The 57,671-nt window shown below is 57.9% G+C and carries 50 protein-coding genes (1 of these 50 running past the window's edge); 45 read left to right on the plus strand and 5 right to left on the minus strand.

The genetic code is table 11. The features are described 5' to 3' along the window. A partial coding sequence (locus KDN35_RS17390) for an IPT/TIG domain-containing protein (protein WP_212133375.1) occupies positions 1 to 1,090 on the plus strand: 1,090 nt, incomplete at its 5' end. 126 nt (positions 1,091 to 1,216) lie between these two features. Here the strand turns inward: KDN35_RS17390 and KDN35_RS17395 are convergent. After that, complete coding sequence (locus KDN35_RS17395; protein WP_446479950.1) at positions 1,217 to 1,390, minus strand: putative motility protein; 174 nt, start codon at positions 1,388 to 1,390, stop codon at positions 1,217 to 1,219. Between the two features lie 196 nt (positions 1,391 to 1,586). Here KDN35_RS17395 and KDN35_RS17400 point away from each other — a divergent pair, with 196 nt between their 5' ends. From KDN35_RS17400 to argH, 22 genes are all read left to right on the plus strand, one after another. Next, on the plus strand, positions 1,587 to 2,396 hold the full coding sequence (locus KDN35_RS17400) for a motility protein A (protein WP_171567262.1): 810 nt from the start codon (positions 1,587 to 1,589) through the stop codon (positions 2,394 to 2,396). Then, a complete protein-coding gene (locus KDN35_RS17405; protein ID WP_212133376.1) occupies positions 2,389 to 3,174 on the plus strand; it encodes an OmpA/MotB family protein in 786 nt (261 codons plus the stop codon). Before KDN35_RS17400 ends, KDN35_RS17405 begins: the two co-directional genes overlap by 8 nt. A gap of 309 nt (positions 3,175 to 3,483) precedes the next feature. Further along, a complete protein-coding gene (locus KDN35_RS17410) occupies positions 3,484 to 4,293 on the plus strand; it encodes a basic amino acid ABC transporter substrate-binding protein (RefSeq protein WP_212133379.1) in 810 nt (269 codons plus the stop codon). An 89-nt stretch (positions 4,294 to 4,382) separates the two neighbouring features. Beyond that, positions 4,383 to 5,057: an amino acid ABC transporter permease gene (locus KDN35_RS17415; protein WP_212133415.1), complete on the plus strand. Its 675-nt coding sequence runs from the start codon at positions 4,383 to 4,385 to the stop codon at positions 5,055 to 5,057. A 94-nt stretch (positions 5,058 to 5,151) separates the two neighbouring features. Continuing rightward, the gene (locus KDN35_RS17420) at positions 5,152 to 5,349 is read left to right on the plus strand and encodes a cold shock domain-containing protein (RefSeq protein WP_171567265.1); all 198 of its coding nucleotides are present in this window, start codon (positions 5,152 to 5,154) and stop codon (positions 5,347 to 5,349) included. Between the two features lie 314 nt (positions 5,350 to 5,663). Further along, on the plus strand, positions 5,664 to 6,218 hold the full coding sequence (hpf, locus tag KDN35_RS17425) for a ribosome hibernation-promoting factor, HPF/YfiA family (protein ID WP_171567266.1): 555 nt from the start codon (positions 5,664 to 5,666) through the stop codon (positions 6,216 to 6,218). 225 nt (positions 6,219 to 6,443) lie between these two features. Further along, positions 6,444 to 8,954 carry an accessory Sec system translocase SecA2 gene (gene secA2, locus KDN35_RS17430; protein ID WP_171567267.1) on the plus strand — a complete coding sequence of 837 codons (2,511 nt, stop codon included), beginning with the start codon at positions 6,444 to 6,446 and terminating at the stop codon, positions 8,952 to 8,954. Positions 8,955 to 9,210: 256 nt separating this feature from the next. Continuing rightward, a complete protein-coding gene (locus tag KDN35_RS17435) occupies positions 9,211 to 9,729 on the plus strand; it encodes a hypothetical protein (protein ID WP_212133380.1) in 519 nt (172 codons plus the stop codon). A gap of 96 nt (positions 9,730 to 9,825) precedes the next feature. Further along, positions 9,826 to 10,939, plus strand: a protein-coding gene (gene prfB, locus KDN35_RS17440; protein ID WP_212133381.1) for a peptide chain release factor 2 whose coding sequence is annotated in 2 segments (ribosomal slippage) — positions 9,826 to 9,906 and positions 9,908 to 10,939 — 1,113 coding nt in all. Because the reading frame shifts where the segments join, the coding sequence is not laid out codon by codon here. Between the two features lie 256 nt (positions 10,940 to 11,195). Further along, positions 11,196 to 11,465 carry a YciI family protein gene (locus KDN35_RS17445; protein WP_171567270.1) on the plus strand — a complete coding sequence of 90 codons (270 nt, stop codon included), beginning with the start codon at positions 11,196 to 11,198 and terminating at the stop codon, positions 11,463 to 11,465. An 83-nt stretch (positions 11,466 to 11,548) separates the two neighbouring features. Next, positions 11,549 to 11,908, plus strand: coding sequence for a cytochrome c551 (gene cccB / locus KDN35_RS17450; RefSeq protein WP_171567271.1), 360 nt, complete (start codon positions 11,549 to 11,551; stop codon positions 11,906 to 11,908). Positions 11,909 to 12,094: 186 nt separating this feature from the next. Next, positions 12,095 to 13,135 carry an N-acetyl-gamma-glutamyl-phosphate reductase gene (argC, locus tag KDN35_RS17455; protein ID WP_171567272.1) on the plus strand — a complete coding sequence of 347 codons (1,041 nt, stop codon included), beginning with the start codon at positions 12,095 to 12,097 and terminating at the stop codon, positions 13,133 to 13,135. Positions 13,136 to 13,148: 13 nt separating this feature from the next. Continuing rightward, the gene (argB, locus tag KDN35_RS17460) at positions 13,149 to 13,949 is read left to right on the plus strand and encodes an acetylglutamate kinase (RefSeq protein WP_212133382.1); all 801 of its coding nucleotides are present in this window, start codon (positions 13,149 to 13,151) and stop codon (positions 13,947 to 13,949) included. A gap of 61 nt (positions 13,950 to 14,010) precedes the next feature. After that, the gene (locus tag KDN35_RS17465) at positions 14,011 to 15,192 is read left to right on the plus strand and encodes an aspartate aminotransferase family protein (RefSeq protein WP_212133383.1); all 1,182 of its coding nucleotides are present in this window, start codon (positions 14,011 to 14,013) and stop codon (positions 15,190 to 15,192) included. Between the two features lie 247 nt (positions 15,193 to 15,439). Beyond that, positions 15,440 to 16,546, plus strand: a complete 1,107-nt coding sequence (locus tag KDN35_RS17470) for a carbamoyl phosphate synthase small subunit (RefSeq protein ID WP_171567275.1) — start codon at positions 15,440 to 15,442, stop codon at positions 16,544 to 16,546. Next, entirely contained in the window at positions 16,539 to 19,775 is a 3,237-nt protein-coding gene (gene carB, locus KDN35_RS17475; RefSeq protein WP_212133384.1) for a carbamoyl-phosphate synthase (glutamine-hydrolyzing) large subunit, read from the plus strand. The genes KDN35_RS17470 and carB overlap by 8 nt, the downstream gene beginning before the upstream one ends. Next, positions 19,720 to 20,691 (plus strand): ornithine carbamoyltransferase, encoded by a 972-nt coding sequence (argF, locus tag KDN35_RS17480; RefSeq protein ID WP_212133385.1) that lies wholly within the window; start codon positions 19,720 to 19,722, stop codon positions 20,689 to 20,691. Before carB ends, argF begins: the two co-directional genes overlap by 56 nt. Positions 20,692 to 21,131: 440 nt before the next feature. Continuing rightward, positions 21,132 to 21,686: a DUF5317 domain-containing protein gene (locus tag KDN35_RS17485; RefSeq protein WP_171567278.1), complete on the plus strand. Its 555-nt coding sequence runs from the start codon at positions 21,132 to 21,134 to the stop codon at positions 21,684 to 21,686. 709 nt (positions 21,687 to 22,395) lie between these two features. After that, positions 22,396 to 22,998: an HD-GYP domain-containing protein gene (locus KDN35_RS20000; RefSeq protein WP_249179179.1), complete on the plus strand. Its 603-nt coding sequence runs from the start codon at positions 22,396 to 22,398 to the stop codon at positions 22,996 to 22,998. 171 nt (positions 22,999 to 23,169) lie between these two features. Beyond that, positions 23,170 to 23,598, plus strand: a complete 429-nt coding sequence (locus KDN35_RS17495; protein WP_212133388.1) for a DUF4760 domain-containing protein — start codon at positions 23,170 to 23,172, stop codon at positions 23,596 to 23,598. A gap of 188 nt (positions 23,599 to 23,786) precedes the next feature. Further along, positions 23,787 to 25,046 carry an argininosuccinate synthase gene (locus KDN35_RS17500; protein ID WP_171567281.1) on the plus strand — a complete coding sequence of 420 codons (1,260 nt, stop codon included), beginning with the start codon at positions 23,787 to 23,789 and terminating at the stop codon, positions 25,044 to 25,046. Next, the gene (argH, locus tag KDN35_RS17505) at positions 25,043 to 26,488 is read left to right on the plus strand and encodes an argininosuccinate lyase (protein ID WP_212133390.1); all 1,446 of its coding nucleotides are present in this window, start codon (positions 25,043 to 25,045) and stop codon (positions 26,486 to 26,488) included. Before KDN35_RS17500 ends, argH begins: the two co-directional genes overlap by 4 nt. Before the next feature lie 207 nt (positions 26,489 to 26,695). Here the strand turns inward: argH and KDN35_RS17510 are convergent, their stop codons facing one another. Then, the gene (locus KDN35_RS17510; RefSeq protein WP_171567283.1) at positions 26,696 to 27,853 is read right to left on the minus strand and encodes an iron-containing alcohol dehydrogenase; all 1,158 of its coding nucleotides are present in this window, start codon (positions 27,851 to 27,853) and stop codon (positions 26,696 to 26,698) included. A gap of 346 nt (positions 27,854 to 28,199) precedes the next feature. Here KDN35_RS17510 and ftsE point away from each other — a divergent pair, with 346 nt between their 5' ends. The 6 genes from ftsE (at position 28,200) to KDN35_RS17540 (ending at position 36,306) form a co-directional block, all read left to right on the plus strand. Beyond that, positions 28,200 to 28,886, plus strand: coding sequence for a cell division ATP-binding protein FtsE (gene ftsE / locus KDN35_RS17515; protein WP_171567284.1), 687 nt, complete (start codon positions 28,200 to 28,202; stop codon positions 28,884 to 28,886). Continuing rightward, a complete protein-coding gene (gene ftsX / locus KDN35_RS17520) occupies positions 28,876 to 29,772 on the plus strand; it encodes a permease-like cell division protein FtsX (protein ID WP_171567285.1) in 897 nt (298 codons plus the stop codon). The genes ftsE and ftsX overlap by 11 nt, the downstream gene beginning before the upstream one ends. A 43-nt stretch (positions 29,773 to 29,815) precedes the next feature. Next, positions 29,816 to 31,018: a murein hydrolase activator EnvC family protein gene (locus tag KDN35_RS17525; protein WP_212133398.1), complete on the plus strand. Its 1,203-nt coding sequence runs from the start codon at positions 29,816 to 29,818 to the stop codon at positions 31,016 to 31,018. 579 nt (positions 31,019 to 31,597) lie between these two features. Next, complete coding sequence (locus tag KDN35_RS17530; protein ID WP_212133400.1) at positions 31,598 to 33,073, plus strand: S41 family peptidase; 1,476 nt, start codon at positions 31,598 to 31,600, stop codon at positions 33,071 to 33,073. A 97-nt stretch (positions 33,074 to 33,170) separates the two neighbouring features. Further along, on the plus strand, positions 33,171 to 34,439 hold the full coding sequence (locus KDN35_RS17535; RefSeq protein WP_212133402.1) for a PDZ domain-containing protein: 1,269 nt from the start codon (positions 33,171 to 33,173) through the stop codon (positions 34,437 to 34,439). A 151-nt stretch (positions 34,440 to 34,590) separates the two neighbouring features. Beyond that, a complete protein-coding gene (locus tag KDN35_RS17540; protein WP_212133404.1) occupies positions 34,591 to 36,306 on the plus strand; it encodes a YcdB/YcdC domain-containing protein in 1,716 nt (571 codons plus the stop codon). A gap of 87 nt (positions 36,307 to 36,393) precedes the next feature. On the opposite strand, the gene KDN35_RS17545 is transcribed toward KDN35_RS17540, so the two are convergent. Further along, a complete protein-coding gene (locus KDN35_RS17545) occupies positions 36,394 to 37,326 on the minus strand; it encodes a flagellar hook assembly protein FlgD (protein ID WP_171567290.1) in 933 nt (310 codons plus the stop codon). Between the two features lie 174 nt (positions 37,327 to 37,500). On the opposite strand from KDN35_RS17545, the gene uvrB reads away from it, so the two are divergent. Genes uvrB through KDN35_RS17560 form a run of 3 tightly spaced genes read left to right on the plus strand, consistent with a single transcriptional unit; the run spans position 37,501 to position 43,046 of the window. Beyond that, positions 37,501 to 39,477, plus strand: a complete 1,977-nt coding sequence (gene uvrB / locus KDN35_RS17550; RefSeq protein ID WP_212133406.1) for an excinuclease ABC subunit UvrB — start codon at positions 37,501 to 37,503, stop codon at positions 39,475 to 39,477. Between the two features lie 16 nt (positions 39,478 to 39,493). After that, a complete protein-coding gene (gene uvrA / locus KDN35_RS17555; RefSeq protein ID WP_171567292.1) occupies positions 39,494 to 42,361 on the plus strand; it encodes an excinuclease ABC subunit UvrA in 2,868 nt (955 codons plus the stop codon). A gap of 31 nt (positions 42,362 to 42,392) precedes the next feature. Beyond that, positions 42,393 to 43,046 (plus strand): HD domain-containing protein, encoded by a 654-nt coding sequence (locus KDN35_RS17560; protein WP_371808915.1) that lies wholly within the window; start codon positions 42,393 to 42,395, stop codon positions 43,044 to 43,046. A gap of 238 nt (positions 43,047 to 43,284) precedes the next feature. Here the strand turns inward: KDN35_RS17560 and KDN35_RS17565 are convergent, their stop codons facing one another. Together KDN35_RS17565 and KDN35_RS17570 are read right to left on the minus strand one after the other, a co-directional pair. After that, positions 43,285 to 43,896, minus strand: a complete 612-nt coding sequence (locus KDN35_RS17565; protein WP_171567293.1) for an accessory gene regulator ArgB-like protein — start codon at positions 43,894 to 43,896, stop codon at positions 43,285 to 43,287. A gap of 17 nt (positions 43,897 to 43,913) precedes the next feature. Next, positions 43,914 to 45,257 (minus strand): sensor histidine kinase, encoded by a 1,344-nt coding sequence (locus KDN35_RS17570; protein ID WP_171567294.1) that lies wholly within the window; start codon positions 45,255 to 45,257, stop codon positions 43,914 to 43,916. 227 nt (positions 45,258 to 45,484) lie between these two features. Here KDN35_RS17570 and hprK point away from each other — a divergent pair, with 227 nt between their 5' ends. The 13 genes from hprK to KDN35_RS17635 all read left to right on the plus strand — a co-directional run. Beyond that, a complete protein-coding gene (gene hprK / locus KDN35_RS17575) occupies positions 45,485 to 46,420 on the plus strand; it encodes an HPr(Ser) kinase/phosphatase (protein ID WP_171567295.1) in 936 nt (311 codons plus the stop codon). A 24-nt stretch (positions 46,421 to 46,444) separates the two neighbouring features. Next, positions 46,445 to 46,945 carry an acyltransferase gene (locus KDN35_RS17580; RefSeq protein WP_171567296.1) on the plus strand — a complete coding sequence of 167 codons (501 nt, stop codon included), beginning with the start codon at positions 46,445 to 46,447 and terminating at the stop codon, positions 46,943 to 46,945. 235 nt (positions 46,946 to 47,180) lie between these two features. Then, complete coding sequence (locus KDN35_RS17585; protein WP_212133408.1) at positions 47,181 to 48,356, plus strand: ATP phosphoribosyltransferase regulatory subunit; 1,176 nt, start codon at positions 47,181 to 47,183, stop codon at positions 48,354 to 48,356. A gap of 3 nt (positions 48,357 to 48,359) precedes the next feature. Beyond that, positions 48,360 to 49,001: an ATP phosphoribosyltransferase gene (gene hisG, locus KDN35_RS17590; protein ID WP_171567298.1), complete on the plus strand. Its 642-nt coding sequence runs from the start codon at positions 48,360 to 48,362 to the stop codon at positions 48,999 to 49,001. A 39-nt stretch (positions 49,002 to 49,040) separates the two neighbouring features. After that, positions 49,041 to 50,339 carry a histidinol dehydrogenase gene (gene hisD, locus KDN35_RS17595; protein ID WP_212133417.1) on the plus strand — a complete coding sequence of 433 codons (1,299 nt, stop codon included), beginning with the start codon at positions 49,041 to 49,043 and terminating at the stop codon, positions 50,337 to 50,339. Next, on the plus strand, positions 50,336 to 50,932 hold the full coding sequence (hisB, locus tag KDN35_RS17600) for an imidazoleglycerol-phosphate dehydratase HisB (protein ID WP_029100244.1): 597 nt from the start codon (positions 50,336 to 50,338) through the stop codon (positions 50,930 to 50,932). The genes hisD and hisB overlap by 4 nt, the downstream gene beginning before the upstream one ends. Before the next feature lie 2 nt (positions 50,933 to 50,934). Next, positions 50,935 to 51,552: an imidazole glycerol phosphate synthase subunit HisH gene (gene hisH, locus KDN35_RS17605; RefSeq protein ID WP_171567300.1), complete on the plus strand. Its 618-nt coding sequence runs from the start codon at positions 50,935 to 50,937 to the stop codon at positions 51,550 to 51,552. Then, positions 51,549 to 52,286 (plus strand): 1-(5-phosphoribosyl)-5-[(5-phosphoribosylamino)methylideneamino]imidazole-4-carboxamide isomerase, encoded by a 738-nt coding sequence (gene hisA, locus KDN35_RS17610; protein ID WP_212133410.1) that lies wholly within the window; start codon positions 51,549 to 51,551, stop codon positions 52,284 to 52,286. Before hisH ends, hisA begins: the two co-directional genes overlap by 4 nt. 1 nt (position 52,287) lies before the next feature. Beyond that, the gene (gene hisF, locus KDN35_RS17615; RefSeq protein WP_171567302.1) at positions 52,288 to 53,046 is read left to right on the plus strand and encodes an imidazole glycerol phosphate synthase subunit HisF; all 759 of its coding nucleotides are present in this window, start codon (positions 52,288 to 52,290) and stop codon (positions 53,044 to 53,046) included. Beyond that, complete coding sequence (gene hisIE, locus KDN35_RS17620; protein WP_212133412.1) at positions 53,043 to 53,708, plus strand: bifunctional phosphoribosyl-AMP cyclohydrolase/phosphoribosyl-ATP diphosphatase HisIE; 666 nt, start codon at positions 53,043 to 53,045, stop codon at positions 53,706 to 53,708. Before hisF ends, hisIE begins: the two co-directional genes overlap by 4 nt. 511 nt (positions 53,709 to 54,219) lie before the next feature. Continuing rightward, on the plus strand, positions 54,220 to 54,561 hold the full coding sequence (locus KDN35_RS17625) for a GNAT family N-acetyltransferase (protein WP_212133413.1): 342 nt from the start codon (positions 54,220 to 54,222) through the stop codon (positions 54,559 to 54,561). A gap of 140 nt (positions 54,562 to 54,701) precedes the next feature. Next, positions 54,702 to 56,642 carry a transporter substrate-binding domain-containing protein gene (locus tag KDN35_RS17630; protein ID WP_311838010.1) on the plus strand — a complete coding sequence of 647 codons (1,941 nt, stop codon included), beginning with the start codon at positions 54,702 to 54,704 and terminating at the stop codon, positions 56,640 to 56,642. After that, a protein-coding gene (locus tag KDN35_RS17635) for a sigma-54-dependent transcriptional regulator (protein ID WP_171567306.1) crosses the window boundary here: on the plus strand, positions 56,617 to 57,671 show its 5' portion. 322 nt of this gene lie beyond the right edge of the window; the window shows 1,055 of its 1,377 coding nt (coding positions 1–1,055); it begins with the start codon at positions 56,617 to 56,619; the stop codon falls past the right edge of the window. The genes KDN35_RS17630 and KDN35_RS17635 overlap by 26 nt, the downstream gene beginning before the upstream one ends.

Consider the following 57,671-nt stretch of genomic DNA (forward strand, 5'->3'; position numbering starts at 1 on the left):
TCCAGGAACCGTCGACGTAAAAGTGGTGAATCCGGATGGAAAAGAAGCGGTGTTGGCCAATGCTTACACCTACCAGGCACCGCCGGAGATGATACCAGCGATCACTGCGATTACGCCAACCAGCGGGAAACTGCAAGGAGGCGAAGTAATTTACATTGACGGAAAAGACTTTGTGCAAGGTTTGAAGGTATACATGGGAGGGAAGGAAGCCCAACTTCACACCTATTACGGTCCGAATCGATTAAAGGCGCTGGCGCCGCCGGGAGATGCTCCAGGAACCGTCGACGTAAAAGTGGTGAACCCGGACGGAAAAGAAGCAACTTTAACCGCTGCCTATACCTATTTGGCCGATCCCGCCCCACAGTTGAAAAGTGTGACACCATCCAGTGGATTGTTGACAGAGGAAAAAGAGGTATATGTACTGGGGGCATATCTGCAGCCGGATGTCAAGGTATTCTTTGGAGACACCCAGGCAGATATTCTGGCTTACTATACGGACGGTTACGTAAAAGTAAAAGCTCCTGTGGCAAATACAGAGGGTACGGTTGATATCACGGTTGTCAACCTGGATGGGCAATCCCACACACTGAAATCGGCATTTACGTATCGCAGTACGCCGGATCCAAATGACCGCGTGGACACACTTACAGATGTAGGCAAGGTTCAAATCACCAACGTCGTTTCTAAAAGCGGGGGAGGCCCGATCAACTATGGATACGGAAACAAGTGGCGTGTGGACAATTCTGTGCCGGTAACGTTTGAAGGCACTGTTACTGATCACAGCGGAAATCCGTTGCCCCATGAAAAGATGACCTTCCGTTTCCTTGGCCATCTCAATGTGGAAGGCGTCAAACAGATGGAATTCATCACAGACGACAACGGGCGCTTCGCCTTTCAAATGATCTTGCCGCCTGCGATAGGGGAGCACGTCTACTATTTGCCGCTGGCAACACATTATTACGACATTGTAAATATTGAATTCTATGAGGGCATATACGACGCTTCCCAACCATCGTTGGCCAGAAAAATAGAAAATGTAAGTGATCGTGACGTTTATCACTTCAGTCTTTCGATATATAACCCATGGTAATAAAACCCTTGAGTGAAGTGACTAACGCAATGGTAGATGGAAAAGGCTGCTGGCTGTCGATCAGCGGCCTTTTTTCCGTGTATACAAAAAACAAGCAGGCTGTCCGACAGCCTGCCATGTCCCGGGTTAAACCCGTACGTCAAGCACTTTTCCCAGCGACGGATGCGGAGCTTGTGCCGCCTGCTGGATGGTTTGCTGGGTTTTGGCAAAGTCCTCCAACATTGTAGACGCCAGCGCCTGGGCGGTGGACTGCACCTGTTTCGTCAGACTGATGGCTATGGCTTGCTTCAATTGGACCATGTTCACGATCGGTCACCTTCTTCCGTACAGGTTCATGGGACAAACATGGGGAACTATTTCAGGTATCGGCATTTTGCTTGCGTCGGATTAGAAAAAAAGCATCTCGCACGTACCCATCGCTTCACTATCATTCATCAACCACGGGCGATTAACCGATACACGTAACAGAACTACTTCAACGGGATGGTGACACCTCTTGTCGACAAAACATCGCTCGCTCCTGCTGGTGGGAGCAGTCTTGCTTATGTTTGTGCACGCGATCTACCTCAACGGCAGCGCAGCCGATCTGCTGAACATGACGGCGATTGAGCTGGTGGCGCTGGCCGTGCTGATCGCCTATGCGATCAAGCGCAGGCACCTGGAACTGCGCTCCTTGATCCGGCTTCTGATGCATGGCCGGGAGGGAAACGTGGAAGAGACGATCAAACGATTCTACTACTACGCCTTGGTGCAGAAGGAACGGGGGCACCTGGCGTTGGAAAAAGAACTGGAGAACGAGCAGGATGCGTTCGTCCGCCGCGGCAGCTTGCTGGCGATTGAAGGCGTGCCGGAGGATGAACTGCGCATGATACTGGAAAACGAGCTGAAAGGGGAACAGTATCGGTACCAGCAGGCGGCGGGCTTCTTCCGATTGATCAGTCTGCTGGCGCCGGGCATGGGACTGGTGGGAACGCTTGTGGGGATGACGGGGGTGCTGAAGACGCTTTCCGACTTTACCACGACCGGGTACAGTCTCAGCTCGGCGGTGGTGGCGACGCTGTACGGGGCGCTGCTGGCCAACCTGATTGCCTTGCCGTGCTACTACCGGCTGATGGACATCCATGACCAGGAGATGTTCGAAAAGCGGCTGTACATCGAAGGGTGTGTCGGGCTACAGCGGATGGAGACGCCGCGTCTGCTGTTTGAAAAACTGAATTCGTTCCTGCCCGGGGACCGCAAGCTGGTGCTGATCAAGCAGCCGGGCAGCGTCAGAGGAACGATCGAAAGGCAGGATCGCCATGCATGACGACCGGCTGTACGACGAAAAGGAACTGGAAAAGAGCTGGCTGATCAGCTACAGCGACTTGTTTACCCTGCTGTTTGTGATCGTCGTGATCATTGCGGCGGCCCACGCGGCCAAGATCAAGGTGCAGATGGACGAAGTGGAGCGGCAGCAGGCCAGCTTGAAACAGGTGCACGAAAGCCTCGACCTGCTGAATCTGCAAAAGCTGGAGCTGGAGCGGGAGATTCACCAACTGGAAGCCAGGCGGGAAGCGTTGGCAGCTGCAGTGGAGGGGAAGAGCGCGGAAGAGAGCCCTCCCCGCCCGGATGCGACGTCAGCGGCAGCCGATGCGGCCAAGCGTGACATGGAGCGCATCCGTACGCAGCTCGCCTCCGCGCTGCGGGGGAAGCAAGTCGATTTCACAGAGACCGGGGACGGGCTGCGAGTGCGCCTGCCGGAAACGAGCTTGTTCGGCCGCGGCTCCGCCGAGCTGAGGGACGAGGGAAGACAAATGGTGGACGTCGTGGCCCAAGTCTTGCGCCACTATTCGTACCGCGTCCGGATCGAAAGCTGCACGGACGATCTCCCTGTCGCCTCAAGCCCGTACCGCTCCGACTGGGAGTTGTCGTCGGCGCGGGCGCTTGCCGTGATGCGTGAATTGGTGGAGACCCACGATCTGCCGGCCTCCCGCTTTTCCGTGGCGGGGTGGGATGAACTCGCCGCGCAGGTGGACACGACCGACACAGGAAACGGCTCTCGCAACCGCGGCGTGGATTTGCTCATCCTGGCCGAAAAGGAATAACAGTTCAAATTTTTCTGTCAATAAAAATGCTTTTTTCGGAAGGATTCCCGTATAGTCAGAGAGAACTATCTCTGACAGGAATCCTTTTTTCATTTTTCGGATTTCTTAAAAAACGAACCTCGTTTTTCCTGTCCCAGGCACCGAGGGCAGCAGGGACGCGGGGCGGGGGGAGTTATTCCCAGCTTGTGCACAACCGTCTGTGGATAATGTGGACAACTTTGTGGAGAACGCGAAGTGACCGTTATCTCGGTGTGGACAGCGCTGGGGAAAAACAAGGCAGAGAGATACAGACGAGGGGGTTATTCAAACATGAGACGCGGAAGCAAATGGTTGTTGTCGTTGATGCTGACGGTTGGGGTCGGTCTCTTGGTAACTGCCTGTGGTGCGGGTGACAAGCAGGCTGCAAGCGGCAGCAGTTCCTCGGGGGGCGGCGGTGCGTCGGAAAAAGTGTATGTGGTCGGTACCGACGCAGCGTATCCGCCGTTTCAAATGATGGAGGCGGACAAGATTAGCGGTCACGACATTGACGTGATGAATGCCATCGCGGAAGCCGCCGGATTCAAGATCGAATGGAAAAACACAGGATGGGACCCGCTCTTTGACGGACTGGACAGGGGGACCGTGGACATCGGGATTTCGTCGATCACGATTCGCGAAGACCGCAAACAAAAGTACGATTTTTCTGAACCCTATTTTGAAGCCAACCAGCTGATTCTCGTGCCGGAGAACTCTCCGGTTACCAAGCTGGCCGACCTGAAAGGCAAGAAGATCGGCGTGCAGGCGGCGACGACGGGCGAATTTGTCGTGCAAAAGGCGTTCGGAAACACCTATGAAGGGCTGAAAGGCTACGACGACATGCCGTCCGCGATCGACGACTTTTACAACGGACGGGTCGACGCCGTGGTGGGCGACGACGGCATGATCAAGTACTACGTCAAGAAATTCAAGGACAAGAAGTTCAAGATGATCAAGGACGATTCCTTTGAAAAAGAGTATTACGGCATCATTGTGAAAAAGGGCAATACAGAGCTGTTGAACAAGATCAACGAGGGCCTGAAAAAGATTAAGGAAAACGGAAAATTGCAGGAAATCTACAACCAGTACTTCGGTAACGAGTAAACAGCGCAACCGGCCGGGTACGTCGTCTACTGGCGTACCCGTTGCTGTTTCCATCCGGCGGAACGCATCATGTGAAAGGAGGAATCCCTCTGGATTGGAGTGTCATCTACGAGTACCGGGAGCTGTTTCTGCGCGGGATCGTGAACACCATCCTGCTCACCACCGTCGCGACGGTGGTCGGGACCTTGCTGGGACTGTTTCTCTGTCTGGGGAAGCTGTCGAAAAACAGGCTGCTGCGCATTCCCAGTGCGGTTTACGTGGAGGTGTTTCGCGGCACACCGATGCTGGTGCAGATCCTGTTGATCCACTTTGCCGTCATTCCTTCAATCTGGGAAGCCTTTTTTCCGGGAGAAAGCAGCCCGGAAGCGATCTACTCCGGCTTTATCGCCCTGTCTCTGAACGCCGCCGCCTATATCGCGGAAATTTTCCGCGCGGGCATTCAGTCCATTGATCCGGGGCAGATGGAAGCGGCCCGTTCGCTCGGCATGACCAAGGGCATGGCGATGCGGCTGATCATCATTCCGCAGGCGTTTACCCGCATGCTGCCGGCGCTGGGCAACGAGTTTATCGCCCTGTTGAAGGATTCTTCGCTGACGGCGGTCATCGCCACCCCGGAGCTCAACTACGCGGCGATGAACGTGGCCAAAAACACTTTTGAGCGGTATCCCCCGTACCTGACGGAGGCGGCTGTGTACCTGGTGCTCACCCTGTTCCTGTCGCGGGTCGTCGTGAGGGGACTGGAGAAGAAATATTCCCCCAAATAAGGGGGAATTTGACTCTGGTCTCTCCGGGTGATATAGTCATTCACAAGGGATGGCCAATCCCAAGTTTTTACAACAGAAAGGGTTGTTTTATTCGATGCATGGCAAGGTAAAGTGGTTCAACGCAGAAAAGGGGTACGGATTTATTGAGCGGGAGGACGGCGGCGACGTATTCGTGCATTACACGGCGATCCAAGCTGACGGTTTCCGGACGCTGGAAGAAGGCGAGTCCGTCGAGTTTGACATCGTTGACGGCGACCGCGGCCCGCAGGCGGCTAACGTTGTGAAGCGCTAATCGCCAATTGCAAACGCTTACCTGACGGGAAAGCGAATCCCCCTGGTCCATGGAACAGACCGGGGGATTTTTTCTATTACGCGATAATGGACTGTATGTGCAGGGTGCGGTGCTGCCGCAGATCGAGATAGTCGTCGCCGCGGCGGACCAGCGGGCGCATCGGTTCGTCCTTCTTATTAGAAATTGTTGGAAGAAAACTTTGTCGGGGTTTGTCGTAATGTAAAAGATTTGTAAAGGTTTTTTGAAGCCGGCAGGGAGGATTTTATCGATGTGTACGGAATAAACATAGGTAAAGACGGAAGGAGGTTGGAACCATGAAATTTAATATTCGTGGAGAAAACATGGAAGTCACCGCAGCACTTCGTGAGTATGTGGTAAAGAAAGTCGGCCGTCTTGAAAAATACTTTGAAACTCCGCAGCCTGCTGAAGCGCAAGTCACCTTGAGGGTACTGCGGAACGAAGCCACCATCGAGGTAACCATTCCGCTGGGCGGAGTGATTATCCGGGCGGAAGAAACCCATGAAGACATGTACGCTGCCATCGACCTGGTGGCCGAAAAGCTGGAACGTCAAATCCGTAAACATAAAACCAAACTGATGCGTAAGCTGCGCGTTGATACCAATAATAAAGCCCTCCTTCGTGATAATGAATCCATCGCTGTCTTGACTGAGGACGAAGAAGATGACGTGGAGATCGACATCGTTCGCACCAAACGGTTTGATTTGAAACCGATGGATGCGTATGAAGCGGTCCTGCAAATGGATATGCTGGGTCACAACTTTTTCGTCTTTCAAAACAGTGAGACCAATAACGTCAACGTGGTGTACCGCCGCAACGACGGACGCTACGGGCTGATCGAGCCGAAATGACGAGACAAAAAATAAACTCCAAGGGGAGTTGCTTTCTTCTGGCAACTCCCCTTTACTTGTATCCACATGTTGTAATTTGATAAAATAGCTTTTTAGAGAACATAAATAGTAGAAATTCTTTTTTCGCTAGGAACGTGTGGGAGAAGACTCCCCTGCAGGGACCTGGAGATGGCTGCACAAGAAAGGTAGTTGGAAGTAGCTTTGCCATTAGGAAGGGGTGTCCTTATGTTAGGACTCGTAAAGAAGATATTTGGCGACAGCAACGAACGCGAAATCAAAAAGATGTTTAAACGCGTGGAAAAGATCAACGCGCTGGAACCGAGCATTTCGGCGTTGACCGACGAGCAACTGCGGGAGAAGACGACGGAGTTCAAAAACCGCCTGGCTCAAGGAGAGACGCTGGACGATATACTCAACGAAGCGTTTGCCGTGGTGCGTGAGGCCTCCAAGCGCGTTCTCGGCATGCGCCATTTTGACGTACAGTTGATCGGCGGTATGGTGCTGCAGGAAGGCCGCATCGCCGAGATGAAGACCGGTGAAGGGAAGACGCTCGTGGCGACGCTGGCGACGTACCTGAACGCGCTCCTGGGCAAGGGCGTGCACGTGGTTACCGTCAACGAATACCTGGCGGAGCGCGATGCGACCATCATGGGCAAGCTGTACAACTTCCTCGGTTTGTCCGTCGGTTTGAACAAGGCCGGGATGAGCGCCGAGGAAAAACGGGCCGCCTACAACTGCGACATCACGTACGGCACCAACAATGAATTCGGCTTTGACTACCTGCGTGACAACATGGTGCTCTACAAGGAACAAATGGTGCAGCGCCCTCTGTTCTTTGCCATCATCGACGAGGTGGACAGCATCCTCATCGACGAAGCGCGGACGCCGCTGATCATCTCCGGGGCGGCCAACCGTTCCACGGAGCTGTACTACATCTGTGCTCATTTTGTAAAGCGGCTGGAGCCGGAAAAGGACTTCACCGTTGATGAAAAGCTGAAAATCGTCACCCTGACCGACGAGGGTGTGGCCAAGGTGGAGCAGGCGTTCAACATCGAGAACCTGTACGACACCGCCCACATGACCCTGAACCACCATATCAACATTGCGCTCAAAGCGCAAGTCCTGTTCAAACGGGACGTGGATTACGTGGTGCAGGACGGCGAAGTGGTGATTGTCGACGAATTTACCGGCCGTCTGATGGTGGGCCGCCGCTACAGCGATGGTCTGCACCAGGCGATCGAGGCGAAGGAAGGACTGCGCGTCCAGAGCGAAAGCATGACGCTGGCGACGATCACGCTGCAAAACTACTTCCGGATGTACGAGAAGCTGTCCGGCATGACCGGTACGGCCAAGACAGAGGAAGAAGAGTTCAAGAAAATTTACGGTCTGGACGTCGTGGTAATTCCGACCAACAAGCCGGTCATCCGCAAAGACCTGCCCGACCTGATCTACAAAACGGAAGCGGCCAAGTACCGCGCCGTCGTCAACGACATCGTCGAGCGGCACAAGAAGGGGCAGCCCGTGCTTGTCGGGACCATCTCGATCGAAAACTCGGAGCGCCTTTCGCAAATGCTGAAGCAAAAAGGCGTGCCGCACAACGTCCTGAACGCCAAGCACCACGCTCGCGAGGCGGAGATCGTCGCCCGTGCCGGCCAGTACGGTGCTGTCACCATCGCCACCAACATGGCGGGCCGCGGTACCGACATCCAGTTGGGTGAAGGCGTGGCGGAGCTGGGCGGCCTGCACATCATCGGCACCGAGCGGCATGAGAGCCGTCGGATTGACAACCAGTTGCGCGGCCGTGCCGGTCGTCAGGGGGACCCGGGTTCCTCCCAGTTCTTCCTCTCCCTGCAGGATGAGCTGATGCGCCGCTTTGGTGCGGACAACATCATGAACATGATGGAACGCCTCGGCATGGAGGAAGACATGCCGATCGAGAGCCGTCTGGTGACGCGTGCCGTCGAGTCCGCCCAGAAACGGGTGGAGGGGGCCAACTTCGACGCGCGGAAAGTGGTGCTCCAGTACGACGACGTGATGAACCAGCAGCGCGCCGTCATCTACAAGCAGCGCCGCGAGATCCTGGAGCAGGACAATCTGGACGAAGTTGTGCTCAAGATGATTTACAGCGTCGTCGACCGCAACGTGGAGGCCTACTGCCCGCAGGAAGAGGTGCCCGAAGACTGGAACCTGCAAGGACTGGTTGAAGTGGCCAACAACACCTTCCTGCACAACGAGACGATTACTGTCTCCATGCTGAAGGGCAAAGAGGCCGAGGAAATTGCCGAGCTGTTGAAAGAAGAAGTGGCGAAGCAGTTTGAGAAGCGCAAAGCGGAAATCGGCGAGTTGATGAACGAGTTTGAGAAAGTGGTCGTGCTGCGTGCCGTGGACAGCAAGTGGATGGACCACATCGACGCGATGGAGCAGCTGCGTCAGGGCATTCACCTGCGCGCGTACGGCCAAAACGATCCGCTGCGCGAGTACCAGTTTGAAGGATACCAGATGTTCCAGAACATGATTGCCGCCATCGAGGAAGAAGTGGCGATGTACATCATGAAGGCGGAGGTCAGCCAAAATCTGGAGCGTCAGGAAGTGGTGCGCGGCCAGGCGGTCGATCCGGCCCAGCTGCAAACGTCCGGTCCATCGGAGCGCCCCGCGAGTGAGGCGGAACCGAAAAACCGCGCCCAGCGCCGCGCGGAAGAACAGGAGCGCCGCCGCCAGATGAAGCGAGGCCATTAAAAACCTATAAAGTACGCAGCTTGCAAAACTGCTCTTCCCGTGTCGGGAGGAGCAGTTTTTTTTCTCCCCGTCTCCCTGAGGCTAGACAGCATTCGCCCGTTTTTGGTGCGACTGGCGGAAGAGACTTGGCGGTTTTGTCTAACACTGGAAAAAGGCATCGAACGATTCTCGTGGAAAAACCAGGCAAAATGAATACAATCGTAAGTACACCAACTTGCACTGGAAATCAATCACACGAGAGGCGGGGGAATGAACCATGAGAACGTCGAGTAACGTGATGGGCATACAAGCAAAATTAATGTTGGAGCGTATTGCGGCCACGCTGGATGCGGTACAGGCAGGTCACCAGCAGAAACCGGCCTATTTGCTTGCCGACCGGCCGATACATATGGACAAGCCGGAACCCGACGAGGGCGAGAGAGAGCTGGAGGTGGTGTTTGCCGCGAGGGACGTCGTCTATCTCGATGAAAGGCTGACGCGAGAAATTCCCGAGCCCAATTGGTCAAAAGCGGCGCCGGCCGGATGCGTCATACCGGACGGAGCGGGTGTCGCCCGAATCGGGACGCACGACCGACACAGCGGTGCAGCGGGGAGTGAGGTTGCAGGAAGACAAGCGCCACAGGCGGAACTCCACCAGGAAGCAGCGGCCAGGTGGGCGGTGCCTTTCATTGGAGAAGTGCTCGTACAGGCATATGCAGGGGACATGGGAAACACACCGCAGGACATCCGATCGGCACCCTCCCCACCTACGTCTGAGCCGCTAACGCTGTGCTGATGCTTCTGCTGTGCCCGAATCGATGCTGTCCGGTTGCGAATCCGCCAATTTGCGGTACAATGTAACATAGCACAAGGAAGAGAAGGTGATTCGCACATGGCATTGATCGATATTGCGGACGTCAAGCAAGAGATGTCCAGCATGGCTAAGCGATTAGCGGATATCAGGGGGTCTCTTTGACCTCCCTGCGAAACAGGAACGTATCGGCGAACTGGAAGAGCGGATGCTCGCTCCCGACTTCTGGGATAACAACGAGGCCGCACAAAAAACCATCAGCGAATTGAATGCGCTCAAAGGCCTGGTGGAAACCATGGCCAAACTGGACGCCCAGTACGAGGACCTGCAGGTAATGCTGGAACTGGTCATCGAAGAAGGCGACGAATCGATGATCCAGGACTTGTACGAGAGTGTCCAGGCGCTGAAAAAAGAATTTGAGAGCTTTGAGCTGGAGCTGCTGCTCAGCGACCAATACGACAAGAACAACGCGATTCTGGAACTGCACCCGGGCGCGGGCGGCACCGAGTCCCAGGATTGGGCGTCGATGCTGCTGCGCATGTACACCCGCTGGGCGGAGTCCAAAGGGTTCAAGGTGGAGACGCTGGACTACCTGCCGGGCGACGAGGCCGGCATCAAGAGCGTCACCCTGCTGATCAAGGGGCACAACGCCTACGGTTACCTGAAATCGGAAAAAGGGGTGCACCGCCTCGTGCGGATTTCCCCGTTTGACGCCTCGGGCCGACGCCACACCTCGTTTGTCTCCTGCAACGTGCTGCCGGAGATTGAAGAAGACACCGATGTGGAGATTCGTTCCGAGGACTTGAAAATCGATACCTACCGCTCCAGCGGCGCCGGCGGTCAGCACATCAACACGACTGATTCCGCCGTTCGCATCACGCACCTGCCGACGGGGATCGTCGTCACCTGCCAGTCGGAGCGTTCCCAGATCAAAAACCGGGAACGAGCGATGAAAATGCTGGCAGCCCGTCTGTTTGAGCTGAAGCGGGAAGAGCAGGAAAAAACGCTGCAGGCCATCCAGGGCGAGCAGAAAGACATCGCCTGGGGAAGCCAGATCCGTTCGTACGTCTTCCACCCGTACAGCCTGGTGAAAGACCACCGCACCAACGTGGAGGTCGGCAATGTACAGGCGGTAATGGACGGGGAGATTGATCCGTTTATCGACGCCTATCTGCGTTCGCAAATCAAGCGATAGGCGGCAAGCGGCGGTATGCTAATCAATAACGGACTGTCCGGTACGGCGGTAATCGGTTCTGCCGTCGCAAACACGGATGAATCCTAGAAAACACAGGCTCTCGCTGATCTCTCCTCGTTTGACCACAAGGTCTAGGCGACGGAGCATCGGCGAGAGCCTGATTTGTGTCTGGGGCAGTTGGACGAAACGATCGAATCAGTTGTCGAAATTGTGCTATACTTCCAGTAACATACTGTTTGTCAAAGGAGAGGACGTCATGCTGTACGTTGCCATACTGACGATTGTTGACCAGGAATTGAACACCAAGTTTCGCCCGGCCCACCTGAGCTACCTCAATGACCTGTACAAGCAGGGGAAAGTGGTCATGGCCGGACCGTTTACGGACAAGCGAGGCGGAATGGTCATCTACAAAGCGGAATCGCCCGAGGAAGCGCGCCTCCTGGCAGAAGCCGATCCGGTCGTGAAGGAGGGCGCCCGAACGCTGGAACTGCGGGAGTGGAGCCCGCTGGAATTTCCGCTGACCTAGACGGATTCTCCGGAGCGGAAGAATGATTTGTTTCGAGCGGAGGAATACTTAGCGAAGAATACTCATACAAAGGAGGGAACAGCATGAAGCGTTTCCCGTTTGCCATCCTTTTCATCGCGCTCGTATTCTTCGCAGGTGCCTGTGCTTCTGGCGGCAATCAAGCAGAACCGCCCGCCGGGCAGCAACCCGATACGGAATCACCCGCTCCATCGGGCAATTACGATGCTGCGGCAGCTGAAACGTTGTATAAAAACAACTGTGCAAGCTGCCACGGTCAAAATCTTGAGGGGGCAGTCGGCCCCAACCTGACACAGGTAGGCGGCAAATACACCCGGGAACAAATCCTGGAAATCCTCAAGAACGGGAAGGGCGGCATGCCAGGCGGACTGGTCAAGAACGATGATGCTGAAAACGTCGCGTCCTGGCTGGCCGACAAGAAATAGCAGGTACGTAAAGCGTCCGGCGAATCGCCGGGCGTTTTCTTTTTTGACAACGGATACAAGGAGCGTCGGCTGCGGGGCAGAAGGCGGAAGCTGCAAGCAGGGGCTTGATTTTTGGGGAGAAGGGTTGCCATCCGATTGAATTTTTATTATGATTCATGTATAAAAATGCAAAAGAGGGAGAGAACCATGATTCGGGTCGGGATTGTCGGGGCGACCGGTTACAGCGGGGTGGAGTTGATCCGTCTGCTTGCCGGCCATCCCCACGTGCAGGTGGCTAATCTGTATTCCAGTTCGGCGGAGGGAGAAGCGCTGGACAGCGTTCTTCCCCATGTGCAGCATGTTTCCTTGCCCCAGCTGTCGGCGATAGACGCGGAGCAAATGAGCGCCGCAAACGACGTGGTGTTTCTGGCCACGCCGGCCGGCGTCAGCGCGGAACTGTCGCCGGAACTGCTCAAGCGCGGCGCCAGGGTGATCGATTTGTCGGGCGATTTTCGCCTGGAGAGCGGGGAGGTGTACCGGCAGTGGTACAAACGGGAGCCCGCTCCCGGTGAGTGGCTGGATCGGGCGGTGTACGGCCTGGCGGAGTGGAACGCGGCGCAGGTGGCCGGCGCACAGTTGGTGGCCAATCCGGGCTGCTATCCGACGGCGGCGCTCTTGGCGCTGATTCCGTTGGCACAAAGCGGCTGGGTCAACCCCCGCAGTTGGATTGTAGATGCCAAGTCAGGGGTGTCGGGAGCAGGTCGCGGCGTCTCCCTGGGCGTTCATTTCAGCGAGATCAACGACAGCATTCATGCGTACAAGGTGGCCCAGCATCAGCACACGCCGGAGATTGAACAAGAGTTGAGCAAAAAGGGCGGCGTGGAGCATGTGGTCCAGTTTACGCCCCATCTGGTGCCGATGACGCGGGGAATACTCGTCACTGCCTACGGCCAGTTGGAGCGGGCGGTGACAACAGACGAGGTGCATCAGCTCTACCGGTCGGCGTATGAAGGCAAGCCATTTGTAAGGCTGCGAAAACCGGGGAGCCATCCGCGGACCAAAGAGGTGTACGGTTCGAACTATTGCGATATCTCCGTCCATGTGGATGAGCGGACGGGGCGGGTCATCGTGCTTTCCGTGATCGACAACATGGTCAAAGGAGCGGCAGGTCAGGCAGTCCAAAACATGAACCTGATGTTCGGCTGGCCGGAGGCGACAGGATTGCCGCTGGTGCCGCTGTTTCCGTAGAGGAGGATGTGACATGCAAGACGCAGTGGTCATCAAGTGCGGAGGCAGCACCATGGATCAGCTGCCCGACGCGTTTTTCCAGGCGATCGCCGAACTGCAGCAGGCCGGACGGCAGATTGTGATCGTGCACGGCGGCGGTCCGGCAATCAACGGCATGCTGGAGAAACTGTCCATTACTCCCGCGTTTGTGGACGGATTGCGCGTCACCTGCGAAGAGACGCTGCAGGTGGTGGAGATGGTATTGTGCGGACAGATCAACAAGCGGCTGGTTCGCAGGCTGACGCAGGCGGGAGCCAGGGCGTGGGGCGTCAGCGGGATTGACGGCGCAATGCTGACGGCAGAGCGGACGGCAAAACCGCTTGGCCAGGTCGGCGAGGTGAAAGGGGTGGACACATCCATTCCGACCGCCATCCTCCAACGCGGCTACGTGCCGGTGATTGCGCCGCTGGCCGTAAGCGCAGACGGCGCGGAGACGTACAACGTAAATGCAGACGTGGCGGCGGGGGCGATCGCTGCCGCCCTGGCGGCGGAGCGTCTGGTAATGGTGACCGACGTGCCGGGCATCCTGCGCCCCGGTCAGGACGGCACCAAGACGCTGGTGGCACAGACGGACGCGGAAGAGATCGGCCAGATGATTGCCGACGGGGTGATTACCGGCGGGATGATTCCGAAAGTACAGGCCGCGCTGGACGCCCTCTCGCAAGGCGTGCCCCGGGTCGTCATCTGCCGGGGAACGGCGGAGGAATTGCGGTCGGTATGCGCCGGGCAATCGGCGGGAACCGTGATCCAGGCAGGCGTCCCCAAAGGCGCGTAATGTGGACACCGCGTACAGCACTCCCCCCTATCAAGGAGCGTAAACAAGGAGGCATTGTAACATGAGCACAATGGCTGCCCCTATGCATTTGATGAATACTTATTCAAAATGGCCGATCCGGCTGGTCAAGGGAGAGGGAAACCGCGTTTGGGACGATCAGGGCAACGAGTATCTCGACTTTGTCTCGGGAATCGCCGTCACCTCGCTGGGACACGTACACCCCAAAGTGACGAAACGGCTGCACGAACAGCTGGACACGTTGTGGCACTGCTCCAATCTGATGCACGTTCCCCAGCAGGAGGTGCTGGCACAGAAGCTGTGCGGCCTGTCCGGCCTCGACCGCGCGTTTTTCTGCAACAGCGGCGCGGAAGCCAACGAGGGAATGATCAAGCTGGCCCGGCGTTACGCCCAAAAAGTGCAAGGCACCGGACGATATGAGATCATTACGTTTCAGCAGTCGTTCCACGGGCGAACGCTGGCTACCCTGACAGCCACGGGGCAGGACAAGGTGAAAGACGGATTCGGCCCCCTGCCGGACGGGTTTGTCACCGTGCCCTACAACGATTTGGAAGCGGTGCGCGCCGCCGTTACGGAGAAGACCTGCGCCATCATGCTCGAACTGGTGCAGGGGGAAGGGGGCGTACATCCGGCAGAGGAGCCGTTTGTAAAGGGATTGCGCCAACTGTGCGACGAACACGGTCTGCTGCTGCTGATCGATGAAATCCAGACCGGCATTGGACGCACGGGCACCTGGTTTGCCTTCCAGCAGTACGGGATCAAGCCGGACGTGATCTCGCTGGCCAAAGCGCTGGGCAATGGGTTCCCGATCGGCGCGGTGGTGGCGACCGAAGCGGCGGCCGAGGCGTTTGCCCCCGGCACCCACGGCACCACATTTGGCGGCAACCCGCTGGCGATGACCGCTGCCATCGCCACGCTGGAGACGATGGAAGAGGAGCACGTGCTGAACCGCGTAGGCATCCTGCATCGGCAGCTGGTAAGCGGACTGGAAAAATTGCGGGCAGAATATCCGGGCAAAATATTGGCCGTGCGCGGCAAAGGACTGCTCTTGGGCGTGGAAGTGACGGTGCCGGCGTCGTCCATCGTCGATTACGCCCGGGAAAAAGGCGTACTCGTCCTGCTGGCCGGTCCTCAGGTCGTCCGCCTGCTGCCCTCGTTTGTCACAACTGAGGAAGAAGTGAACCGGGTGATCGAGGTGATCGGCGAGGCGATGGAGAACTTGTAAGAAAAAAGCGCTCCAATGCCGGGGACACGGCCGACAGGGAAAGGCAGTGTGAGCGGAACGGCAGTGTGACCCGGCTTGGCCGCTGATGCAGGGGAATCGGGCACATCCATGCAGCGAGTCGGAACGCGGCTTTCAGATCCCGTTGAAAAAACTCGTTGCATTTTTATAATTCAAAATGTATATTAATACATGACGTTGCATAAATTTTCGTGAGAGAGTGCCCTTTGGAGAGGAGTGGCTTTCATAGATGAATGGTGAGAGAAAAGGGTTGGGCCCGGGATATTTGACACTGGAGAGCGGAGAAGTATTTGCCGGGACGCTGTACGGCGCTCCGCTCACAGGATATGGCGAAGTGGTTTTTCATACAGGGATGACGGGATACCAGGAAGTGATGACCGATCCGTCCTTTGCGGGGCAGATCGTCACCTTTACGTATCCGCTGATCGGTAATTACGGGATAAACGACACCGATTACGAAGCGGCAAAGCCCGCCCTGGCGGGAATGGTCGTCAGCGAGCTGTGCAGTGCGCCGAGCCACTACCAATCCCGCCGCACGCTGGCGGAAGCTGCGGAGGCGTTTGGCTTCCCGATCCTGGCCGGGATCGATACGCGGACGATCACCAAGCGGGTGCGTCAGTCGGGTCCGCTGTACGGTGCGATTGCTGACCGGCCGTTGAGCGTGGAGGAGGTGGCGGCGCTTGGCTCCGCGCATCGGAAAAAATCGCTGGTCGCCGACGTCTCCAGCCGTCACATTCAGCGCTACCCCGGGAATCAGGAACACGTGGTGATCATCGATCTGGGCATGAAACAGTCGATTTTGGAATCGCTGTTGGAACTTGGCTGCCGCGTGACGGTTGTGCCGTTTGACACCCCGTTTTCACAGATTCAGGCGCTGCAGCCGGACGGCCTGCTCTTTTCCAACGGGCCCGGCGACCCGGCCGACCTGCTCGCCTACTGCGGCGAGTGGCGGAAGGCGGCGGAACAGTATCCGACGCTGGGTATCTGCCTGGGACACCAGGTGCTGGCGCTGATGTTTGGCGCCAAGACGGAAAAGCTGACTTACGGACACCGGGGGAGCAATCATCCGGTCAAGGAACTGGCCACCGGGAAAGTCTACATGACCTCGCAAAACCACGGGTACGTGGTGAGGGAAGAAACCCTGGACAAACGGCTGTTGACCGTGACGTACCGCAATGTCAACGACCGGTCGGTGGAAGGGCTGAGCCACACCTCTCTGCCGATCATGAGCGTACAGTTTCACCCGGAAGCGCATCCGGGTCCAAACGACACAACGCACGTTTTTTACCAATTCCTGCAGTCGATGCGCGTAGTGGGAGCGAAGAGATATGCCTAAATTGCCGCACATTCACAAAGTATTGGTCATCGGGTCGGGGCCGATTGTCATCGGCCAGGCGGCGGAATTTGACTACGCCGGGGCGCAGGCCTGCCTCTCGTTGAAAGAAGCCGGGGTGCAGGTCGTGTTGGTGAACAACAACCCGGCCACGATCATGACGGACGAACACGTAGCTGACAAAGTGTATCTGGAGCCGCTCACGGTAGAGTCCCTGACGGCGATCATCGCCAAAGAGCGGCCCGACGGTCTCCTGCCCACCCTGGGCGGTCAGACAGGGCTCAATCTGGCGGTCGCCCTGGCCGAAGCGGGAGTGCTCGCCCAATACGGGGTGGAACTGTTGGGCACGCCGCTGTCCGCCATCCAGAACGGGGAAGACCGGGAGCTGTTCAAGCAGTTGATGAAGCAAATCGGCGAACCGGTGCCTGAGAGCACGACCGTGGAGTCGGTGGAAGCGGCCGTCGCGTTTGCCGATTCAATCGGGTATCCGGTCATCGTGCGCCCCGCCTATACACTGGGGGGCGCCGGGGGCGGCATCGCCGAAGACGAACAGTCACTGCGCACGGTGGCGGCTCAAGGCATCGCTGCCAGCCCGATCGGCCAGGTGCTGATCGAGCGCAGCGTCAAGGGCTGGAAGGAAATCGAGTATGAAGTGATGCGGGACGCGAACGATACCTGCATCATCGTTTGTAACATGGAAAATCTGGACCCGGTGGGCATCCACACGGGGGACAGCATCGTCGTCGCCCCGTCGCAGACGCTGACCGACCGGCAGTACCAGATGCTGCGCAGCGTCTCCACCAAGGTCATCCGCGCGCTGGGTGTAGTCGGCGGCTGCAACATCCAGTTTGCGCTTGATCCGAAGTCGGATCGCTACTATCTGATCGAAGTGAACCCGCGGGTGAGCCGCTCCAGCGCGCTGGCTTCCAAAGCGACGGGCTATCCGATCGCCCGGATCGCCGCCAAGCTGGCGCTGGGCTACAACCTGGACGAAGTGCTCAACCCGATTACCGGTTACACATACGCCAGCTTTGAGCCGACGCTGGATTACGTCGTGGTGAAAATTCCTCGCTGGCCGTTTGACAAATTCCCGCTGGCCGACCGTCAGTTGGGCACGCAGATGAAGGCGACCGGCGAAGTGATGTCGATTGCCCGCAACCTGGAAGCGGCGTTGCTCAAGGCGGTCCGCTCGCTGGAGCAGGGCTGCACCCACCTCGTCCGTCCGGAGCTGGCTGCATGCAGCCGGGACGAGCTGGCGGGGCTGCTGCGGGATGCGACCGATGTCCGCCTGTTTGCACTGGCTGAGGCGATCCGCCAAGGGTTCAGCGAGGACGAATTGCACGCCCTGACTGGCATCGATCCGTTTTTCCTGCGCAGCGTGGGCCGGATCGTGGCGCTGGAGCAGCAGTTGGCCCAGAGCGATACGCTGGCCCCCGAGCTGCTGGCGGAAGCAAAGCGGCGCGGATTTGCGGACGAGACGATTGCCGCCCTGATCGGACGCACGACGGCCGAAGTCAAAGCGCTGCGGGATCAGGCCGGCATCCGGCCGTCGTACAAGATCGTGGACACCTGCGCGGCCGAGTTTGACGCGCAGACGCCGTACTATTACTCCGATTGGCAGGGGGACGACGAAGTAGAGGAGCTGACCGGGCGCAAAGTGCTGGTGCTCGGCTCCGGCCCGATCCGCATCGGACAGGGGATCGAGTTTGACTACTGCTCCGTTCACGCGGCCAAGGCGCTCCAGGCCAAGGGCATCGCCGCTGTCGTCGTCAACAACAACCCGGAGACGGTCAGCACCGATTACGAGACGGCCAACCATCTGTATTTTGAGCCGCTGCACGTGGAGGACGTGCTGCACGTGGCGGAGTGTGAGGGTGTGGATGGCGTCATGGTCCAGTTCGGCGGCCAGACGGCGATCAACCTGGCGGCCAAGCTGGCTGCGGCCGGCCTGACCGTGCTCGGCACGTCGCTGGATGCGATCGAACGGGCGGAGGATCGTGAACGGTTCTACGCGATGCTGCGCAAGCTGGAGATACCGCACATCCCGGGCAAAGGGGTGTCTTCCCTGGAGGAAGCGGCGGAGGTGGCGGCAACGATCGGCTATCCGGTGCTGCTGCGCCCGTCCTACGTGATCGGCGGTCAGGGCATGGTGGTCGCCCATAACGTCGAGGAGCTGTCGGCCACGATCGCGGAGTGGCTCAACCACCCTGACAGCCAGGTCTTTTTCCCGCTCCTGGTGGACAAATTCGTTCCCGGCCGGGAAGCAGAAGTGGACGCTGTGTGCGATGGCGAGTCCGTGCTCATCCCAGGCATTTTTCAGCATGTGGAGAAGGCGGGCATCCACTCGGGCGACAGCGTGGCGCTTTTCCCGGCGCCGGATCTGTCCGATAGTGTCAAACAGACGATCGCACGGTACACAGAGGCGATCGCCCGCGAGATGGGGGCGGTCGGTCTGATCAACATTCAGTTCGTGATTCACGACGAGACGGTCTACGTCCTGGAAGTAAACCCGCGCGCGTCGCGGACCGTGCCGATTACCAGCAAAGTGACCGGCATCCCCATGGTGGAGCTGGCCGTGCGCGCCCAACTGGGTGAAAAACTGGCCGGCATGGGCTATGGGACAGGGCTGCTGCCGGACATTCCGTTCGCCGTCGTCAAGGCACCCGTCTTTTCCACCGTGAAATTGAGCGGCGTCGATCCGGCCCTGGGACCGGAGATGAAATCGACCGGGGAAGTGCTGGGGCTGGGCCGTTCCTTCCCGGAAGCGGCGCGCAAGGCGTTCGCCTTTAAAGACAGCGTGCACCGCCCGTGGCAAAGGGGGCAGATCTGCTTCCTCTCCCTGGCCGATGCCGATAAGACGGACGGCGTGCTGCCCGTCATTCGGAAGCTGCAGGAACAGGGCGCAGTCTGGGCGGCCACAGCGGGAACGGCAGCCTGGCTGGGGGCAATCGGCTTTACCGTTACGCACGTGGTCGCGGACGAACAGGATCTGGCCGCGCTGCTGCAGAGGGAAGTCGTAGCTTTTTCGCTCATCACTGCCACCAAGGGGAACCGGCGGGGACGCAGCGGCTTTACCCTGCGGAGCCGGCTGGTCCAGCAGGGAGTTCCGCTGTTTACTGCTGTAGAGACGTTTGCGCTGTACGTGGAATCCATTACGGAGAATAGAGGTGAAGGGCATGCAGCCTGTGAAGATATTGGGTCACTTTGCAAGCGAGCAATTGGCCAGTTGTAAAGGAAAAGATTTGCTTCGCGTCGATGAATTTAGCGCAGAAGAGTTGACCTGGCTCCTGCAGTTTGCCGCCGAGCTCAAACAGCGGCAAAAAAGCGGTCAGCCGTATCAACCGCTCAAAGGGAAGACACTGGGGATGATTTTCGACAAATCGTCGACGCGCACCCGCGTTTCCTTTGAAGTAGGCATGTACCAATTGGGTGGCATGAGCATGTTTTTGAGCGGCAAGGAACTGCAGCTCGGACGCGGCGAGCCGATCAGCGATACGGCCAAGGTGATGTCCCGCTACGTCGACGCCATCATGATCCGCACGTTTTCCCACACAAGGGTGGAGGAGCTGGCCGAACACGCCAGCATTCCGATCATCAACGGCCTGACCGACCAGTTCCACCCGTGTCAGGCGCTGGCCGACATGCTGACGATCTGGGAGCACAAGGGAACACTGCAGGGCGTCAAACTGGCCTATGTGGGCGATGGCAACAACGTCGCCAACTCGCTCGTGCTGGCGGCAGCACTGCTGGGTCTGGACGTGCGCGTCGCCACGCCGCCGGGTTACGAGATGGACGGAGCCATCGTGAACAAGGCTGTCGCGTACGCACAGGCCAGCGGCGGCCAGGTGGTCGTCACGCACGATCCCGTCGAAGCGGTGCACGGCGCCGACGTCATCTACACGGATGTGTGGACCAGCATGGGCTTTGAAGCGGAAAACGAGCAGCGCCTCAAGGATTTTGCATCCTATCAGGTAAACGAGCAGCTTGTCCAACACGCCGATCCCGCTTACCTGTTCATGCACTGCCTGCCTGCGCACCGCGGAGAAGAAGTGTCGTCCGGCGTGATTGACGGTCCCCACTCCGTCATCTTTGACCAGGCGGAAAATCGTCTCCACGCGCAGAAGGCAGTCTTGGCAACCTTGTTGTAATGTTGTCAGAGAGTAATAGGAATTTCTTACCAGCAGGAAATTGAAGCTAATAGACTATGAATCTATCATTGCCGAAATTTGTCATCAACGTGTAAAATATAGGTAGGAAGCGCGATGAGGTACAGACTGTATTTGGTCGCTTGGTCTGTACGGAGCCAGTAGCGAATCCGCCCTCTTTTCGAACGGAAAGAGGAAAGCCGGGCACAGGCTGTATGTGGTCGCTTGGCCTGTGTCTTCCCAAGTAGCGAAACCAGCTTTCTCCACTATGGAAAAGGGGGGGAATGGGAATGAAAAAATGGTTCGTTGCTGTCCTGCTGGTAGCCGGTATTGTTGCTGCAACTTCTGCAAACTGGACGTCTTGGTAATAGACATAATAGCGTTGTTCGCGGAAAAACACCGCTTTTTAGTGGTGTTTTTTCACTGTGTTGGGAGGGGCTTACATGCTTGATGTCGTCGCTCTTTCTTTTGCGATTGGATTTTTCCGAGGCGGCCGGATAAAAGAGTTGCCAAAGTTTGCAGCATTGTGGAGTCTCATTGCCAGTATTGGATTGCAAATCATGTCACAGTTTGTTCCCCAGTGGTCGGGGTGGCTGGTCAGCATATCCTATGTGTTTGTGCTGTATTTCTTCTTTAGTAACCGTCAGCATGAGGATATGCGTGTATTCATGATTGGCTGGTTGTTAAACGCGTTGGTCATTTGGGCGAACATGGGGAAAATGCCGGTTGATCTGGAGCAGGCGCAGCGATTGTCCTACCCCATTGATGCGCTGGTGAATGGGACAGACTTCAAACACATTGCGTTAACTGTGGATACAAACCTGCCTTTTCTAGCGGACACCATCTACAAGCCTCTCATTATTCCTCGAGTGATCAGCATCGGTGATCTGTTCATCATGTTGGGAGCCTTCTTATTAGTGCAGCGACTTATGAGTAAGCCGGTATCTTTAATAAGGCTGAGAGAAGGAAAAAATTATGCAGGTAAACACTCAAGGTGATAAACTGTTGCAGCGTCTGATTATCCATGCAGTTTTTCCTGCGGTAGTTATTTTCATGGTCTTGTTGGCGCTGCCGTATTGGGAGCCAAAAAGCCACTTGCCTGTTTTGGTTGCTTTTACACTGCTTACCATTATCTGTTCGTTTGCTCCGTTCCGGACGCCTGATGCGACGTTAACGCTTAATAATGCCGTGATCCTGTCGGGCCTTTTACTGTGGGGAGAATGGGTAGCCGTTTGGTCTTGTTTGCTGGAGGTTATCATCCTTGGGTTCTTGTTTCGATCTTCCGTTGCTCGTACAATGGCCAACGCGGGTCAAATGCTGTCGACGGTCTGGATTGTTGGCTGGGTGCATACCTGCTTGCAAACACTTCATGTTCCTTGGGCGATTTCCGACCTGTTGCTGATCCTTGCATATTGGCTTGTAAACACTCTGCTATGTGCCATTTTGATCGCTTTCTACAGCGGTGTTCTCTGGACGACTGCTGTGAAAAACATGTTGACACGCGGTTCCGCTACCTACATTATGCTTTTGATAATAGGGGGTATGGGAGCAAGACTGGTTGATCACTACGGAGTACTTGCACTCATCCCTTTGGTAGCGGCTTTTGTCATTATTAGTATCGTCTTACGGCAATATTATGAAAGCATTCACAAACTCGCTCAAAAAATGGACGAGATCAAATCCTTCAATCACAAGTTCCTCACTGCCATGGCTGCTTCCATCGATGCCCGTGACCATTACACGAGCGGCCATTCCCAGCGGGTGGCTCACTGGGGACGGGAGATTGCCCGGGCGATCGGGCTGTCGGAGGAGAAGGCGGCGGAGGTGTATTTTGGCGGGATTTTGCACGACATCGGCAAAATCGGCATTGAGGATCAGATTCTCAACAAACGTGGAAAATTAACACCGGAGGAGTACGACAAGATCAAGCAGCACACGGTGATTGGATATGATATCATCCTGCAGGCGGGCATGTTTCACGAACTGCTGCCGGCCATCCGTTCGCACCATGAGCGAATCGACGGCAAGGGCTATCCGGACGGATTGGCTGGCGAAGAGATTCCGCTGATGGCCCGCATTCTGGCCATCTCTGACGCCTTCGACGCGATGGTGGCGGACAGGCCGTACCGCAAAGGACTGCCGGTGGAGGAGGCCCTGCAGGAGATCAGCCGCGGGGCGGGGACGCAGTTCGACGCCGAACTGGCCTATCATTTCATTCGCATCATCAGGGAGTTGCCCCGCGATGAATTGGAAACGATTATACGGCAGAACGCGCAGCCGCAGCGGCATCTGCAGGAGGTGGCCCGATAGGGTAGCCTCCTGCTTACTTTTTCATCAGCAAGGCCCCGGAGCTCGGACGAGACGGGGATTTTGCTGTTCACATGCCGGGTATTTGTGGAAAAATTCCAACCAATGCTTGTCATTTTACCTGGACTGGGACATACTGGAATCGAATTGCAGCTTTTTGTGAGGTGATGGCGCTTGATTCCTACGTACAAGGATGCGGACATTATTCTGAAATTGTATGATCAGTTTGAATCGGAACGGCTGCGGGCCGCGAGACAGTGGTTCGACACCTCGCTGGCGGAAGAGGGGCTGGATTACGACGCGTTTTTGCGACACTTTCCGCGCGGCAGCGAAGGCTATAACCACTTTGTGACGCTGTACGGCTTTTTTGAGATGGTAGGTGTGCTGCATAAAAACGGCCTCGTTCATCCCGACCTGCTGTTTGACATGTGGTTTATCAACGGCTTTTACCGCCGGATGTATCCGGTTTTCGTCGGATGGAGGGCGCAGGGCGACATTCACGTGGCGGAAAATTTTGAACGGCTGGCCGTGGCCGAATTGAAGTGGATCGGCACGCACAAAGGAAAAGAATACGTTCCCGAGGTACCTTACGCCCGCAAGTAAGGAAGCGCCGGACAACCATCAGGGGGGTCCGGCTTTTTGCATGGCGGAACAGCTTTACGCCCACGCAGCCTGATGCAGGTAAGCAGGTAATAGGCAGTGAAAAGGACAGCATAGAAAAGTGGTTGTATTTTTATAAGTTAGTTTGTATAATTACTCATGAACAAATTTTCACACAGGGAGAGGGAACGATGGCTAGAGAGAAAATCGTATTGGCCTATTCGGGCGGTTTAGATACATCGGTAGCAATCAAGTGGCTGCAGGAAACGTACAACTACGACGTGATCGCAGTCGCGCTGGACGTGGGTGAGGGCAAGGACCTGGAGTTCGTGCAGAAAAAGGCGCTGCAGGTGGGGGCGCTGAAATCGATCGTGGTGGATGCAAAGGATGCGTTCGCCCAGGAGTACGTGCTGCCGGCACTGCAAGCGAACGCCATGTACGAAGGGAAGTATCCGCTGGTGTCAGCGCTGTCCCGTTACCTGATCTCCCGCGTGCTGGTGGAGATCGCGGAAAAAGAGGGAGCGGTGGCGGTCGCCCACGGCTGCACCGGGAAAGGGAACGACCAGGTGCGCTTCGACGTGTCGTTTACGGCATTGAACCCTAATCTGAAAATCGTCGCGCCCGTTCGCGAATGGGGATGGTCCCGCGACGAAGAGATCGAGTACGCGAAAAAGCACAACATTCCGATTCCGATCGATCTGGACAATCCGTACAGCATCGACCAAAACCTCTGGGGCAGAAGCTGCGAGTGCGGCATTCTGGAAGATCCCTGGGCGGCCCCGCCAGAGGGTGCGTACGAGCTGACCAAATCGATCGCTGATGCTCCGGACCAGCCGGAGGAGATTGAGATCACCTTTGTCAAAGGCGTGCCGACCGCGCTGAACGGGGAAGAGCTGCCGCTGGCCGAGCTGATTCTGAAGCTGAACAAAATCGCCGGCAACCACGGCGTTGGCCGAATCGACCACGTGGAAAACCGCCTGGTCGGCATCAAGTCCCGCGAAGTGTACGAAACGCCGGCGGCAACCACGCTGATTCTGGCGCACCGCGAGTTGGAGTTCTTGACGCAGCCGCGCGAAGTAGCCCAGTTTAAGCCGATCATCGAGCAAAAGATGGCCCAGGTGATCTACGAAGGTCTCTGGTATTCGCCGATCCGCAGCGCGCTGCAGGCGTTTATCGAGGAAACACAGCAGTATGTTACCGGTGTCGTGCGCGTCAAGCTGCACAAGGGACACGCCATCGTCGTCGGACGCAAATCGACGTCGTCGCTCTACAGCCACGAGTTGGCCACCTATGCGGCGGGCGATCAGTTTGACCACAAGGCGGCACTTGGCTTCATCAAGCTGTGGGGCCTGCCGACCAAGGTGTACGCCCAGGTGAATGAAGGCGTGCTCCGCGAAAATGCGAAAACGGCAATTAAGATCTTGGACGAAAAGGATGCGATCGTGCAATGAAACTCTGGGGAGGACGCTTCACGAAGCCGACGAACCAGCTCGTGGAGGAATATACCGCTTCCATTACCTTCGACAAGCAGATGTGGCGGCAAGACATCGTCGGCAGCCTGGCACACGTGGCGATGCTGGGCAAGTGCGGCATCCTGCCGATGGAGGAAGTCAGACAAATCATCGCCGGTCTGAAAAAGGTAAAGGAGAAGATCGAGCGGGGACAGGTGCAGTTTCTCGTCGAGCACGAGGATGTGCACATGAACATCGAAAAGCTGCTGATCGAGGAAATCGGCCCGGTGGGGGGCAAACTGCACACGGGGCGCAGCCGCAATGACCAGGTGGCGCTCGACATGCACCTCTATCTGCGGGAGAAGCTGATGGAGATCATCCAGCTGGCCACGTACCTGCAGGAGGCACTGCTGGAACAGGCCAACCGCCATCTCGACACGGTCATGCCCGGCTACACTCATCTGCAGCGGGCCCAGCCAGTCCTGTTCGGCTACCATCTGATGGCGTACGTCTCGATGCTGCAGCGCGACATCGAGCGGATGCGCGACTGCTGGAAACGGGTCAACATCCTGCCGCTCGGCGCTGGCGCCCTGGCCGGCACGACATTCCCGATCGACCGGACGTTTGTAGCCGAATTGCTTCAGTTTGACGGCATCTACCTGAACAGCATGGACGCTGTCAGCGACCGGGACTTCATCGTCGAATTTCTGGCGGACGCTTCCCTCCTGATGGCCCATCTCTCGCGCCTCTGCGAAGAATTGGTCATGTGGAGCAGCCAGGAGTTTTCGTTTGTGGAACTGGATGACGCGTTTTGCACCGGCTCCAGCATCATGCCGCAGAAGAAAAATCCCGACGTGGCCGAGCTGGTGCGCGGCAAAACCGGACGCGTCTACGGGAACTTAATCGGCCTGTTGACCGTGCTGAAAGGGCTGCCGCTCGCCTACAACAAAGACATGCAGGAAGACAAGGAAGGCATGTTTGACACGGTGGCAACGCTGCACGGGGCGCTCGCCCTGTTGACGCCGATGATCCAGACGATGCAGGTGAAAGCTGACCGGATGCGCCAGGCAGTGACGCAGGACTTTTCCAACGCCACCGATCTGGCCGACTACCTGGTTCGCCAAGGCATGCCGTTCCGTCAGGCGCATGAAGTGGTGGGCCGCACGGTGCTCTACTGCATTGAGCATCAAAAATACCTGCTGGACCTGAGCCTGGATGAGTTTCGGCAGTTCTCCGAGGCAATCGGGGAGGACGTGTACGAGGCGCTGGCCGTGGAAACGGTCGTCAATGCGCGCAACGTGCTGGGCGGCACCGCCCGCAGCCAGGTGGAGGCGCAGATCGCCGCGTATCGCAGCCTGCTGGCTGAGACGCACGCGTGGGTGGAGAAAAACAGCCAAAAAGTGATGATTGAATCGCTGATTGACGTCGGTTCGCCGGTGTGAGCAGGATTGCGCGGGAGTGGGAGTACGTCCCGTACCTTGACGCTCACCTGATCGCCAAGACGGGCCGGCAACGGTGGACTTCGGCCATAATCGGTCATGCCGGCCGGCAGCGACAGACTCGTGCCAGCCGATCGGCAGCCACAGACAAAAAAAAACGGATAGAAGCCTTGATGGGGCTCCTATCCGTTTTTTTCGTTTGTTCTGACGTTACAGGCACATCCGCAAAATGGCGGCCACGTCGTCGCTGGTCAGCTTTTTGAAACGGCCGATCGGGCCGAATGGCGTTGCTTTTTCCGCCATCAGCTCCAGATGTTCGTCGCCGATCTGGTAGTCGGCCAGACGGGTCGGGGCTCCGATGCGGGCGAAGAACGCTTCTGTGGCGGCGATGCCCTCCAGCGCCACTTCGTCGTCCGTCTTGCCGGACGGGTCGACGCCCCATACTTCCACGGCGAAGCGCTTGAAGCGCTCCACGTTTTCGCGGTAGACGTAGCGCATCCATTTCGGGAAAATGATGGCCAGTCCGCCGCCGTGCGGGATGTCGTAGACGGCGCTCACCGCGTGCTCGATGGAGTGGGTGGCCCAGTCCGTCTCCACGCCGACCGGCAGGGTGCCGTTCAGGGCCATCGTGCCGCAGTAGAGAATGGTGGCCCGAGCGTCGTAGTCTTCCGGATTGGCCAGCACCCGTTCGGCGTATTCGATTACGGTTTTCATAATCGACTCGGCAAAGCGGGTCTGCAGCGGAATCTCCTGCGTGTGGGTGAAATACTGTTCAAACACGTGCGACAACATGTCGCAGATTCCGTATACCGTTTGGTCGCGGGGGACGCTGAAGGTATTCTCCGGATCGAGGATGGAGAAGGTGGGGAAGGTTGTGCCAGCGCCAAATTTTTCTTTCGTCTCCCAGTTGGTGACGACGCTGCCCCGGTTCATCTCCGAGCCGGTCGCTGCCAGCGTCAGTACGGTGCCCAGCGGCAGTGCTGCCTGTGGTTGGGCTTTGCGAGTGTAGAAGTCCCAGACGTCTCCCTCGTACGGCACCCCAACCGCGATTGCTTTGGAGGCGTCAATCACGCTGCCGCCGCCCACCGCGAGAATCCAGTCCACCCGTTCGCGGCGGCACAGTTCAATCCCTTTCTTCACTGTGGACAGCCGCGGGTTGGGCTCCACGCCGGGCAGTTCGTGGATGGTGCAGCCCGCCGCCTGCAGCAGGGCGATGACCTTGTCGTACAGGCCGTTACGCTTGATGCTGCCGCCGCCGTAGACCAGAAGGACGGTGGAGCCGAGTTGGGCGGCTTTTTCCTTCAGCTTTTCCAGCTGCCCGCGTCCAAAGATCAATTCGGTGGGATTATGATAGACAAAATTGTCCATGGAAAACGTCTCCTTTCCGAGCGGATTCCCTTATATTGTAGACCATCATCGTAGATGGAACCAGTTTGCAAGTGCAGGGCCGAATCTGTCGGATTGGTGCCAAAGTTTTTGGAAATCGACAGGAAATGAGAGATTTTGTGGATTCCCACATCGAAATCGGGTGGTATAATAGGAGAGATAGCGGTCGCCGCTGTGTTTTGGCACCAAGCGTCAGCGGACGACGGATCCGTGCGAGCTTTGTCGGAAAGAGAAACATAGAGAAACAATCAACCAACAGATACATGGATGGATGCGGACTGATTTTGTACTACATAACAAGGAACTGACAAGGTAGGATGTGATTGGCTTGATCGAGATGTTTGACGTGTGGAAGACCTACCCCAACGGGACCAATGCGTTGAAAGGGATCAATGTTCGCATCGAAAAGGGCGAATTTGTCTACGTGGTGGGACCGAGCGGTGCAGGTAAGTCCACGTTTATCAAATTGATGTACCGGGAAGAAAAACCGACCAAAGGCCAGATTTTCCTGGGCGGTTTTAATGTCAGCCGGATCAAGGAGCGGCAGATTCCCATGGTGCGCCGCAGCATCGGCGTGGTGTTTCAGGATTTCAAACTGCTGCCGACGCTCAGCGTCTACGAGAACGTGGCGTTTGCCATGGAAGTGATCGAGACGCCCCCCAAGCAAATCAGGCCGCGGGTGATGGATGTGCTGGGCCTGGTCAAATTGAAGCACAAGGCCAAAATGCTGCCGAACGAACTGTCCGGCGGCGAACAGCAGCGCGTCGCTCTGGCGCGGGCGCTGGTCAACAATCCAGGGATCATCATTGCCGATGAGCCGACAGGCAACCTGGACCCGGACACCTCCTGGGAGATCATGAATCTGTTTGAAGAGATCAACCAGCGCGGCACCACAGTGGTCATGGCTACGCATAACCGCGAAATTGTCAACACGATGAGAAAACGGGTAATTGCCATTGAAGCGGGACAGATTGTCCGTGACGAGCAGAGAGGGGAATACGGTTATGAAGATTAGAACGCTGGGACGCCACGTCCGCGAAGGGGTCAAAAACCTCGGTCGGAACGGCTGGATGACGTTCGCTTCGATCAGTGCCGTGACCATTACCCTGCTGATTCTCGGCGTCTTTCTCATTCTGGCAATGAACGTCAACCATCTGGCCCAAACAGTGGAAAAGCAGGTGGAGATTCGCGTCTTTTTGGATACGCTGGCCACTCCGGAAAACGTCAAGGAAGTGGAACAAAACATTCGCGCGATTCCCAAAGTGGAATCAGTTGTGTTTATTCCCAAAGCCGAGGGGCTCAAGCAGCTAAAGGAGAGCATGGGCGAGAAGGCGTACCTGTTTGACGGACTGGAAAAGGAAAACCCGCTCCCCGACTCGTACGTCGTCAAGACCAAACTGCCGCAGGACACCGCCGACGTGGCCGGGCAGATCAAAAAGCTGGAGTTCGTCGAAAGCGTCAACTACGGCCAAGGCACAGTCGAAAAGCTGTTTGCCGCTACCAGTACGATTCGTAACGTGGGCATCGCCTTTATCGTCGGTCTGGGCTTTACCGCGATGTTTTTGATTGCCAACACGATCAAGCTGACCATCGTGGCCCGCCGACGGGAGATTGAGATCATGAAGCTGGTGGGCGCGACCAACTGGTTTATCCGCTGGCCGTTTTTTGTCGAAGGTCTGCTGATGGGACTGCTGGGTGCGCTGATCCCGATCGTGCTGCTCACCGTCAGCTACTACTATTTGCTGGACGCCGTCTACGGCAGCATGCCGGCTGTCCAACTCTTCAAACTGCTGCCGTTGTTCCCGCTCGCCTACCAGGTGGCGCTAATCCTGGCCGCCATTGGCGCGTTTATCGGCATTTGGGGCAGCCTCGTGTCTGTCCGCCGCTTCCTGCGCATCTAGGGCGTGTGAAAAGAGACAACACATTTCACTAGGGAGGAGTACCATGAGGAAGAAGAAGATTCTGCTATCACTCTTGGTGACGGGCCTGTTGAGTGCGGCAGCCGTACCGGCGACCGTGGGCCTGGCAGCGAGTAAGGCATCCCTAGACAAGATCAACCAGGAATTGAATGAGATCAAGAAAAAGAAAAAAGCACAGCAAAACCAGGTAAAAGCGATCGAAGGGGAGATTTCGTCGCTTCAGCGCAAGCAGGCTGACCTGGAGAATGAGCTGATGCACATCGACCTGAAGCGCAACGAGACGCAAAAAAAGCTGAACAAGCTGGAAAAGCAGATGGAAGAGACCAAGGTAAAGGCGGCCGAGGCGCAGGATCAGTTGGATGAGGCCAAGGAGCGCGTGGCCAAACGTGATGCCCTGCTCAAGACGCGCGTCAAATCCATGTACGAACGCGGCAACGTCTCGTATCTGGACGTGCTGCTCGGCGCCTCCGACTTCGGCGATTTCCTCACCCGGATGCAGGGGCTCAGGCTGATTGCCGAACAGGACACCCGCATTCTGGAGGACAATATCCGCGACAAGGAAACCATCGAAAAGAAAAAGAAAGAGATTGACCATCAACTGGCCGTCTACGCTGACATGTACGAAGAGGCGGAGAGGCTCAAGGCTGAACTGGACAAGCAGTACAAGCGGAGCGTCGCGGTCAAGGCAGAGCTGAAAAAGAAAGAAAGCGAGCTCCACGAAATTCTCGAAGAAGAGGAACAAAGCCTGCTCGCCCTGATGAAGCAGGAAGAGGCCAAAATGGCGGAACGGCTGCGCGCCATGACTTCCAGCGGCAGCGGCTACAAGGGCGGACGCCTGGCGCTGCCGATCGATGACGGACTGTTCCGCTTCTCGTCCGGTTTCGGCGTGCGCAGCGACCCGTTCACCGGCCGTTCGGCGGGACATAACGGCGTGGATATGGCCGCGCCCAAAGGGACGCCGATCAAGGCGGCAGCACCCGGCATCGTAATGTTTGCCGGTTATGCCCGCGGGTTCGGCAACACGGTGATGATCAAGCACAACAATGAGCTGACCACGCTCTACGGCCACATCATGGAAGGCGGTATCCTGGTGTCGGTGGGACAACGAGTCGAAACCGGTCAGGTGATTGCCAAAGTCGGCTCCACGGGACGCTCCACCGGCAACCATCTGCACTTTACCGTCTATCGCAATGACGTTGCCGTTGACCCGATGCCGTATCTCAGATAACCATACGCGTTCTCGCAGAAACGGGAAGCACGGAAAGAAGGAATCACGGTCACTTTCCGGGCTTCCCGATTGTTCAATCGGCTGCTGTTTGCGGTGGGGTACCGCCTGACGCTCATCCCTTTTCTCCTCCCCACACAGTCGGTGATTGGAAGTTTCCGTCAACTCTCTGCCGCCCCCTGCGCGTGTGGTACAATGAGAGAGGTGTGCCATTATACCGCAGTTTTTCGCCGGCTTATGCAGGAGGAAGGCGGCCGCAGACAGCAACAGATGAGCAAGCGCAACGGAACAAGCAGGAGAACAGGCTTTGCGGCCATAAAATTTAAAGAAGAAAAGTTTGCTGTTTCTTGCATCAATCAACCAAGAAGCGGCCAGACTGGCAGATATGAACAGGGTGAATGGGTCAGCGGTCCGAGAAAACGCATAATCGGGCAGACGTCTTCATTTGTTCGGTACGTAAGCAGCTGTCGACCTTGCTCCCCTGCATGCGGTAACGGTTTTTCGGCAAATATTGCCATGCGCAGTTGCATACACTAGCTGCATACCTTTTCTTACGGGAGCACAAAGGATGGTGTCGTGACGATGAAATGGAATGGACGTTCCGTGCTTGCGCTTGTGCTTGTATCCATGGTCGCCAGCAGTTTTCTCACCATGGGTCTGATGAAAAACTGGGCTGGCGGGAGCAGCAACGGGACGATAACTGCTTCGGCAAGCTCGCTGTTCAGAGGCAGCCAGGAGTATCCGCAAGAGTTTAAAAAGCTGCTGGAAGCCTATTCGGCCATCAAGCAGGAGTACATTGAAAACGTGTCGACCGGCCAACTGGTCGAAGGGGCGATCAGCGGCATGGTCGGTTCGCTGAAAGATCCGTACAGCGACTACATGGACCCCGCGACAGCGGAAGAGTTCAACTCGACGCTTCACTCCACCTTTCAGGGAATCGGGACGGAAGTGACGATGCAAAACGGACGCGTGACCGTCGTCTCCCCGTTCAAAAATTCCCCGGCGGAAAAGGCGGGGCTTAAGCCAAACGACCAGATTATCAGCGTCAACGGTGAGTCGCTGGAAGGGTTGGACCTGCATCAGGCGGTCACCAAAATCCGCGGGCCCAAAGGCACCAAAGCGGTGCTCAAGATCATGCGGCCGGGCGTGCCGGAGCCGCTGACCATCGTCTGCATTCGGGACGACATCCCGATTGAGACGGTCACCAGTCAGATCATTGAGAAGAACGGGGTCAAGATCGGCGTAATCAGCCTGACCCAATTCTCCAGCGATACGGCGGACCACTTCAAGGAACAACTGGCCGACCTGGAGAAAAAGGGGATCGGCGGCCTGGTCATCGACGTGCGCGGCAACCCCGGCGGGTATCTGCTGGCCGTCAAAGAGATCGGCGAAGTGCTCATCCCGAATCGGGGCAAGATTGTCCAGATCGAATACGGATCGAACAGCAAGGAGAAGGAAGAATACTTCTCCAAGTCCGACGAGGCCAAACCATATCCGATCGCCGTACTGATCAACGCAGGCAGCGCCAGTGCTTCCGAGATTCTTGCCAGCGCGATGCGCGAGAGCGGCGGCTATAAACTGATCGGGGAGAAGTCGTTTGGCAAAGGCACGGTGCAAAGCACGATGGAGATGGCGGACAAGAGCCAGCTCAAGCTGACCATCGCCAAGTGGCTGACACCCAAAGGCAACTGGATTCACGAAAAGGGCATCGAACCGGACGTGAAGGTCTCCCAGCCGGACTACTTCAACGCCACCCAACTGCCGACGGACAAGGTGCTGGCCCGCGACATGGCCGGCAGCGACGTGAAAAACCTGCAGTTGATTCTCAGCGGCCTGAAGCTGTCGCCGGGCCGAAACGACGGCTATTTCGACGAAAAGACAGAGCAGGCGGTGAAGCAGTTCCAGGCGGCGCACAAACTGCCGGTCACCGGCAAGGTGGATGCGGCGACGCGAACGGCTCTGGAGGACAGCCTGCGGGATGAAATCAGAAAGCCGGACAACGACCTCCAGCTGCAAAAGGCGCTGGACGTCGTCAGCCGCGATGCGAAGGCAAAATAATCCAGCGCAGCCAGGCAGGGAATCCCTTGCCAGTCGTAGAAATGGTAACCACGGCAGAGAAAGCCGTGGTTCCTTTTTTGCGACAGAGGTGAGGCAATTGGCATTACATGGCGATCTCCTATCGATTGCATACGGGTTTGGGCAGTTTTTTCTCCACCCGTTTTTCTATCTGTTTCTGTTCGTCATTTACCTGCACTATCGCAAGCAGATGAACCTGGAACGGCAGTTGTTTGCCGTGCGCATCCAGACGCCCTTTCTCCAGACGATGCGTTCCCTGGGCATGGGAGCAGCGGGAGGGCTGCTGGTCTCCCTGTTGGCCGTGGGGCTGGGTATCGTGGTCCAGGTACAGGACCTCTGGCTGCTGTGGGGGCTGGCGCTGCTGCTCGCCCTGATTCGACTGCGCTTTCTGTGTTTTGCCTACGCAGCCGGCTTGCTGACCCTGCTCCATATGATTGCCCAGGTGGCTCCGGGGGCGGTGGACATCCCGGTGATCGGCCCGGTGTGGAATGCGATCGGACAGGCAAAGCCGCTGCCGCTTCTGGCGCTGGTCGCCGTGATGCATCTGATCGAAGCCATGCTCGTCAGCTGGAATGGGGGACGGGACGCCTCGCCCCTGTTTGTCGAAGGAAAGCGGGGGCGGATTGTGGGCGCGTACCTGCTGCATTCGTTTTGGCTGACACCGCTGGCCCTGTTTGTGCAGGTGGAGCCGGGCAGTCTGAGCGGAGCGCTTTATCCGGGCTGGCCGTTCTTTTCGCCCGAGACCGCATCGTACGGCCTCCTGCTGCTGCCGACAGTGACGGGTTACTCCGACTGGACGCAGACGCAGACGCCGGAAGGGAAGGCGCGTCAAATCGCCAGGCAGTTGGCGCTGTACGCGGTGGGGCTGCTCGGACTGGCTGCGCTGGCCGTCTGGTGGGCTCCGTTGACGCTGCTGGCCGCGCTGTTTGCCCTCCTGGGGCATGAAGGACTGTTCCTGTTGAGCCAATGGCAGGAACGGCAGCGGGCGCCGTATTTTGTTCCTTCGTCCCGAGGGGTCAAGGTGATGGCGGTCATACCGGGAACGCCGGCGGAAGAGATCGGCATTCGGCCGGGAGAGGTCATCGTCAAGGTAAACGGGCTAAACGTTCGCGACAAAGAGGACCTGTACCCGGCGCTGCAGGTGAATCCGGCTTTTTGCAAAATGGAGGTGCTCACGCGCGACGGTGAGATCAAGTTTGTGCAGTGCGCCGTCTACGCGGGCAACCACCACCAGCTCGGCATCATCGTCGTTCCCGACGCCTCTACCCGGGTGTACGTGGACATGCAGCGGGTCGGCGTGGTGGAGTTGATCAAACAAAAATTGGAAAAGTTACATATTGGTGCGTAACCAATCGCCTGAACCCGTACCCTGCCGCTTACGCGCGGCCGTCCGGGTTTCGGGCGGTTTTTTATTGCCGGCGGGCTTGACAGACCGCAACGAATCAACCGGTTTTTGCGTCAAATGGGTGTGAACTGGAAAGAGAGAAAGGATGAACCAGATGGGAGCATATCGAAAGTATGCGGCGGTGTTCTGGACAGGGGCGCTTACGGCGGCAAGCCTGCTTGTTTCGCAAATGGCGGCGGCCACCCCTCTTTCGAAGCCGCATGCAGATGTTGCGCCGCATGCAGAGTCTGCACAGACGCAGAAGGCACCCGATCCCATCCCCGCGCCGGTCTCCAAAGGCATACAGCATCTGGTCAGGCTCGTTCCGGAGCTGGCCAGCCGCGTTGTCGTCTACTCCGGACCTGTCGACGGACCCGGCATCAGCGGCGATAGGGTCACGTTTGGGATCCGTGGCGATGCGGAGGAGAGCAGGGACTGGGCCGTTTTTCATCCGCAGACGGGCGATCTGCTGAGCCTGGAGATTGCGCCGGAGCAGCCCAATACGGGACCCGCGCTTGAAGATCAGCAGGTGATCGAAAAGGCATCGGCATTTTTGTCCCGCTTGCATCCGAACGGTTTGTCGTACCGTCCCCGCGGCGTGACGCGCCAGGGCGAACTCAGGACGATCCGTTTCGTTCGCACCATCCACGACATCCCGCTTGATGATGGCTACGATTGCTTCGTCACGGCAGACAAGTCCGGCCGGATTGTCGGGTTTCGCACCTTTGACGGCGCCCTTTATCAAGAATGGAGCCCGGCGTCGTTTCCTTCCGCGCAGCGGGCGATGTCCCCCGAGACAGCCAAGCAGCGCTACGTCCAGAGTCATCCGCTGGAGCCCGTCTATCTGCTGCCGAGTCGATCCGACAGCCGCACACCGGTCGAGGCCCGGCTGGTCTACGCGATCAGGGATGGCGTGGTGCACGGCCCGCACTCCGGCAGCGCGCTGGATGCCGTGAAGGGGAGCCGACTGGCAGCATCCCGTCAACAAGCAGAGGTTCGCACGCTGACCGTGACGGGAACAGGCGAAGCATGGACAGCGCGGACAGAAGCGGAAGCGCAGGCACTGGTCAAGCGGGCACTGGGGGCGGATGTGCAAAAGCTGCCGGTGACCATCTATACGGACATGCTGGACAACGGTGAGCAGCACCGCTTTTTTATCTGGGGGTTTTTTGAAGAGGGCGTGGGCGACCGGGACAAGGTATATGCCCTGGGCCAGTTTCCCAGCGGTCTGAGTCCGGCATTGCGCACCCACGTCCTGCTGAAGACGGACGCCGCAACAGGCCGGCTCATCAACGTCGTGCTGGACGATGGACTGCACGGGGGGCCCCCAACGGACAAAAAGCGGGATTGGGCGGCTGCCACCGCCCTGCTGGAGCGCTTGCTGCCCGCTGGTACGCACAAGCTGCGCGTACAGGATACGGGAGGGGAAAACTGGACCACGATCACAGCCGATCCGATCGTCAATGGCATTCCCGTCGTTTGGGAGGACGAAATGGAGGAAGAGGGGGCGTACACCATTTCCGTCAATCCGCTGGACGGTTCGATCAAGCAAGTGTGGCTCGCTCAACCAGACTGGGCCGACGTCCGCTATCCCTCGCCCGCAGCGGCTGTCTCTGAACAGCAGGCGGTGTCGGCCCTGCTCGATGCGTACCCGCTGGAACTGATGTACGTCCGCGGTGATTGGCTGCATACGGAAGGGCAGACCTGGCAGCTTGCCTACGATCTCTCGTTCCGGCAGTCGCGTTCCTACTGCTATTGCGGCGTGAAACCGAAGGTGGACCTGACCGTTTATGTGGATGGACATACCGGGAGCGTCGTCGTCCGTGAATGAAACGGGCCAGCGAAAGTCAAACAGCCGCACCAGCCTGTTCGGCCGGTACGGCTGTTTTTTTGTCTTGTGTGAGGGGAGGCACCCGGATTATGGCGCGGTGGCCTCGAACCCGACAATTTGACTCAGCTTCACTTTTTTGTCGCCTTCCAGGACGAACTCCACGACGCCGTTCTTCATGCTGACCGCTTTGATTACGCCGGTGTTCTCGGTGGTGGACGTGGTGCCGTCCGGGTTGGTGGACGTCTCGGTGTAGGTGATCGTGTAGCCGATCATCTGCGCGTACTGGAGCGTGTTGTTCATCGGCAGATTGTCCGGCTTCACCGACATGCCGACCACGTCTTCCAGCTTGATGGTCTTGCCGTTGTCCAACTGGAATTCCACTTTGCCGTTTTTCATCGCAAAGCCGACAATCACGCCGTCCTTGATCTCTTCAATGGTGGTGATGTCGTCTGTCGTATCCGGATTGCCGTCCCTGTCCACCTGCCGCGTCTCCTTGTAGGAGATCTGCTTGCCGATCATGTCCGCGTACTTCAGACTGTTGTCCAGTTCGGCTCCGGTCAAGCCTTTGGACTCCAGGCCCTTCACCCATTCGCGCGGGATTGGTGTCTGTTCGCCCGCGATCCGGAAGTAGATTTTGCCGTTATCCATGGAGACCGATTCGATGACGCCCGACTTTTTCTCGTGGATCACTTCGCCGGTCAGCTCGTCCACCAGCTGCAAATCGTAGGTGGCTGTCTTTCCGATCAGGCCCTCATACTCGCGCAGGGTGAGCATGCTGTTGTTGGACTGCTCCATCAGGTTGGCCATTTTCGTGATCTTTTCCACCATGGTCATCATGCTGGTCTGCTGGATAAATTGCGTGTTGTCCATCGGAGAGAGCGGGTCCTGGTTTTTCAACTGCTCCAGCAGCAGTTTCATAAAGGCGTTCTGGTCCATCTCGGTGGTAAACTCTTTTTTGCCTTTGTAGCTCCAACTGGGCTGTATGTATGGATTGTTGTTAACGCTTCCTGTACCTGCCATGACGATCCTCCCTGACATGTCGGGTGTGTCGCTTACACATACGTAGAGACTCATTATCAGTATCGGCAGAAGCTGACTGCGGGTGAAGACAAACATTTGTTCGAATTTCCGCTTATTTTTTGAACGATTGTGCTATAATGGGAAATGACATGTGACAAGGAGATGAACGAGGGAATGGACCGTTTTGAATTGGTATCGGAGTATCAGCCGTCCGGTGACCAGCCAACCGCCATTGCCCAACTGGTGGAGGGCGTAAAAGCGGGCAAGCGTCACCAGACGCTGCTGGGGGCGACCGGTACGGGAAAAACCTATACGGCGGCGCAGGTGATCGCCCAGGTGAACAAACCGACGCTGGTGATCGCCCACAATAAGACCTTGGCGGCACAGTTGTGCGCCGAGTTCAAGGAGTTTTTCCCCCATAACGCCGTCGAATACTTCGTCAGCTACTACGACTACTACCAACCGGAAGCGTACATTCCCCAAACAGATACCTATATTGAAAAAGACTCCAGCATCAACGACGAGATCGACAAGCTGCGCCACTCGGCCACCAGCGCCTTGTTCGAGCGGCGGGACGTGATCATCGTCGCGTCCGTCTCGTGCATTTACGGGTTGGGTTCTCCGGAAGAGTACCGGGAGCTTGTGCTGTCGCTGCGCGTCGGGATGGAGAAAAGCCGGGACGAGGTGCTGCACCGGCTGGTGGACATCCAGTACGACCGCAACGACATCAACTTCGTCCGCGGGACCTTCCGCGTCCGTGGCGACGTCGTGGAGATTTTCCCCGCGTCCCACGGCGAACATGCGATCCGCGTGGAGTTTTTCGGAGACGAAATCGAACGGATCACGGAGATTGACGTGGTGACCGGAGAGATTATCGGCCAGCGCGACCACGTCGCCATCTTTCCGGCATCCCACTACGTGACCCGCGACGAGAAAATGAAGCGGGCCATCCAGAGCATTGGAGCGGAGCTGGAAGAGCGGCTGGCCGAACTGCGCGCCGCAGGCAAGCTGCTGGAGGCGCAGCGCCTGGAGCAGCGCACCCGCTACGACATGGAAATGCTGGCGGAGATGGGCTTCTGCTCCGGCATCGAAAACTACTCCCGCCACCTGACGGGGCTGCCGCCGGGACATCCGCCATACACGCTGCTCGACTATTTCCCCAAGGACTTCCTCGTCATCATCGACGAGTCGCACATGACCCTGCCGCAGATTCGCGGGATGTACAACGGGGACCGGGCGCGCAAGGACGTCCTGGTCGAACACGGCTTCCGTCTGCCGTCGGCGCGGGACAACCGTCCGCTCACCTTCGAAGAGTTTGAGTCAAAGGTGAATCAGGCCATCTACATTTCTGCCACGCCTGGCCCGTATGAGCTGGAGCACTGCCCGGTCCTGGTGCAGCAGGTGATTCGTCCCACCGGCCTGGTTGACCCGACCATTTCCGTGCGGCCGATCAAGGGGCAGATCGACGACCTGATCGGCGAGATCCGGGCCACGATCGCCAAGGATGAGCGCGTGCTGGTCACGACGCTGACGAAAAAGATGGCCGAGGACTTAACCGACTATCTGAAGGAAATCGGGATCAAAGTACGCTACCTGCACTCCGACATCAAGACGATCGAGCGGATGCAGATATTGCGCTCCCTGCGACTTGGGGAATTTGACGTGCTGATCGGGATCAACCTCCTGCGGGAGGGGCTTGACCTTCCCGAAGTGTCGCTGGTGGCGATTCTCGAAGCGGACAAGGAAGGCTTCCTCCGCAACGAACGCTCGCTGATCCAGACGATCGGCCGGGCGGCCCGCAACGCCGAGGGACGCGTCATCATGTACGCCGACCGGATCACCGACTCCATGGCGGCAGCCATCCGGGAGACGGAGCGGCGCCGTTCCATCCAGATCGCGTACAATGAAAAGCACGGCATTACGCCGCAGACCGTGAAGAAAGCCATCCGCGAAGTGATCGAGGCGACGCGGGTGGCAGAAGAAAAAGCGGAATACCTGCCGCATGCAGACTTCAAGAAGATGCCGAAGAAAGACCGCCTGGCCGTGATTGAACGGATGGAAGAAGAAATGAAGGAAGCAGCACGAAATCTGATGTTTGAACGCGCGGCCGAACTGCGAGACTTGATACTGGAGCTGAAGGCAGAGCTCTAAGAAAAGAGGTATGTACATGCCATTGGAAAACATCGTAGTAAAAGGCGCTCGCGCCCACAACCTAAAAAATATCGACGTCGTCATCCCCCGGGACAAGTTCGTCGTACTGACGGGACTCTCCGGTTCCGGGAAGTCGTCGCTTGCGTTTGACACGATTTACGCCGAAGGTCAGCGGCGCTACGTGGAATCCCTCTCTGCGTACGCCCGCCAGTTCCTCGGACAGATGGACAAACCGGACGTGGACTCAATCGAAGGGCTGTCCCCGGCCATCTCCATCGACCAGAAGACGACCAGCCGCAACCCGCGCTCCACAGTGGGCACCGTGACGGAAATCTACGATTATCTGCGGCTGCTGTATGCCCGCGTGGGGCGGGCGATTTGTCCGGAACACGGAATTGAGATCAAGTCGCAGACGATCGAGCAGATGGTGGACCGGGTGATGGAGTATCCTGAACGCACCCGTCTGCAGATTCTCGCCCCGATGGTGCAGGGGCGGAAAGGAGAGCATGCCAAGCTCCTGGAGGACATCCGCAAGCAGGGATTTGTCCGTGTACGGGTGGACGGGGAGATTCGTGACCTGTCCGAAGAGATCAAGCTTGAGAAAAACAAAAAGCACAACATCGAGGTCGTTGTCGACCGGATCGTGGTCAAGCCCGACGTACAGGCCCGGCTGGCCGACTCGCTGGAGACAGCGCTGCGCCTGGCGGACGGCAAGGTAATCGTCGACGTGATCGAGCAGGAAGAGCTCCTGTTCAGCGAAAAGCATGCATGCCCCGTGTGCGGCTTTTCCATCGGAGAGCTTGAGCCGCGCATGTTTTCATTCAACAGCCCGTTTGGCGCATGCCCGGAGTGTGACGGGCTGGGCGTCAAGCTGGAAGTGGACCCGGACCTGGTCGTGCCGGACGTGACCAAGACGCTGGCCGAGGGCGCCATTGAAGCGTGGGAGCCGAAGTCGTCCACCTACTATCAGCAGCTGCTGGAATCCGCCTGCCGCCACTTTGGCATCAGCATGGACATTCCGTACGAGGAATTGCCCGACGAGCATCGGCAAATCCTGATGTACGGCAGCCAGGGGGAAAAAATCCAGTTCCGCTACGAAAACGAGTTTGGCCAGGTACGGGAAGCAACGATCGCCTTTGAAGGGGTCATCCCCAACCTGCAGCGGCGCCACCTGGAGACCAGCTCCGACCACATCCGCGAGCAGATTGAGGGCTATATGAGCCAGAAGTCCTGCCCTGTCTGCAAAGGGCATCGGCTGCGGCCGGAGAGCCTGGCGGTGCGCGTCGGCGGCAAAAGCATATCCGAGCTGACCGACCTGTCGATTACGGAGGCGTACCAGTACATCGAAAACCTGGAGCTGAGTGAAAAAGAGGCCAAGATCGCCAACCTGATTATCAAGGAGATCAAGTCCCGGCTGAGCTTTTTGATCGACGTGGGACTGGATTACCTGACGCTCAGCCGGGCGGCGGGGTCGCTTTCCGGCGGAGAGGCGCAGCGCATTCGCCTGGCGACCCAGATCGGCTCCAGCCTGATGGGTGTGCTCTACATCCTGGACGAGCCGAGCATCGGTCTGCATCAGCGGGACAACGCCCGCTTGATCCGGACGCTGGAGCACATGACCAAGCTGGGCAACACGCTGATTGTGGTGGAGCACGACGAAGACACGATGCTCGCCTGCGATTACATTATCGACATCGGCCCTGGGGCGGGGATTCACGGCGGCCAAGTGGTCGCTGCCGGCACGCCGGAAGAAGTGATGAATGACCCCAACTCGCTGACAGGCGCCTACCTGAGCGGGCGCAAGTTCATCGCGGTGCCGCTGGAGCGACGCAAGCCCAACGGCAAGTGGCTGACGGTGGAAGGAGCCAAGGAAAACAACCTGAAAAATATCTCCGTGAAAATTCCGCTGGGAATGTTTGTCGCGGTGACAGGCGTCTCCGGCTCGGGAAAAAGCACGCTGGTCAACGAGATCCTGCACAAGGCGCTGGCACGCGAGCTCAACGGGGCCAAGGCGAAGCCGGGCGAACATCGACGCATCACCGGTCTGGAACACCTGGACAAGGTAATTGACATCGACCAGTCGCCGATCGGCCGCACGCCGCGCTCCAACCCGGCCACCTACACCGGGGTGTTTGACGACATCCGCGACTTGTTCGCCTCCACCAACGAGGCAAAGGTGCGCGGCTACAAAAAGGGACGGTTCAGCTTTAACGTCAAGGGCGGCCGCTGTGAAGCGTGCAGCGGCGACGGGATCATCAAGATTGAGATGCACTTTCTGCCTGATGTGTACGTGCCGTGCGAGGTGTGCCACGGCAAGCGGTACAACCGCGAGACGCTGGAAGTGAAGTACAAGGGCAAGAGCATCGCTGACGTGTTGGAGATGACGATCGAGGACGCGTTGGAGTTTTTCCGCAACCAGCCGCGGATTGAGCGCAAGCTGCAAACGCTGGTGGACGTGGGGCTTGGCTACATGAAGCTGGGACAGCCGGCCACGACCCTCTCCGGCGGGGAAGCGCAGCGCGTCAAACTGGCGTCGGAACTCTATCGCCGCAGTTCCGGACGGACGCTGTACATTCTCGACGAACCGACGACCGGGCTGCATACGGACGACATCGACCGGCTGCTGAAAGTGCTGCAGCGGCTGGTGGAGAATGGCGATACCGTGCTTGTGATCGAACACAACCTGGACGTGATCAAGACGGTGGATTACATTATCGACCTGGGGCCGGAGGGCGGCACGCGCGGCGGTCAGATCGTCGCCACGGGGACGCCGGAGGAAGTGGCGGAAGTGCCGGAATCGTACACGGGTCAGTTCCTCAAGCCGATCCTGGAGCGGGACCGCGCCCGGACGCTGGCCAAGCTGGAGCAGTTGGTTACCAAATAAGAGCGGTGCAGTCCGGGCGGAACCGGATCGCATGAACCAAAGGGGCGAGGAGAGCATGGGGTACGCGGCAGAGGCGTTGGCTTCGCTGCCGCCGCGGCTGGTGGAAACGGCGCGGCGCTATTTTGACGGACAGGACCCGGCCCACGACTGGCAGCACAATCTGCGGGTGATCGCCCTGTGCGAGCGAATCGGACGGGAGGAAGGAGCGGACATGACCGTCCTTCGTCTCTCCGCGCTCCTGCACGACATTGGCCGTGCCGAGGAGAAGCGGACCGGAGAGTGCCACGCGGAAATCAGCGCGCGTGAAGCAGCTGTGCTGTTGCGCGACGAAGGGATGGACGAGGGTGTGATTGCCCGCATCCAGAGCGCGATTCTCGCTCACCGCTATCGCAAGGACAGACTGCCAGTGACGAGGGAAGAGCAGATTTTGTTTGATGCCGACAAACTGGATTCCATCGGTGCGATCGGCGTGGCTCGAGCATTTGCTTATTCCGGGGTAATCGGTCAGCCGATCCATTCCGACGACCCTGACCAGCACACACCGGCAAAGGAATTCGAGTGGAAGTTGAGCCGCTTGAAGGACAAGCTGATGACACCGGCTGCCCGGCGGATTGCCGAAGAGCGGCACCGCTTCATGGTGCAATTTTTTGAGCGATGGGAGCAGGAATTGCGCGGGAAGCGGTGAACAACGGACAGCCGGTCCGTAGATGCTTTCTCAACCTGCGAACAAGATAACGCGAATGAAAAAACAGGTCCACTCGTGCAGCGAGTGGACCTGCTTCTGTATATGAACTATACCAGTTTTTCTCGTTGTTCCGGGGGAAGCGGTTCATAAAAGACGCCAACTTTCAGAATGCCAGCAAGATTCAGTGCTGACAGGGAAGCAAAAAAACCACACGTCAGCTTTACGAGTTTCTTCATCACTACCACCCTTTCAAAATGGTTGTTTCCAGGCGGGCTACCAACCGGAATGCTACCGGATGGAGCAACAAGGACTGAAGAAATACAGCCAGTGTGTAGGTCATTGCTAGTCTATAGGATAATTCTACCAGTACAAACGATATAATGCAAGCGCATCCCAGCAGACTGAATGCAACTTTTCTGCTTGTTTGCTTAACGCTTGGCTGATAGTTGACGTAGCTGTGCGCAGCGGGTGCGTGTCGATAGTAGATGACAAACGCCGTGCCAAACCCGAGCAGGATCAGCGCATAGGCCGCTGGTAGGGGGAGCAGCGGGAAGTGTTTGACCAGATAGCCGCCCCCCAGCATTATCAGCAGGCCGACGATCAGGCATGTCCACGGATTTTTCAAGTGGACGCCCCCGGTAATCACGCGATGCAGGAAAAGAACTAGGGAAAAACACAGGGTTTCCAGGAAGATTCCCAACAGCCAGGCTGCGAGCAGCAGCACGGCGGCATTGATCAGATTGAGCAGAAAAATCTCGATGCCGTGGGAAATTTGGCCCGCCGTATAAGGCGAACCTTCCATGGTCAGGCGTTTGGCGATGCGATTGGATACGTTTCGGGTCCAACCCATCAGCACCCCTCCTTGATTTATCTGGAGAGAAAGGAAATGCGGAAACTGGTCACGCCATTCTCAGACTTCACTGCAATCTTGCCGCCGTAGCGTTCGGTCACTGATTTGACCACCGCCAGACCGACTCCGCCCTCACCGTCCTTTTTCGTGGTATAGCCCAGTTGAAAGATTTCCTGCAGTTTTTCTTTTGGGATTGTCGGACCGCTGTTTTCGATGTACAGGTATTGTTCCCGTTTGGTCTGCCCCCACTCGAAATGTATGTAACGATCCTCCTCCAACTCGTGGGAGGTGGCCCGAATGGCATTGTCAAACAGATTGCCCAGGATCTTGATCAAGTCGTAGGTCTTGATAAACGAAAACTGACCGGAGCCGGAGATGGTAATGGTACACGAGATCCGTTCGGCCAGACAGACTGCCATTTTGGACTGAAGCAGGGAACAGACTGCGGGATTTTTGATGCCTTTCAGCACCTGAACGCTCGCCTCCGCCGCCTGTTCGATGGAGACGGTCTCCTTCAGGATGTGCTGTACATATTCGCGAGCGTGATCGAACAATCCTTCTTTGATAAAACCGTTGATCGCCGTGTAATGGTTGAGTGAATCGTGTTTGAGCGAACGGATGGCCGTCAGCAGGTCGTTTATGTTTTGCAAATAGGGCGTTTCCGTCTCTTCTTCCACACGGTTGATCGTCAAATTGATATAAATTCGGAACAAAATCACGATGACGATAAAAAAGGCCAAAATAAAAAGCTGAAAGACCAATTGAAATTGGGGCGTGTAAAATTGGAAGAGCGGCGAGTTGTTGTCCCGGATGAAAAAGGACGTATTCATAAACAGGATCAGCAAAAACTCGACGCTGCCCATCAGAATCAGCATGAACAGGTAGCGGTTGTGCCGATGTCGGGGGATGAGCCGTCCCAGGTCTACTTTTAGCACGCGCATGATACTGCAAAACAGGAACAGGACGAGCAAATAGAGTAAACTGCCGACGTACTGCAACCACTTTCCTTCCAGGATGTCGATCCAGTAGATTTGTTGACTGTTAAAGATCAAGATGAGAACAAATTCCGCCACGATCGTGCTGCCCAAGGCGATCGTCGCCATCGCTACGGACGGCAGCAGCTTCGTGTGGTAAACAACACGCAGCAAGAGAATGAAAAAAAGAAACATCAACAAGATTTTCGGTTGATACGCGACCTGCAACAAGCCCAGCATTTCGCCGAGAGCGGAAAACGGCATGCTGAATAACAAGGCTTTTTTCCAATCTTCGAAGACAGAGCGATTGAAGATGGCAAAACCTATGGCCAGCAATAGGAAGGCTTCGGGTACGTCAATAAGTACGAATCGCAAGAGGAACTCCAAGGTCTTGCCTCCTTTCAATCTTGACCAGGGTATGTAACTGAATGTATTGCTTCTATAATAATATATATAACACGCCAGAGCGGCATCATTTCTATCTTATGAAAGAAGTCGAAAAATGTAAATGATCGGACAATTCCGTCTTTGGTCAAGAGTTGTCGTGTCGGCGGCGGTTTCGCTACAATGAACTTACAAGAACAGGACGAGGATTTGCCCAAGGGGGATCAAACGTGCGCAAGACTAAAGTGAGTCATCTCGCAGAGCATTTCCAAATGAAAGTATTAAGCGGTGAGGAAGGGCTGGGCCGGGAGATTACCGTGACGGATTTAAGCCGGCCGGGACTGCAACTCGCCGGCTACTATTCCTATTACGCGGACGAGCGGATCCAACTCCTCGGCTTGACGGAAATCAATTTTTTTCAGACGTTGAGCCGGGAAGAACGGCTGGAACGGATGCGCTTTTTGATGCAGGAGCGGACACCCTGTTTTTGTGTGACGCGCAACCAGCCGGTCCCGGAAGAAGTGCTGATGGTCTCCAACGAACGCGGCGTTCCCGTGCTGCAATCCCCGCTGGCGACGACCACTCTGGTCGGAAAAGTGACCAATTACCTGGAAAACCGGCTGGCGCCGACGACGACAATCCATGGCGTGCTCACCGATATTTACGGGGTGGGCGTGCTGATTATCGGTTCCAGCGGGATTGGCAAAAGCGAGGCGGCGCTGGAGCTGGTGAAGCGGGGGCACCGCTTGGTGGCGGATGACGCCGTGGAGATTCGCCAGACCCAGGGCGGCCAACTGGTCGGCAGTGCCCCCGAGCTGATTCAGCATCTGCTGGAGATCCGCGGGGTCGGGATCATCAACGTGATGACGATGTTTGGTGCCGGGGCTGTGCGCAATGTCAAGAACATTGCCATGGTGGTCCAGCTGGAACTGTGGGAACCGCACAAGCAGTACGAGCGGTTGGGACTGGATGAGGAAAAGATCAAGATCATGGACACGGAAATCCCGATCATCACCGTGCCTGTCCGCCCTGGACGCAATCTGGCCGTCATCATCGAGGTGGCGGCGATGAATTTCCGTTTGAAGCGGATGGGCTACAATGCTGCCGTCCACTTTTCCAAGAAGCAGTCTGACATGATCCTGGAAGACAGCGATTCCGACTTGTAGAAGGCGAGGCAAAAGGACAAGCAGATGAGACAGACCAGGCGTTTTCCCGTCCACGGGGCCAACTCGTTGTGGCAGTTGTATCGGACTGTGAGTTTTTGGAAAGTGGTCAAAAACTTTCTCGTGATTCAGATTGCCCGCTATACGCCGTTTCTCTCCTGGAAAAACTGGCTCTATCGGACCTTTTTGCGCATGGAGGTGGGGGAGCAAACAGCTGTGGCCCTGATGGTGATGATGGACATCATGTTTCCTGAGCTGATCAAAATCGGCCGCAACTGTGTCATCGGCTACAACACCACGATCCTTGCCCACGAATACCTGGTGGATGAATACCGGCTGGGCGAAGTGCGCATCGGTGACCGCGTGCTGGTGGGAGCCAACTCCACCATTCTGCCGGGCGTGACGATCGGCGATGGAGCAATTGTCGCCGCAGGTACCGTCGTGCACAAGGACGTTCCCCCCGGTGCGTTTGTCGGCGGCAATCCGATGCAGATCATTCGGGAAGCAAGTACCGATCGGCCGGAGTAGTCGCGGAATAATTGTTTCGTCTGAAGCCCCGAACGCTGTGTCGTGAACAGAGCGTCCGGGGCTTTTTGTGCTGTTTTTTCGGAAGATGCGCTCGTTGCGGGGCAAGATGACTGAATTGCTTGATAATTCCTGTTGCGGTTGACGGTCAGGGGGTTCCGTGATAATCTTCTACATAACACTTTAGTTTGCTACCATATTAGCAGAGTAAAGCAAAATCGGTGTGGAGGGAAGAGCGATGACAAAGCCGTTGGGATTTGAAAAACCGCTGGGGATGCGGGACATACTGCCGGAATCACTGGCGAGACAACGGCATTTGGAGCGGGCGCTGCGGCAGTGCATTGAACGGTGGGGATACCGGGAGATCGTCACCCCGTCGCTGGAATATTTCGACACAGTGGGGATGGCGAGCGCGACGCTGACCGATCGGATGTTTCGGCTGCTGGACAAACAGGGCCACACGGTCGTGCTGCGGCCGGACATGACGACGCCGATTGCCCGCGTCGTGTCTTCCTTGTACAAGGACGTGCCGCTGCCGATTCGCCTGTACTACCAGACGAACGTATTTCGCGCCCAGGAAAAGGAAGCGGGCCGCAACGCGGAGTTTTTCCAGACGGGCATCGAACTGGTCGGAGACGGGAGCGTGGACGCTGACGCGGAGGCGATTGCCCTCGCCGTGTTCTGTATGCGTGCGGCCGGGGTGGAGACGTTCCGGATCGCAATCGGCCATGTTGATTTTGTCGAGGGACTGCTGGAGGAGACGGTGCCGGACGAGACGGTGCGCGACCAGTTCCGCCGGTTCCTGTACGAACGGGATTTTGTCGGATTCCGGCAGTTGGCCGACGAATTGGACATCGCGGCGGAAGACCGTCGCCGCCTGCATGCGCTGCTGCGGCTGCGCGGGGGCAAAGGCAAGATTGACGAAGCCCGCGAGCTGACGACAAACGGCAAAGCGCGCCGGGCGGTCGAGAATATCTCGGCACTGTGGGAGGCGTTGGAGGCGTACGGCGTGACCGATGCGCTGCTGCTTGATTTCAACCTGATCAGCAATCTGGACTACTACACGGGTGTCGTGTTTGAGGGATATGCTGCCGATCTGGGCTCGCCGCTGGTGGGAGGCGGACGCTATGACCGCCTGCTGGCCCAGTTTGGACGACCTGCGCCGGCGACCGGGTTTGCCATTAAAATGGACCGGCTGATGCAGGTGACGTCGCTGGCCCCGTCGCCGGAACAGCCGCCCGTGCTGCTCTGCTACACGGAAGGACAGCGCAAGGACGGGCTTGCCGAGGCGCAGCGGCTGCGTCAGGAGGGGCGGGTCGTCGTGACGCGGTTGGTGCGCGACCAGGCGGAGGCGGCGTTGTGCCGGGAGCAGGCCGACGGCGAGTTTATCTGCCTTACGGAACAGGGGGAGTAGGAGATGAGTTTTTCCGACAATGCGCAAAAATTGACGATTGCCATGCCGAAAGGGCGGATCTTTGAGGAAGCGGTTCACTTTTTGCAGCAGGCCGGCTTGCAGGTGACGGGGGAACTGCAGGATTCCCGCAAACTGATCATCCCGGTCGAAAACACCAGTCTGGAGTTTATCCTGGCCAAGCCGACAGATGTGCCCACCTACGTGGAATACGGCGTGGCCGATGTCGGGGTGGTGGGCAAAGACGTGCTGCTGGAAGAGGAGCGGGACGTGTACGAACTGCTTAATTTGCGCATTGGCCGCTGCCGCATGGTGGTGGCCGGCCTGCCCGGCTGGAGACAGACGGAGGCGCCCCGCGTTGCCACCAAGTACCCGCGCATCGCCTCCCGCTATTTTCGCGAGCAGGGGCAGCAGGTCGAGGTGATCAAGCTGAACGGTTCCGTCGAACTGGCCCCGCTGATCGGGTTGGCGGACAGGATCGTGGACATCGTCTCCACCGGCCGGACGCTAAAAGAAAACGGGCTGGTGGAACTGGAACACATCTGCGACATCACCACTCGTCTGATCGCCAACCGGGCCAGCTACCGGATGAAGAGCGAGGCCGTGGACGACATCGCGCAAAAATTCTGGGAGGCGATCCCCCGCTAAAGCCCCCCAACGACAGGAAAGGAGAGGTAACCGGCAATGATGCGAATTGTGCAAGCCAATCAGTTCGACGCGAAACGATCGGTGGAAGCGGGAACACGCGAACAGCAGGAAGCGGTGCGGACCATTTTGGCCGATGTACGGGAGCGGGGAGACGAGGCTGTCCGGGCGTATACGGAGCAGTTTGATAAGGTCCGGCTGGAGAACTTTCGGGTAAGCGAGGCGGAATTCGCCGAGGCGGAGGCGTTGGTGGCCCCTGCGGTGAAAGCTGCGCTGACGGAAGCGGCGGCCAACATCCGCGATTTTCACCAGCGGCAGGTGCGCCAGTCGTGGTTTACCGCCAAGGAAAGCGGCACCGTGCTGGGGCAGATTGTCCGGCCGCTGAAGCGCGTCGGTCTGTACGTACCCGGCGGAACAGCCGCCTATCCGTCCAGCGTGCTGATGAACGCCATTCCCGCCAAGATCGCCGGCGTCCCGGAAGTGGTCATCGTCACTCCGCCGGGAGCGGATGGCCGGATCAATCCGGCGATTCTGGTCGCTGCCAGTATCGCCGGCGTACACGAAATCTACAAGGTGGGCGGCGCGCAGGCGATCGCTGCGCTTACCTACGGCACCGCGCAAATCAAGCCGGTGGACAAAATCGTCGGGCCGGGAAACATTTTTGTGGCGCTGGCGAAACGGGAGGTGTTTGGCCTGGTCAGCATCGACATGGTGGCCGGCCCGAGCGAGATCGTCGTATTGGCTGACGAGACGGCCAACCCGCGTTACGTGGCTGCTGACCTGCTGTCCCAGGCAGAGCACGATCCAATGGCGGCCGCCGTGCTGGTGACGCCGTCCCGCACGCTGGCAGAAGCAGTGGCGCAGGAAGTGGAGCGGCAGCTGGCCGAGCTGCCCCGCCGTCACATCGCCGAAGCGGCGCTGCGCGATTATGGCGCCATTTTGCTGGTGAACGATCTGGACGAGGGCTTTGCGGTGGTGAACCGGCTCGCCCCCGAGCACCTGGAGATGTTGATCGACAACCCGTTTGACCAGTTGGGCAAGGTGGAAAACGCCGGGGCTATTTTCCTCGGACCGTACAGCTCGGAGCCGGTCGGGGACTATTTTGCCGGCACCAACCACGTCATCCCCACCAACGGCACGGCCCGTTTCTCTTCACCGCTGTCGGTGGACGACTTTGTGAAAAAATCGAGCGTGGTGTCCTACAGCAAACGGGACCTGCGCGAGCACGGCCATAAAATCGTCACCCTCGCGGAACAGGAAGGGCTGGCCGCTCACGCACGGGCCATTCTGGAGCGGCTCAACGACTTTGCCAAAGAAGAGCAGGAGCGTGACCAATCATGAGTGACAACAGACGGGCGGCGCAGATCGCGCGCACGACCAACGAAACGGACATCGCCCTTTCCTTTGCCGTTGACGGCACGGGAGAAAGCAGACAGGATTCCGGCGTGCCGTTTCTCGACCACATGCTGGACCTGTTTACCCGCCACGGTCACTTTGATCTGACCGTGAAGGCAAAAGGGGACATCGAGATCGACTACCACCACACCGTCGAAGACATCGGCATCTGCCTCGGCCAGGCGCTGCGCGAAGCGTTGGGCGACAAAAAGGGCATCAAGCGCTACGGCAACGCCTTCGTGCCGATGGATGACGCGCTGGCGCAGGTGGTCATCGACATCAGCAACCGGCCGCACCTGGAGTACCGGGCGGCGTACCCGTCGCCTGTGGTCGGGCAGTTTCCCACCGAGCTGGTGCACGAGTTTCTCTGGAAGTTCGCCCTGGAGGCGCGCATCAACCTGCACGTCATTTTGCACTACGGCCACAATACGCACCACATGATTGAAGCCATTTTCAAAGCGCTCGGCCGCGCCCTGGACGAAGCGACGACGATCGATCCGCGCGTCAAAGGCGTACCGTCCACCAAAGGGGTTTTGTGACGATGATCGGCATTATCGACTACGGCATGGGCAATTTGTACAGCTTGAGCAAAGCGCTGGAACGGCTTGGGTACGCCTATGAGTTTGTCTCCCGCCCGGAGCGGCTGAACGACTTTGCCGGCGTAATCCTGCCGGGGGTGGGAGCGTTTGGCGACGCGATGACCAACATCCGCCGGCTTGGACTGGAGGAGGGTATTCGCACGTACGCGGCGTCCGGTCGGCCGGTTCTCGGCATCTGCCTTGGCATGCAGCTGTTGTTTGAAAAAAGCGAAGAGCACGGCACGCACGCCGGTCTCTCTCTGTTGGGCGGGGAGGCCGTCCGTTTTCGCGGCGACTACAAGGTGCCGCACATGGGCTGGAACCAGCTGCAGGTAAAGCAGGAGCATCCCCTCCTGGAAGGCGTGAACAGCGGGGATTACGTCTACTTCGTGCACTCCTACCACGTGCGGGTGAGCGATCCGGCTGTGCTGTTGGCGACCAGCGACTACCATCAGGACGTCACCGCCATTGTCGGGCGGGACAACGTGTTCGGCATGCAGTTTCATCCGGAAAAGAGCGGCGACACCGGCATGCGGCTGCTGCGCAACTTTGCCGGACAGTGCGAGGGGGGAAAAGCATGACATTTACAATCTACCCGGCGATTGATATTCGCGGCGGCAAATGCGTACGGCTGTTCCAGGGCGATTACGCGCAGGAGACGGTATACGCTGATTCGCCGCTGGAGATGGCCCGCCAGTGGGTGTCTCAGGGAGCGTCCTGGCTGCACCTGGTCGACCTGGACGGGGCCAAGGCGGGGCAGCCGGTCAACGGCGAACTGATCAAGGAGATCGCACGCGCCGTGCCGGTACCGGTGCAGGTGGGCGGCGGCATCCGCACGGAAGAGCAGATTGCCGACTATCTTGAGGCGGGGGTCGCACGCGTGATTCTCGGCACGGCGGCCATTGAGGACGAGCCGTTTACACAGCGGATTTTGAGTCGGTACCAAAACAGCGTGGCGATCGGACTGGACTGCCGCAACAGCATGGTAGCCACCCGCGGCTGGCTGACCACGACGGACGTGTCTGCGGTGGAACTGGCAAAGCGGCTCGTCTCGTACGGAGCGGAGACGTTCATCTACACGGACATCGCCCGGGACGGCACGCTGACTGGACCCAACGTGGAGGAGATCGCCGGGCTGGCGAAAGCCACCGGCAAATCGGTCATCGCTTCGGGCGGCGTAAGCGCGCTCGACGATCTGCTGACGCTCGCAGCCTGCGCGGCGGACGGCGTCTCTGGGGCGATCGTCGGCAAAGCCCTCTACACGGGCGCGTTCACCTTGGCGGAAGCGGTATCCCGGATGGAGGAGCGTGAGTAGCATGCTGGCCAAACGCATCATTCCCTGCCTGGACGTAAAAGACGGCCGCGTCGTCAAAGGCGTGCAGTTCGTCGGTCTGCGGGACGCCGGGGACCCGGTGGAGCTGGCGAAAAAGTACAGCGAAGAAGGGGCGGACGAGCTGGTTTTTCTCGACATCTCCGCTTCTCATGAAGGGCGCAAGACGATGGTGGACGTGATCGAACGGACGGCTGCCAACATCACGATTCCCTTTACCGTCGGCGGCGGGATCAACAGCGTGGAGGACATGAAGCGCATCCTGCGCGCCGGAGCCGACAAAATCTCGCTCAACACAGCAGCCGTGCTGCGGCCGGAGCTGATCCGCGAAGGGGCGACCGTGTTCGGCTCGCAGTGCATCGTGGTCGCCATCGACGCCCGGCGTGTCGGCCCTGATCGCTGGGAAGTGTACACCCACGGCGGACGCAACGCTGCGGGCCGGGACGTGATCGAATGGGCGCGGGAGGCTGAAGCGCTCGGTGCCGGCGAGATCCTGCTCACCAGCATGGACGACGACGGTGAAAAGAAAGGCTTTGGCGTGCAGCTGACACGGCTGGTCTCGGAGGCGGTCGGCATTCCGGTGATCGCGTCCGGCGGCGCGGGCGCGCGGGAGCATTTCTACGATGTGCTGACGGAGGGCAAGGCAGACGCCGCCCTGGCCGCGTCCATCTTCCACTACGAAGAGACATCGATTCAGGCGGTCAAAGAGTACCTGCTTGCGAAAGGAGTTGTCGTGCGGCCATGACCCAAACCGTTTCCTTTGAGCAACTGCTTGGGCAGCTGCGCTTTGATGAAAACGGGCTGATTCCCGCCATCGTGCAGGACGCCGTGAGCAAAGAGGTGCTGACGCTCGCCTACATGAACAAAGAGTCGCTGGCAAAGTCGCTTCAGACAGGAGAGACGTGGTTCTGGAGCCGTTCGCGGCAAGAGCTGTGGCACAAAGGAGCTACGTCCGGCCACACCCAGCGGATTGTGTCCATGCGGTACGACTGTGACGGAGACGCCCTGGTCGTGCAGGTCATACCCAACGGCCCCGCCTGCCACACCGGTTCGTACACCTGCTTTGGCCAAACGATTGCGTCCGGAGGGGAAGCGGCGGAGGGGGCAGATCAGACGACTGTCCCTGACCGGTTTGCCATCCTGAACGAACTGGAGCAGCTGATTGCCTCCCGCGAGGCGGAACGGCCGGAAGGGGCGTACACCACCTATCTGTTTGAAAAGGGCGTCGACAAGATTTTGAAAAAAGTGGGCGAGGAAGCGGCGGAAGTGATCATCGCCGCCAAGAACCACAGCCACGACGAACTGCGCTACGAGGCGGCCGACCTGATCTACCATCTGCTGGTTCTCTTGCGGGAGCAAAAGCTGCCGCTGGACGACGTGCTGGCCGAACTGCGAAGAAGACGTTGACGCCACATCACCACTCCCTTTGCCGGGGAGTGGTCAGACTGAAGACAAACGGTTCATTGAGTAAGCGTCCACAAAAAATGATTCCCAGGCCGAAAGGCCTGCCCATTCATCAACCGAAGCGAAAAGACAATCTGCATCGCATGGCGGGATGGGCCAAGCGAGCTCCTTTGACGACCTGCTCAGCGGAAAAACGAAGACGCGGGACTCAACAGGGGACACAAGTCTCACTTCCTTGAAATACCCAGATGTTTGTCCCCTGCCCGCGTCTCGTTTTGGAGCGGACTTCATCCGCTTCTGTGCTGGGCGTCAAGCGAGCGAGCGGGCCCGATCTCCCATGCGCCGCGGACTTTGTCTACACGCCGACCACTCCCTTTGCCGGGGAGTGGTTTTTTGCTAGAATGAAAACATCCTCCGAATGGAAAGGTGTGGTGATCATGCAGCATATCGGAAATATCGCAAATGGATTTGCAAACGCTTTCGCAAAACATCTTTTCAAAAGGCGGGGGGCCAATTGATCAAAGGAGAGCGAGTGGAACTGCGGCCGGTCACGGAAGCGGACCTGGTGCGGCAGTTTGAATGGCGATACGACGAGGAAGTGGCCAAGTGGGCGGTCGGATCGGAGGCGGTCGAGTACAGCAACCTGCTGCTGGAATCGCTGCGGGCGATGTACGCAGAGGCCGTGCGCAGCACACTTCCGTCTGATAATTTGCGCGGGTGCGTATTTTCTGTCTACACCCTGGACGGCGTGCATATCGGCATTTTTTTCGGCAAACGCAAACGGCCGGACAGATCCACGGAAACGAACGACAGGATCGATAGATCGGACAGGCGTCGGACTTGGTGGATGAGATGACAAACAACGGACCGATCAAGCACCAGCACGAAGGACACCTACAGGAGAACACGCCGCTGCGATGGGGGCTTCTGCCAGGCAGGGGCCTTTTTCGATTGGCGGCCGTGGAAACGACGACGCGACGGAAGGAGGACAGCACTGTGAACCGACGATGGTGGGCCATCGCCCTGCTGGCTGTGCTCTGGCTGTACCCCGCGAATGCGTCAGCCGGAGACGTGCTGAGGGTCGTCTTTGACAAGGAGCTGCCTCCGTTTTCCTACACGGACGAACACGGCGACGTCTCCGGATTTAACATCGAGTTGATCCAGGCCATCGCCGAGCAAAACGGCTTTGAGCTGGAGTTCGTGCCGCTGGAGTGGGAGGATGCTGTCTCCTACCTGCTGCACGGCAAAGCGGATGTCCTGCTGGGGATGAAATACACCAGCCGGTACGATCAGGTCGTCGACTTCAGCGAATCGTTTTTCACCATGTCGGAGGTGCTGCTGGTTCCAAAGGACGACAACGAGATCTACACCCTGAACCACTTGAAGGACAAGGTGGTGGCGGTGCAGCGGGGGAATACCGGCATGGATCTGGTGCAGGACATCCGCAGAGTGAAGCTGCTCGTCTCCTTCAACCAGCGGGACGCCCTGGACAATCTGATGCGGGGGAGAGCCGACGCGTTTATCGGAAACCGCTGGACCGCCGCCTACTTTCTCGACAAGGCGGGCAGAAGCGACGACTTTGAGATGCGTTCCGGCCTGATCAACCCGACCGACTACGCCTTCGCCGTGCGGGAGGGCAACTACGCGCTGCTGGACAAGCTGAACAAAGGACTGAACCATCTGTATCGGGACGGCACCTATACGCGGTTGTACAGCCAGTACTTCGAACCGTATTCGTTGCATGTCACCGACTGGTGGCGAAAACTGGTCATCGCCCTGGTGATCGCGATGGCGATCGTGGTTGTGACGCTGGTGACCATTTTTACCTGGAACAAACGGCTGCAGCAGGAAGTGCGGCGGCAGACGGCTGCACTGGCCGACTTGCTGGCGTTTCAACGCAAGGTGCTGGACAACACGGAGAGCGCCATCCTCTCGCTGGACGTGAGCGGCCACGTGACGCTGGTCAATCAGGTGGCCCGCGGGATGCTGTCCCTGTCCGACAGCGTGTTGGGCCGCCACATCTCCTCCCTCTTACCGCAATTGCCGTTGGAGGCGCCGCTGGAGCAGTTACCCCCTCGTCAGTACGAAGGGGAGTTTCAGTGGGAGCCCGGCTCCATCCGCGTCTTTCACTACTACATGGCGCCGTTTGTCAACGCCTCCCATGAGCACGTGGGCTGGATCGTCAGCTTGCAGGACCGAACGGAGCAGAAGCGGCTGCAGGCCCAACTGGTCGCGCAGGAAAAGATGCGGGCGCTCGGCCAGTTGGTGGCAGGCATCGCCCACGAACTGCGCAATCCGCTGACCGCGATCAAGACATTTGTCGAGCTGCTTCCCAAAAAGCTGGACGACGAGCGCTTCCGGGCGGAACTGCTGCGGTACGTGCCGGAAGAAATGGAGCGGATGAACCGCATTTTGGAGGACCTGCTGGACTACTCCCGTGCCAAACCGCTGCAAATGCAGAACGTCGATCTGCGGGAGTTGGTCGGCTCCGTACTGGGCCTGTTTGCCAGACGGTTGGAGCGCGAGCAGGTGGAGGTGGTCGTGGACGTGCCTGGCGAACTGGTGATCCGGGCCGACCGGGCTCGCGTGAAGCAGGTGCTGATCAACCTGGTGATGAATGCGCTGGAAGCGATGGCATCCAGTCCCCGCAAGCACTTGACCATCCGCGCTGACAGCAGGGCGGGCGGCGTGGAACTGGCAGTGGGCGACACCGGGGAAGGAATGGACACGGAGGAGCTGTCCCGCCTGTTCCAGCCGTTTTATACGACCAAAGCCCAGGGAATCGGCCTGGGGCTCTACCTGAGCGACAGGCTTATGCAGGAGCACGGCGGCCGGATCGAGGCAAGCAGTGCGAAGGGAAAGGGAACCACGTTTACGCTGTGGTTTGAACGACAGGAAAAGGAGGAGAGCCATGCCCAACTTGCTCATCGTGGATGATGAACCGGCCATCTGCGCCTCGCTGTCGTTTGCGCTGGAAGACGACTACACGGTCTGGACAGCCGGAGACGAGCCGAGCGCGCTGGCCGTCGTCCGGCAGGAAGCGATCGACTGCGTCCTGCTGGATTTGAACCTGGGGCACACGTCCGGTTTGGATTTGCTCGCCAAGCTGAAAAGCGTCAAACCGGATGTAACCGTGATCATAATGACGGCGTACGGCACGATCGAATCTTCCGTCGCCGCCATGAAGGCTGGTGCCTACCACTACCTGACCAAGCCGCTGCACCTGGACGAGGTCAGGCTGCTGTTGAACAAGGCGCTGGAATATCAACATCTGCACCGACAGGTAAAGGTGCTGAGCGAAGCGGTCAAACAGCAGCAGTCGTATGCCGGGATCATCGGCAAAAGCCAGCCGATGCTGAAGCTCTACCAGTTGATCGAAAAAGTGAAGGATATCACCTCCAGCATCCTGATCACCGGTGAAAGCGGAACGGGCAAGGAACTGGTGGCCCGGGCCATCCACTTCCAGGGCATACGCAGCCACGCGCCGTTTTCGGTGGTCAACTGCGCCGCCATTCCGGAGCAGCTCCTGGAAAGCGAGCTGTTCGGCTACGAGAAGGGAGCCTTTACCGGAGCGTTTCAGCGCAAAGCCGGATTGTTTGAGCGCTCACACGGCGGCACGGTGTTTCTCGACGAGATCGGGGAAATGCCGCTTGCCCTGCAGGCCAAGCTGCTGCGCGTCATTCAGGAGCGAACGGTGACGCCGCTCGGCGGTTTCGAGGCAAAAGAGGTGGACATTCGCATTATCGCCGCCACCAACCGCAATCTGGAGGAGGAAGTGGCCCGGGGAGCGTTTCGCGAAGACCTGTTTTACCGTCTCAACGTCATTCCCATCCGCACTCCGGCGCTGCGGGAGCGGCGCGAGGACATCCCGCTTTTGATCGAGCACTTTCTCGACCTGTACGCCGTCCATTTGGGCAAGGGGAAAAAAGTGTGCAGCCCGGAGGCGCTCAAACGGTTGTACGCCTA

Source organism: Brevibacillus sp. NL20B1, from assembly GCF_018195675.1.
In the GTDB taxonomy this organism is placed as follows: Bacteria; Bacillota; Bacilli; order Brevibacillales; family Brevibacillaceae; genus Brevibacillus; species Brevibacillus aydinogluensis.

Bases quoted from the DNA above. Each gene is read 5' to 3' on its own strand.
- KDN35_RS17465 (WP_212133383.1), top strand. From the start codon at position 14,011: ATGAGCACAATGGCTGCCCCTATGCATTTGATGAATACTTATTCAAAA.
- secA2 (WP_171567267.1), top strand. From the start codon at position 6,444: ATGTTAGGACTCGTAAAGAAGATATTTGGCGACAGCAACGAACGCGAA.
- KDN35_RS17580 (WP_171567296.1), top strand. From the start codon at position 46,445: ATGAGACAGACCAGGCGTTTTCCCGTCCACGGGGCCAACTCGTTGTGG.
- KDN35_RS17405 (WP_212133376.1), top strand. From the start codon at position 2,389: ATGCATGACGACCGGCTGTACGACGAAAAGGAACTGGAAAAGAGCTGG.
- KDN35_RS17420 (WP_171567265.1), top strand. From the start codon at position 5,152: ATGCATGGCAAGGTAAAGTGGTTCAACGCAGAAAAGGGGTACGGATTT.
- hisA (WP_212133410.1), top strand. From the start codon at position 51,549: ATGACATTTACAATCTACCCGGCGATTGATATTCGCGGCGGCAAATGC.
- hisF (WP_171567302.1), top strand. From the start codon at position 52,288: ATGCTGGCCAAACGCATCATTCCCTGCCTGGACGTAAAAGACGGCCGC.
- hisH (WP_171567300.1), top strand. From the start codon at position 50,935: ATGATCGGCATTATCGACTACGGCATGGGCAATTTGTACAGCTTGAGC.
- KDN35_RS17395 (WP_446479950.1), bottom strand. From the start codon at position 1,390: ATGGTCCAATTGAAGCAAGCCATAGCCATCAGTCTGACGAAACAGGTG.
- KDN35_RS17410 (WP_212133379.1), top strand. From the start codon at position 3,484: ATGAGACGCGGAAGCAAATGGTTGTTGTCGTTGATGCTGACGGTTGGG.
- KDN35_RS17560 (WP_371808915.1), top strand. From the start codon at position 42,393: ATGAACCAAAGGGGCGAGGAGAGCATGGGGTACGCGGCAGAGGCGTTG.
- argC (WP_171567272.1), top strand. From the start codon at position 12,095: ATGATTCGGGTCGGGATTGTCGGGGCGACCGGTTACAGCGGGGTGGAG.
- hisD (WP_212133417.1), top strand. From the start codon at position 49,041: ATGCGAATTGTGCAAGCCAATCAGTTCGACGCGAAACGATCGGTGGAA.
- uvrB (WP_212133406.1), top strand. From the start codon at position 37,501: ATGGACCGTTTTGAATTGGTATCGGAGTATCAGCCGTCCGGTGACCAG.
- KDN35_RS17525 (WP_212133398.1), top strand. From the start codon at position 29,816: ATGAGGAAGAAGAAGATTCTGCTATCACTCTTGGTGACGGGCCTGTTG.
- hpf (WP_171567266.1), top strand. From the start codon at position 5,664: ATGAAATTTAATATTCGTGGAGAAAACATGGAAGTCACCGCAGCACTT.
- cccB (WP_171567271.1), top strand. From the start codon at position 11,549: ATGAAGCGTTTCCCGTTTGCCATCCTTTTCATCGCGCTCGTATTCTTC.
- uvrA (WP_171567292.1), top strand. From the start codon at position 39,494: ATGCCATTGGAAAACATCGTAGTAAAAGGCGCTCGCGCCCACAACCTA.
- KDN35_RS17565 (WP_171567293.1), bottom strand. From the start codon at position 43,896: ATGGGTTGGACCCGAAACGTATCCAATCGCATCGCCAAACGCCTGACC.
- KDN35_RS17435 (WP_212133380.1), top strand. From the start codon at position 9,211: ATGAGAACGTCGAGTAACGTGATGGGCATACAAGCAAAATTAATGTTG.
- hisB (WP_029100244.1), top strand. From the start codon at position 50,336: ATGAGTGACAACAGACGGGCGGCGCAGATCGCGCGCACGACCAACGAA.
- KDN35_RS17485 (WP_171567278.1), top strand. From the start codon at position 21,132: ATGCTTGATGTCGTCGCTCTTTCTTTTGCGATTGGATTTTTCCGAGGC.
- argB (WP_212133382.1), top strand. From the start codon at position 13,149: ATGCAAGACGCAGTGGTCATCAAGTGCGGAGGCAGCACCATGGATCAG.
- KDN35_RS20000 (WP_249179179.1), top strand. From the start codon at position 22,396: ATGGCTGCTTCCATCGATGCCCGTGACCATTACACGAGCGGCCATTCC.
- KDN35_RS17470 (WP_171567275.1), top strand. From the start codon at position 15,440: ATGAATGGTGAGAGAAAAGGGTTGGGCCCGGGATATTTGACACTGGAG.
- KDN35_RS17585 (WP_212133408.1), top strand. From the start codon at position 47,181: ATGACAAAGCCGTTGGGATTTGAAAAACCGCTGGGGATGCGGGACATA.
- KDN35_RS17545 (WP_171567290.1), bottom strand. From the start codon at position 37,326: ATGGCAGGTACAGGAAGCGTTAACAACAATCCATACATACAGCCCAGT.
- carB (WP_212133384.1), top strand. From the start codon at position 16,539: ATGCCTAAATTGCCGCACATTCACAAAGTATTGGTCATCGGGTCGGGG.
- argH (WP_212133390.1), top strand. From the start codon at position 25,043: ATGAAACTCTGGGGAGGACGCTTCACGAAGCCGACGAACCAGCTCGTG.
- KDN35_RS17500 (WP_171567281.1), top strand. From the start codon at position 23,787: ATGGCTAGAGAGAAAATCGTATTGGCCTATTCGGGCGGTTTAGATACA.
- KDN35_RS17540 (WP_212133404.1), top strand. From the start codon at position 34,591: ATGGGAGCATATCGAAAGTATGCGGCGGTGTTCTGGACAGGGGCGCTT.
- KDN35_RS17530 (WP_212133400.1), top strand. From the start codon at position 31,598: ATGAAATGGAATGGACGTTCCGTGCTTGCGCTTGTGCTTGTATCCATG.
- argF (WP_212133385.1), top strand. From the start codon at position 19,720: ATGCAGCCTGTGAAGATATTGGGTCACTTTGCAAGCGAGCAATTGGCC.
- hisIE (WP_212133412.1), top strand. From the start codon at position 53,043: ATGACCCAAACCGTTTCCTTTGAGCAACTGCTTGGGCAGCTGCGCTTT.
- KDN35_RS17445 (WP_171567270.1), top strand. From the start codon at position 11,196: ATGCTGTACGTTGCCATACTGACGATTGTTGACCAGGAATTGAACACC.
- hisG (WP_171567298.1), top strand. From the start codon at position 48,360: ATGAGTTTTTCCGACAATGCGCAAAAATTGACGATTGCCATGCCGAAA.
- ftsX (WP_171567285.1), top strand. From the start codon at position 28,876: ATGAAGATTAGAACGCTGGGACGCCACGTCCGCGAAGGGGTCAAAAAC.
- KDN35_RS17510 (WP_171567283.1), bottom strand. From the start codon at position 27,853: ATGGACAATTTTGTCTATCATAATCCCACCGAATTGATCTTTGGACGC.